Annotated in this window: 65 protein-coding genes and 2 tRNA genes (1 of these 67 cut by a window edge); 48 read left to right on the forward strand and 19 right to left on the reverse strand. The window is 70.6% G+C overall.

The genetic code is table 11. The features are described 5' to 3' along the window. The 6 genes from H9Y04_RS15815 to H9Y04_RS15840 all read right to left on the reverse strand — a co-directional run. Nucleotides 1-643, reverse strand: the 5' end (the start) of a protein-coding gene (locus H9Y04_RS15815; RefSeq protein WP_187814521.1) for an ArnT family glycosyltransferase. The gene continues 1,583 nt to the left of window position 1, outside the view; 643 of the gene's 2,226 nt are visible here — the first part of the coding sequence; it begins with the start codon at nt 641-643; its stop codon lies beyond the left edge, outside the window. Nucleotides 644-727: 84 nt separating this feature from the next. Then, a complete protein-coding gene (locus tag H9Y04_RS15820; protein ID WP_187814522.1) occupies nt 728-2,119 on the reverse strand; it encodes a bifunctional glycosyltransferase family 2/GtrA family protein in 1,392 nt (463 codons plus the stop codon). 25 nt (nt 2,120-2,144) lie between these two features. Next, complete coding sequence (locus H9Y04_RS15825) at nt 2,145-3,716, reverse strand: sensor histidine kinase (protein ID WP_187814523.1); 1,572 nt, start codon at nt 3,714-3,716, stop codon at nt 2,145-2,147. 11 nt (nt 3,717-3,727) lie between these two features. Beyond that, nucleotides 3,728-4,516, reverse strand: a complete 789-nt coding sequence (locus tag H9Y04_RS15830) for a response regulator transcription factor (RefSeq protein ID WP_306660141.1) — start codon at nt 4,514-4,516, stop codon at nt 3,728-3,730. Nucleotides 4,517-4,759: 243 nt separating this feature from the next. Next, nucleotides 4,760-5,116 (reverse strand): antibiotic biosynthesis monooxygenase family protein, encoded by a 357-nt coding sequence (locus H9Y04_RS15835; protein ID WP_187814524.1) that lies wholly within the window; start codon nt 5,114-5,116, stop codon nt 4,760-4,762. A gap of 117 nt (nt 5,117-5,233) precedes the next feature. After that, nucleotides 5,234-6,205, reverse strand: coding sequence for a DUF2797 domain-containing protein (locus H9Y04_RS15840; protein WP_236070904.1), 972 nt, complete (start codon nt 6,203-6,205; stop codon nt 5,234-5,236). On the opposite strand from H9Y04_RS15840, the gene H9Y04_RS15845 reads away from it, so the two are divergent. Beyond that, nucleotides 6,204-6,821 carry a putative glycolipid-binding domain-containing protein gene (locus H9Y04_RS15845; protein ID WP_187814525.1) on the forward strand — a complete coding sequence of 206 codons (618 nt, stop codon included), beginning with the start codon at nt 6,204-6,206 and terminating at the stop codon, nt 6,819-6,821. The two genes, H9Y04_RS15840 and H9Y04_RS15845, sit on opposite strands and share 2 nt — an antisense overlap. Here the strand turns inward: H9Y04_RS15845 and H9Y04_RS15850 are convergent, their stop codons facing one another. From H9Y04_RS15850 to H9Y04_RS15870, 5 genes are all read right to left on the reverse strand, one after another. Beyond that, a complete protein-coding gene (locus tag H9Y04_RS15850) occupies nt 6,822-7,166 on the reverse strand; it encodes a DUF1330 domain-containing protein (RefSeq protein WP_187814526.1) in 345 nt (114 codons plus the stop codon). A gap of 190 nt (nt 7,167-7,356) precedes the next feature. Then, complete coding sequence (locus H9Y04_RS15855; protein WP_308800991.1) at nt 7,357-7,572, reverse strand: hypothetical protein; 216 nt, start codon at nt 7,570-7,572, stop codon at nt 7,357-7,359. A gap of 176 nt (nt 7,573-7,748) precedes the next feature. Further along, nucleotides 7,749-7,821, reverse strand: a tRNA-Arg gene (locus H9Y04_RS15860). 138 nt (nt 7,822-7,959) lie between these two features. Continuing rightward, nucleotides 7,960-8,472 carry a DinB family protein gene (locus H9Y04_RS15865; protein WP_187814527.1) on the reverse strand — a complete coding sequence of 171 codons (513 nt, stop codon included), beginning with the start codon at nt 8,470-8,472 and terminating at the stop codon, nt 7,960-7,962. 119 nt (nt 8,473-8,591) lie between these two features. Further along, nucleotides 8,592-8,682: transfer RNA gene (locus tag H9Y04_RS15870), tRNA-Ser, on the reverse strand. Nucleotides 8,683-8,870: 188 nt separating this feature from the next. On the opposite strand from H9Y04_RS15870, the gene H9Y04_RS15875 reads away from it, so the two are divergent. Next, a complete protein-coding gene (locus H9Y04_RS15875; RefSeq protein WP_187814528.1) occupies nt 8,871-9,359 on the forward strand; it encodes an SSI family serine proteinase inhibitor in 489 nt (162 codons plus the stop codon). A gap of 175 nt (nt 9,360-9,534) precedes the next feature. Continuing rightward, nucleotides 9,535-14,037 carry a PAS domain-containing protein gene (locus H9Y04_RS15880; protein WP_187814529.1) on the forward strand — a complete coding sequence of 1,501 codons (4,503 nt, stop codon included), beginning with the start codon at nt 9,535-9,537 and terminating at the stop codon, nt 14,035-14,037. Nucleotides 14,038-14,116: 79 nt separating this feature from the next. On the opposite strand, the gene H9Y04_RS15885 is transcribed toward H9Y04_RS15880, so the two are convergent. From H9Y04_RS15885 to H9Y04_RS15900, 4 genes are all read right to left on the reverse strand, one after another. Then, complete coding sequence (locus tag H9Y04_RS15885; protein ID WP_187814530.1) at nt 14,117-15,769, reverse strand: long-chain fatty acid--CoA ligase; 1,653 nt, start codon at nt 15,767-15,769, stop codon at nt 14,117-14,119. A gap of 78 nt (nt 15,770-15,847) precedes the next feature. Then, the gene (locus H9Y04_RS15890) at nt 15,848-17,509 is read right to left on the reverse strand and encodes a recombinase family protein (RefSeq protein ID WP_187814531.1); all 1,662 of its coding nucleotides are present in this window, start codon (nt 17,507-17,509) and stop codon (nt 15,848-15,850) included. A 37-nt stretch (nt 17,510-17,546) separates the two neighbouring features. After that, nucleotides 17,547-17,864, reverse strand: a complete 318-nt coding sequence (locus H9Y04_RS15895; protein WP_187814532.1) for a hypothetical protein — start codon at nt 17,862-17,864, stop codon at nt 17,547-17,549. Nucleotides 17,865-17,887: 23 nt separating this feature from the next. Then, on the reverse strand, nt 17,888-18,307 hold the full coding sequence (locus H9Y04_RS15900) for a helix-turn-helix domain-containing protein (RefSeq protein WP_187814533.1): 420 nt from the start codon (nt 18,305-18,307) through the stop codon (nt 17,888-17,890). Nucleotides 18,308-18,570: 263 nt separating this feature from the next. On the opposite strand from H9Y04_RS15900, the gene H9Y04_RS15905 reads away from it, so the two are divergent. The 13 genes from H9Y04_RS15905 (at nt 18,571) to H9Y04_RS15965 (ending at nt 25,717) form a co-directional block, all read left to right on the forward strand. Further along, entirely contained in the window at nt 18,571-18,801 is a 231-nt protein-coding gene (locus H9Y04_RS15905; protein ID WP_187814534.1) for a helix-turn-helix transcriptional regulator, read from the forward strand. Beyond that, a complete protein-coding gene (locus tag H9Y04_RS15910; protein ID WP_187814535.1) occupies nt 18,798-19,022 on the forward strand; it encodes a hypothetical protein in 225 nt (74 codons plus the stop codon). The genes H9Y04_RS15905 and H9Y04_RS15910 overlap by 4 nt, the downstream gene beginning before the upstream one ends. A gap of 14 nt (nt 19,023-19,036) precedes the next feature. Beyond that, the gene (locus H9Y04_RS15915) at nt 19,037-19,405 is read left to right on the forward strand and encodes a hypothetical protein (RefSeq protein WP_187814536.1); all 369 of its coding nucleotides are present in this window, start codon (nt 19,037-19,039) and stop codon (nt 19,403-19,405) included. Next, on the forward strand, nt 19,402-20,310 hold the full coding sequence (locus tag H9Y04_RS15920; RefSeq protein ID WP_187814537.1) for an ERF family protein: 909 nt from the start codon (nt 19,402-19,404) through the stop codon (nt 20,308-20,310). Before H9Y04_RS15915 ends, H9Y04_RS15920 begins: the two co-directional genes overlap by 4 nt. Then, nucleotides 20,307-20,861, forward strand: a complete 555-nt coding sequence (locus tag H9Y04_RS15925; RefSeq protein WP_187814538.1) for a hypothetical protein — start codon at nt 20,307-20,309, stop codon at nt 20,859-20,861. The genes H9Y04_RS15920 and H9Y04_RS15925 overlap by 4 nt, the downstream gene beginning before the upstream one ends. After that, a complete protein-coding gene (locus H9Y04_RS46140; protein ID WP_308800993.1) occupies nt 20,858-21,106 on the forward strand; it encodes an aromatic ring-opening dioxygenase LigA in 249 nt (82 codons plus the stop codon). Before H9Y04_RS15925 ends, H9Y04_RS46140 begins: the two co-directional genes overlap by 4 nt. A 33-nt stretch (nt 21,107-21,139) precedes the next feature. Next, nucleotides 21,140-22,096, forward strand: a complete 957-nt coding sequence (locus H9Y04_RS15935) for a mucin-2 (protein WP_187814540.1) — start codon at nt 21,140-21,142, stop codon at nt 22,094-22,096. After that, nucleotides 22,093-22,788, forward strand: a complete 696-nt coding sequence (locus H9Y04_RS15940; protein WP_187814541.1) for a zinc finger domain-containing protein — start codon at nt 22,093-22,095, stop codon at nt 22,786-22,788. The genes H9Y04_RS15935 and H9Y04_RS15940 overlap by 4 nt, the downstream gene beginning before the upstream one ends. Nucleotides 22,789-22,868: 80 nt before the next feature. After that, nucleotides 22,869-23,381: an HNH endonuclease signature motif containing protein gene (locus H9Y04_RS15945; RefSeq protein ID WP_187814542.1), complete on the forward strand. Its 513-nt coding sequence runs from the start codon at nt 22,869-22,871 to the stop codon at nt 23,379-23,381. Next, a complete protein-coding gene (gene ssb, locus H9Y04_RS15950; protein ID WP_187814543.1) occupies nt 23,381-23,836 on the forward strand; it encodes a single-stranded DNA-binding protein in 456 nt (151 codons plus the stop codon). Before H9Y04_RS15945 ends, ssb begins: the two co-directional genes overlap by 1 nt. Before the next feature lie 96 nt (nt 23,837-23,932). Further along, nucleotides 23,933-24,295, forward strand: a complete 363-nt coding sequence (locus H9Y04_RS15955) for a hypothetical protein (RefSeq protein WP_187814544.1) — start codon at nt 23,933-23,935, stop codon at nt 24,293-24,295. 211 nt (nt 24,296-24,506) lie between these two features. Continuing rightward, nucleotides 24,507-24,893, forward strand: coding sequence for a hypothetical protein (locus H9Y04_RS15960; protein ID WP_187814545.1), 387 nt, complete (start codon nt 24,507-24,509; stop codon nt 24,891-24,893). A 20-nt stretch (nt 24,894-24,913) separates the two neighbouring features. After that, nucleotides 24,914-25,717 carry a hypothetical protein gene (locus H9Y04_RS15965; RefSeq protein ID WP_187814546.1) on the forward strand — a complete coding sequence of 268 codons (804 nt, stop codon included), beginning with the start codon at nt 24,914-24,916 and terminating at the stop codon, nt 25,715-25,717. 76 nt (nt 25,718-25,793) lie between these two features. Here the strand turns inward: H9Y04_RS15965 and H9Y04_RS47505 are convergent, their stop codons facing one another. Beyond that, nucleotides 25,794-25,916, reverse strand: coding sequence for a hypothetical protein (locus tag H9Y04_RS47505; protein WP_268980478.1), 123 nt, complete (start codon nt 25,914-25,916; stop codon nt 25,794-25,796). Nucleotides 25,917-26,114: 198 nt separating this feature from the next. On the opposite strand from H9Y04_RS47505, the gene H9Y04_RS15970 reads away from it, so the two are divergent. The 9 genes from H9Y04_RS15970 (at nt 26,115) to H9Y04_RS16010 (ending at nt 34,308) form a co-directional block, all read left to right on the forward strand. Beyond that, nucleotides 26,115-26,540, forward strand: a complete 426-nt coding sequence (locus H9Y04_RS15970) for a hypothetical protein (RefSeq protein ID WP_187814547.1) — start codon at nt 26,115-26,117, stop codon at nt 26,538-26,540. A 46-nt stretch (nt 26,541-26,586) separates the two neighbouring features. Continuing rightward, complete coding sequence (locus H9Y04_RS15975) at nt 26,587-27,048, forward strand: hypothetical protein (protein WP_187814548.1); 462 nt, start codon at nt 26,587-26,589, stop codon at nt 27,046-27,048. Between the two features lie 81 nt (nt 27,049-27,129). Continuing rightward, nucleotides 27,130-27,573, forward strand: a complete 444-nt coding sequence (locus H9Y04_RS15980) for a hypothetical protein (protein WP_187814549.1) — start codon at nt 27,130-27,132, stop codon at nt 27,571-27,573. Between the two features lie 145 nt (nt 27,574-27,718). Then, on the forward strand, nt 27,719-28,390 hold the full coding sequence (locus H9Y04_RS15985) for a helix-turn-helix domain-containing protein (RefSeq protein ID WP_236070906.1): 672 nt from the start codon (nt 27,719-27,721) through the stop codon (nt 28,388-28,390). Then, nucleotides 28,273-29,499: a PBSX family phage terminase large subunit gene (locus tag H9Y04_RS15990; protein WP_214661324.1), complete on the forward strand. Its 1,227-nt coding sequence runs from the start codon at nt 28,273-28,275 to the stop codon at nt 29,497-29,499. The genes H9Y04_RS15985 and H9Y04_RS15990 overlap by 118 nt, the downstream gene beginning before the upstream one ends. Next, entirely contained in the window at nt 29,496-29,672 is a 177-nt protein-coding gene (locus H9Y04_RS15995) for a hypothetical protein (protein ID WP_187814551.1), read from the forward strand. The genes H9Y04_RS15990 and H9Y04_RS15995 overlap by 4 nt, the downstream gene beginning before the upstream one ends. Nucleotides 29,673-29,721: 49 nt before the next feature. Beyond that, entirely contained in the window at nt 29,722-31,131 is a 1,410-nt protein-coding gene (locus tag H9Y04_RS16000) for a phage portal protein (protein ID WP_236070910.1), read from the forward strand. A 765-nt stretch (nt 31,132-31,896) separates the two neighbouring features. Further along, the gene (locus H9Y04_RS16005) at nt 31,897-34,119 is read left to right on the forward strand and encodes a phage minor capsid protein (protein WP_308800994.1); all 2,223 of its coding nucleotides are present in this window, start codon (nt 31,897-31,899) and stop codon (nt 34,117-34,119) included. Nucleotides 34,120-34,128: 9 nt separating this feature from the next. Then, nucleotides 34,129-34,308 carry an Rmf/CrpP fold protein gene (locus H9Y04_RS16010; protein ID WP_187814553.1) on the forward strand — a complete coding sequence of 60 codons (180 nt, stop codon included), beginning with the start codon at nt 34,129-34,131 and terminating at the stop codon, nt 34,306-34,308. A gap of 1 nt (nt 34,309) precedes the next feature. Here the strand turns inward: H9Y04_RS16010 and H9Y04_RS16015 are convergent, their stop codons facing one another. After that, the gene (locus H9Y04_RS16015; protein ID WP_187814554.1) at nt 34,310-35,050 is read right to left on the reverse strand and encodes a hypothetical protein; all 741 of its coding nucleotides are present in this window, start codon (nt 35,048-35,050) and stop codon (nt 34,310-34,312) included. A gap of 145 nt (nt 35,051-35,195) precedes the next feature. Here H9Y04_RS16015 and H9Y04_RS16020 point away from each other — a divergent pair, with 145 nt between their 5' ends. From H9Y04_RS16020 to H9Y04_RS16105, 18 genes are all read left to right on the forward strand, one after another. Next, entirely contained in the window at nt 35,196-35,870 is a 675-nt protein-coding gene (locus tag H9Y04_RS16020; RefSeq protein ID WP_187814555.1) for a hypothetical protein, read from the forward strand. Nucleotides 35,871-35,932: 62 nt separating this feature from the next. Next, complete coding sequence (locus tag H9Y04_RS16025; protein WP_187814556.1) at nt 35,933-36,790, forward strand: N4-gp56 family major capsid protein; 858 nt, start codon at nt 35,933-35,935, stop codon at nt 36,788-36,790. Nucleotides 36,791-36,809: 19 nt separating this feature from the next. Then, nucleotides 36,810-36,995 (forward strand): hypothetical protein, encoded by a 186-nt coding sequence (locus H9Y04_RS16030; RefSeq protein WP_187814557.1) that lies wholly within the window; start codon nt 36,810-36,812, stop codon nt 36,993-36,995. Between the two features lie 2 nt (nt 36,996-36,997). Further along, nucleotides 36,998-37,387 carry a hypothetical protein gene (locus H9Y04_RS16035; protein ID WP_187814558.1) on the forward strand — a complete coding sequence of 130 codons (390 nt, stop codon included), beginning with the start codon at nt 36,998-37,000 and terminating at the stop codon, nt 37,385-37,387. A 55-nt stretch (nt 37,388-37,442) separates the two neighbouring features. Continuing rightward, a complete protein-coding gene (locus H9Y04_RS16040) occupies nt 37,443-37,760 on the forward strand; it encodes a hypothetical protein (protein WP_187814559.1) in 318 nt (105 codons plus the stop codon). Then, a complete protein-coding gene (locus H9Y04_RS16045; RefSeq protein ID WP_187814560.1) occupies nt 37,757-38,110 on the forward strand; it encodes a hypothetical protein in 354 nt (117 codons plus the stop codon). Before H9Y04_RS16040 ends, H9Y04_RS16045 begins: the two co-directional genes overlap by 4 nt. Beyond that, nucleotides 38,103-38,531, forward strand: a complete 429-nt coding sequence (locus tag H9Y04_RS16050; protein ID WP_187814561.1) for a minor capsid protein — start codon at nt 38,103-38,105, stop codon at nt 38,529-38,531. The genes H9Y04_RS16045 and H9Y04_RS16050 overlap by 8 nt, the downstream gene beginning before the upstream one ends. A 12-nt stretch (nt 38,532-38,543) precedes the next feature. Beyond that, a complete protein-coding gene (locus H9Y04_RS16055) occupies nt 38,544-38,996 on the forward strand; it encodes a phage tail tube protein (RefSeq protein WP_187814562.1) in 453 nt (150 codons plus the stop codon). Beyond that, on the forward strand, nt 38,993-39,451 hold the full coding sequence (locus H9Y04_RS16060) for a hypothetical protein (protein ID WP_187814563.1): 459 nt from the start codon (nt 38,993-38,995) through the stop codon (nt 39,449-39,451). Before H9Y04_RS16055 ends, H9Y04_RS16060 begins: the two co-directional genes overlap by 4 nt. 246 nt (nt 39,452-39,697) lie before the next feature. Continuing rightward, the gene (locus tag H9Y04_RS16065) at nt 39,698-41,926 is read left to right on the forward strand and encodes a phage tail protein (protein WP_187814564.1); all 2,229 of its coding nucleotides are present in this window, start codon (nt 39,698-39,700) and stop codon (nt 41,924-41,926) included. A 3-nt stretch (nt 41,927-41,929) separates the two neighbouring features. Next, complete coding sequence (locus H9Y04_RS16070) at nt 41,930-43,249, forward strand: phage distal tail protein (protein WP_187814565.1); 1,320 nt, start codon at nt 41,930-41,932, stop codon at nt 43,247-43,249. A gap of 13 nt (nt 43,250-43,262) precedes the next feature. After that, complete coding sequence (locus tag H9Y04_RS16075) at nt 43,263-44,255, forward strand: hypothetical protein (protein ID WP_187814566.1); 993 nt, start codon at nt 43,263-43,265, stop codon at nt 44,253-44,255. A 14-nt stretch (nt 44,256-44,269) separates the two neighbouring features. Continuing rightward, nucleotides 44,270-45,379, forward strand: a complete 1,110-nt coding sequence (locus H9Y04_RS16080) for a hypothetical protein (protein ID WP_187814567.1) — start codon at nt 44,270-44,272, stop codon at nt 45,377-45,379. Further along, nucleotides 45,380-46,093: a hypothetical protein gene (locus H9Y04_RS16085; protein ID WP_187814568.1), complete on the forward strand. Its 714-nt coding sequence runs from the start codon at nt 45,380-45,382 to the stop codon at nt 46,091-46,093. A gap of 20 nt (nt 46,094-46,113) precedes the next feature. Continuing rightward, nucleotides 46,114-47,424, forward strand: a complete 1,311-nt coding sequence (locus H9Y04_RS46740; RefSeq protein ID WP_308800995.1) for a hypothetical protein — start codon at nt 46,114-46,116, stop codon at nt 47,422-47,424. Nucleotides 47,425-47,471: 47 nt separating this feature from the next. Further along, complete coding sequence (locus H9Y04_RS16095) at nt 47,472-48,428, forward strand: N-acetylmuramoyl-L-alanine amidase (RefSeq protein ID WP_187814569.1); 957 nt, start codon at nt 47,472-47,474, stop codon at nt 48,426-48,428. Between the two features lie 31 nt (nt 48,429-48,459). Next, on the forward strand, nt 48,460-48,693 hold the full coding sequence (locus H9Y04_RS16100; protein WP_187814570.1) for a hypothetical protein: 234 nt from the start codon (nt 48,460-48,462) through the stop codon (nt 48,691-48,693). Continuing rightward, nucleotides 48,690-48,950 (forward strand): hypothetical protein, encoded by a 261-nt coding sequence (locus H9Y04_RS16105; protein ID WP_187814571.1) that lies wholly within the window; start codon nt 48,690-48,692, stop codon nt 48,948-48,950. Before H9Y04_RS16100 ends, H9Y04_RS16105 begins: the two co-directional genes overlap by 4 nt. A 463-nt stretch (nt 48,951-49,413) precedes the next feature. Here the strand turns inward: H9Y04_RS16105 and H9Y04_RS16110 are convergent, their stop codons facing one another. Together H9Y04_RS16110 and H9Y04_RS16115 are read right to left on the reverse strand one after the other, a co-directional pair. Next, nucleotides 49,414-49,890: a hypothetical protein gene (locus H9Y04_RS16110; RefSeq protein ID WP_187814572.1), complete on the reverse strand. Its 477-nt coding sequence runs from the start codon at nt 49,888-49,890 to the stop codon at nt 49,414-49,416. Nucleotides 49,891-49,901: 11 nt separating this feature from the next. Further along, nucleotides 49,902-51,179: a helix-turn-helix domain-containing protein gene (locus H9Y04_RS16115; protein ID WP_187814573.1), complete on the reverse strand. Its 1,278-nt coding sequence runs from the start codon at nt 51,177-51,179 to the stop codon at nt 49,902-49,904. Between the two features lie 241 nt (nt 51,180-51,420). Between H9Y04_RS16115 and H9Y04_RS16120 the strand changes: the two genes are divergently transcribed. The 5 genes from H9Y04_RS16120 (at nt 51,421) to H9Y04_RS16140 (ending at nt 55,183) form a co-directional block, all read left to right on the forward strand. Then, on the forward strand, nt 51,421-51,828 hold the full coding sequence (locus H9Y04_RS16120; RefSeq protein ID WP_308800996.1) for an ATP-binding protein: 408 nt from the start codon (nt 51,421-51,423) through the stop codon (nt 51,826-51,828). Continuing rightward, nucleotides 51,825-52,307, forward strand: coding sequence for a hypothetical protein (locus H9Y04_RS16125; protein WP_187814575.1), 483 nt, complete (start codon nt 51,825-51,827; stop codon nt 52,305-52,307). The genes H9Y04_RS16120 and H9Y04_RS16125 overlap by 4 nt, the downstream gene beginning before the upstream one ends. A 162-nt stretch (nt 52,308-52,469) precedes the next feature. Beyond that, nucleotides 52,470-52,943 carry a glycine-rich domain-containing protein gene (locus H9Y04_RS16130; protein ID WP_187814576.1) on the forward strand — a complete coding sequence of 158 codons (474 nt, stop codon included), beginning with the start codon at nt 52,470-52,472 and terminating at the stop codon, nt 52,941-52,943. Nucleotides 52,944-53,031: 88 nt separating this feature from the next. Next, a complete protein-coding gene (locus tag H9Y04_RS16135) occupies nt 53,032-53,847 on the forward strand; it encodes a hypothetical protein (protein ID WP_187814577.1) in 816 nt (271 codons plus the stop codon). A gap of 184 nt (nt 53,848-54,031) precedes the next feature. Further along, nucleotides 54,032-55,183, forward strand: coding sequence for an epoxide hydrolase family protein (locus H9Y04_RS16140; protein WP_187814578.1), 1,152 nt, complete (start codon nt 54,032-54,034; stop codon nt 55,181-55,183). The last annotated feature ends 59 nt before the right edge of the window (nt 55,184-55,242 follow it).

Here is a 55,242-nt window from a genome sequence, read left to right on the forward strand (position 1 = left end):
CCAGGAACGCGAACCCGACCGCGACCCCCGCCCACACCAGCCACTTGGTGCGCCCGTGCTCGAGCGCCCGCAGCACGCAGTACACGGCGACGGTCATCAGGAGCGCGAGCAGCGCGTCGGGGTTGTTGAAGCGGAACATCAGCGCGGCGACCGGCGTCGTCGCGAAGACCGCCACCGACAGCAGGCCCGCGCCCGCCGGGAAGCGCCGCCGCACGGCCGCGTACAGGACGGCCGCCGTCGCCACCGCCATCAGGACCTGGGGCAGCAGGATCTGCCAGGAACCGAGGCCGAAGGCCCGTACGGACAGGGCCATCGGCCACAGGGCGGCGGGCGGCTTGTCCACGGTGATGGCGTTGGCCGCGTCGGACGAGCCGAAGAAGAAGGCCTTCCAGCTCTCGCTGCCGGCCTGGACGGCCGCGGAGTAGAAGGAGTTGGCGTAGCCGGAGGCGCTCAGATTCCAGGTGTAGAGCGCGGCAACCAGGAGGAGGAGGGCGAGGAGCGCGGGCCTCGCCCAGCGCGGGTCATCGGGCCGGCCTCTCCACATCCTGTGGACGAGAGAGGCGCCGGGGCGGCGGTGCGCCGGGGCGGTCACGGGGGTCGGGGCGGGCGGGAGGGAGGGGCGGGGCGAGACGTTGACGGTCATCGGTGCTCCACGGAGTTGTCCACGGGTCGGGCAGGGGTGGTCATCGGTGCTCCACGGAGTCGGCCACGGATCCGGCAGGGGTGGTCATCGGTGCTCCCGTGGGTTATCCACAGGCCCGGCGGGGGCGGTGGGTGAGCGATAGCCTGGAAAGGGCTCCGGCCCCCGGGAGGGAGGGGACTGTTCCCGGGTCGACGAGGACCGCCCCCGCGCCGACGTGGACCGCCCCCGCCCCGCCACCCCCTGCTCGGAGAACACCCAGATCCGAAAGAGCAGAAACCTCAGCACCGTCGCCGCCAAGTTGGCCGCGATCAGCACGATCAGCTCGGTCGTGTGCGACGGGCGCCCCGCCGCCGTGTCGAGCGCGGCGAGCGAGCCGCTGGTCAGGGCGAGCCCGATGGCGAACACCACGAGCCCCTGGGCCTGGTGGCGTACGGCGCGCTCCCTGCCGCGTACGCCGAAGGTGAGCCGGCGGTTGGCCGCGGTGTTGGCGACGGCGGACACGAGGAGCGCGGCCACGTTCGCCAGTTGGGCGCCCATGCTCGTACGGAATGCCGAGTACAGCAGGAGATAGAAGAGGGTCGAGAGCACCCCGACCACACAGAAGCCGAGCAGTTGGCGGGCCAATCCCCCGGGCACCCCCTGCAGTTGACGGTCGCGCGGATCGTCGCCGAAGGGGCGCGCGAGGCGGTCGAGGGGCAGCGCTCCGACCGCGAGGGCGCGGCCCACGCGCCACACGCCCTTGAGGTCCTCGGCGGCCGTGCGCACGATGTGCACGGTCGAATCGGGATCGTCCACCCAGTCCACGGGCACTTCGTGGATCCTGAGCCCGGCACGCTCGGCGAGCACGAGCAGCTCCGTGTCGAAGAACCAGCCGGTGTCCTCGACCATCGGCAGCAGCCGCTCGGCCACATCGCGCCGGATGGCCTTGAATCCGCACTGTGCGTCGGAGAAGCGCGCCTGCAGCGAGCCGCGCAGGATCAGGTTGTACGTACGGGAGATGAACTCGCGCTTGGGCCCGCGCACCACCCGCGAACTGCGCGCGAGCCTCGATCCGATCGCCAGGTCCGAGTGCCCGGAGATCAGCGGCGCGACCAGCGGAAGCAGGGCGTTGAGGTCGGTGGACAGGTCCACGTCCATGTACGCGAGGACCGGCGCGTCCGAGGCCGCCCACACGGTCCGCAGCGCCCGGCCGCGGCCCTTCCGGTCGAGCCGGTGGTGGGCGACCTCGGCGATCGCCTCGCTCAGATACGCGGCGATCTCGGGCGTACGGTCGGTGCTCGCGTTGTCGGCGATCGTGATCCGGAAGCCGTACGGGAAGGTCTCCACCAGGTGGGCGTGGAGTCTGCGCACACAGGGTTCGAGGTCCCGCTGCTCGTTGTGGACGGGGACGACGACGTCGAGGACCGGTGTTCCGCGGACCTCGGCAGGCAGATGCCGCCGGGCCGGCAAGGTCCGGGGGCGAGGTTCGGTTGGCATGCCGCGACCCTCGCGAACTGCCCTGTCACAGCTGTGTGGTGAGGCTGTGCCCTGTCTGTGAGTGAGCGTTCGAGGGGGCGGCGCCCGGCAGCTCGACCGTGAACAGGGTCCGCCCCGGCGCGCTCTCGACCCGCACGCTTCCGCCGTGCGCCGTCACCACCGCCCGTACGATCGCGAGCCCGAGCCCGGTCGAACCGGCCTGCCCGGCCCCCGCGGCACGGGCGCGCGAGGCGTCGCCGCGGGCGAAGCGCTCGAAGACATGCGGCAGCAACTCGTCTGGGATTCCCGGCCCGTTGTCCTCGACTTCGATACGGCAGGGACTCAGGTCGCCGTCCCCGGCCCGCACACGGGCGGTGACGACCGTACCGGGCGGTGTGTGGGTGCGGGCGTTGGCGAGGAGGTTGACCAGGACCTGGTGCAGACGTGCCGGATCGGCCCGTACGAGGGCGGGTTCCTCGGGCAGTTCGAGCCGCCAGACGTGCTCGGTGCCGGCCACGCGGGCATCGCCCACGGCGTCGACCACGAGGAGGGACAGGTCGGTCGGCTCGTACGAGAAGGAGAGTGGCCCGCCGTGGTCGCTGTCGAGCCGCGCGAGCAGCAGCAGGTCCTCGACCAGGCCCGACATCCGGGTGGCCTCGGACTCGATCCGGCCGAGCGCACGCCGCGTATCGGGCCCGGTCTCCTCGCGGCCGCGGCGCGTGAGTTCGGCGTAGCCCCGTATCGAAGCAAGAGGCGTGCGCAATTCGTGGCTGGCGTCGGCGACGAACTGCCGCACCCGCGTCTCGCTGTCCTGGCGCGCCCGCAGCGCGTCGTGCACATGGTCGAGCATGCGGTTGAGCGCCGCGCCCACCTGACCGACTTCGGTGCGCGGATCGGCGTCGGGGACGCGTTCGCGCAGCACGGGTTCGCCGCTGTGCAGCGGGAGTTGGGCCACCCGGGTCGCGGTGACGGCCACCCTGCGCAGGGGCCGCAGGGCCACCCCGACCATGACGGCACCGGCGATACCGGCGGCGACCAGGCCGGCGCCGGCCACGCACAGCTCGACGACGACCAGGGTGCTGATCGTCTCGTCGACCGCGGATGTGGGCATGCCGACGAGGAGTTCGCCGTGATCGCCGCCCGCGGTGTACTGCACGCGGTAGTCGCCGAGGCCGGGCAGCGCGACGGTGTGCGGCTCGCCGTCCTCGGACACCTCGTCGAGCGCGGCCTTCTGGTCCGCTGTGAGGGCGGTGACCTCGGCCGGGCCCTGGACGTCGCTGCTCTCGGCGCTGATCGCGGCCCGCTGGACCCGGCCGTCCTCGACGGTGGCGCCGATCGTGCCGAAGTCCTGGCCGGGGAGCGTGAGGAACTTGAGCGGATCGTCGTCCTTCAGCGGATCCTCGTCCTGCGGAAGGTTCTGCGGCGGATTCACCGGCTGCTCGCCCGGCGGCCTTCCGCCCGCGCGCCGGGCCAGCTCGGACAGCTGGGTGTCGAGCTGCTCGTACAGATAGGACCTGAGCGCGACCGCCGTCACCGTGCCGATGACGGCGCAGACGACCGCGATCAGTGCGACCGCCGAGACGACGAGGCGGGTCCGCAGTGATCGCGGTGGTCTCACCGGACGCCGCCTCAGGCGCCGGCTCGGGCGCCGACCGCCAGGGGCCGGGCCTGGTGCGCGTCCTGCTCGGCGGGCTTGATCAGATAGCCGGCGCCGCGGCGCGTATGGATCATGGCCGGCCGTCCTGCGTCGATCTTCTTGCGCAGATACGAGATGTAGAGCTCCACGACGTTCGCCTTGCCGCCGAAGTCGTAACTCCACACCCGGTCCAGGATCTGCGCCTTGCTGAGCACGCGGCGCGGATTGCGCATCAGATACCGCAGGAGCTCGAACTCGGTGGCGGTGAGCTGGATCTGCTCACCGCCCCGGGTCACCTCGTGGCTGTCCTCGTCGAGGGTCAAGTCCCCGACGGCGAGCAGCGATTCACTGCGCTTGGCGGCGGCGCCGGAGCGGCGGATGAGGCCGCGGAGCCGGGCCACGACCTCCTCCAGGCTGAACGGCTTGGTGACGTAGTCGTCGCCGCCCGCGGTGAGCCCGGCGATCCGGTCCTCGACGGCGTCCTTGGCCGTCAGGAACAACACCGGTACGTCGGGGGTCTCGGCGCGGACGCGGCCGAGCACGGTGAGTCCGTGCATGTCGGGCAGCATCACGTCGAGGATCACGGCGTCGGGCCGGAAGGACCGCGCGGCCTGGATGGCGCTCGCGCCGTCGTGCGCGGTGCGCACCTCCCAGCCCTCGTAGCGCAGGGCCATGGCGAGCAGCTCGGTGATCGCGGCCTCGTCGTCCACGACAAGGACCCGTACGGGAGAGCCGTCCGGCCTGAACAGTTCGGTACGTGCGTCGCTATTGGTGGGGGCCATGCCGACGATGCTCGGGGTCCCCGGTGAGAGGACCCTTTCCCGATTCTGTGAATTCCCTGAGAAACGGGCGGGGCGGCGAGGGGCGGGGGCTCAACGGGAGCCAGGACTCAGCGGGAGCCGGGGCTCAACGGGACCTGGGACTCAGCGGGAGCCGGGGCTCAACGGGAGCCGGGGCTCAACGGGAGCCAGGACTCAGCGGGAGCCGGGGCTCAACGGGAGCTGGGACTCAGTGGGAGCCGGGACTCAGTGGGACCCTGCGTCGCGCCGGAAGCCGTAGCTCCGCTCGACCTTGGCCACATGGCAGCTGTACGCCTCGTACCACTCGGCGCGCCCTTGCTTGCGTACGCGCTGGTGGTCGAGGTTGTCGCGCCAGGCGCGGATCGCGTCCTCGTCACGGAAGTAGCCGACGGTGATGGACAGGCCGCCCGGGGTGGTGGCGTTCTCGTGGCCGAGGTAGCCGTCCACGTCCTTGGCCAGGTCGTTCATCAGCTGTGCGGCTTCGGGATAGCCCCCGTCGCCATAGGCCTCGGGCTTCTTCACGGAGGTGAAAACGACGGTGTAGTAGGGAGGTTCGAAGGTCGCTACGGGCGTGATCTCCATGCGCCCAGCCTGCGTTCACCCGCACAACCGTGTCCAGGTGCGCTGCCCAAAGGGATCCAAGACTTGACCATCGGCGGCCGACGCGCACCGGCTCGCAGGGACGAGGACCGAGCGCCGTCAGAACAGTCCGCCCTGCACCCCGCCCAGCTCCGCCACCGGCACCGTGACCCCACCGGCCGCCGTCTCGCCGGCCGCCGCCTCGAGGCGCCAGCCGGCCAGGAGGCGGGTGTCGAGGATCAGGCCGCGGCCCGTGCCGGGAGCCGGATCGGGCCCCGCGGCCGCGACAAGGTGCAGATCCGGCCCCGCGGCCACGACAAGGTGCAGATCCGGGCCCGCGGCCGCGACGAGGCGGCCCGCCACGACGCCGCCGTCGACGAACTCCCGTACCACCGAAGCCGTCTGCGCCCGGTGGCCGAGGCCCGCGAGGCCGAACTCCCCTGCGTGATCGACCACTTCGCACACGGCCCGGTCCAGCGACTCGGGCCATCCGGGCAGAGCCGTGGCCCTCCCATGGGCCGCCCGCAGCTCCGCCGCCCACTCGGCCGCGGGCGGCAGCACCCCGCGCACCACCCGCTTCTGCGTGTACGGGATCCGGTCGGGCACCCCGAGAGCCACCCCCACCAGCTCCTCCACCCGCCGCGCCGCCATCAGCGGACCGCGGCCGAGCCAGGTGAACGCCACGGCACCCTGTTCGAGCAGCCGCGCGGAGCCGCGCTCGTCGGCGGTGATCCCGATCTTGACGAGCCCGGGGCCGAAGTAGGCGAGATAGACGGCATACGGGCGCGGGTCGTCGGCCATGGTGTCGGCGGCGACCGAGTACGAACGGTCGATCCGCGCGCACTCCTCGCACTGCGCCCGGCTCGCCCGCGCGGGCACCGCGGCCCCGGTCGGGCAGGCCGTCCGCCGCCGGCCCCGCCGCACACCGAGGCACCGCCGCCCGCCGCGGGCCACGAATCCGAGCTGCTGTCCGTACGCGAGCGGGCTCTCGCGCTCGCCGCGCCCGTCCCCGAACCAGCCGAGCGCGGGAGCCCCGCCGCTCCACCGCACCCCTGTGCACCACCACGCCATGGGGCCCATCCTGGTACCCATGACTGACAGTCGCGCCCAGGCCGGTCCCCGCACCCGGGCCCTGACCTGGCAGGTGACGGAGACGGGCGGCTTCGAGACGGCCTGGATCACCCCGACGGGCCCGCGCTCCTTCTCGGCCCGCGGCCGCGTCTTCGCCGCGCTGCCGCACCCCTACTGGCTCTCGTACGCGCTGGAGACGGGGCCGGACTGGGTGACGCGCAGCATGACCGTGACGGCGGAACCCACGGACGGGGACGTCGGCGGGGCGGCGCACTTGGAACTGCGCCGGGACGGGGAATCCGGCATCTGGACGGCGAACGGCACCGCGCTGGACTGGGCGGGTCCCGAAACCCTGGACTGCGACCTGGGCCTGAGCCCGCTCACCAACACGATGCCGGTCCTGCGCCACGGACTGCACAGCGCCGCGGGTACCCACGCGTTCACGATGGTCTGGATCTCGGTCCCCGACCTCACGCTCCACATGTCCCCGCAGACGTACGGCCATCTCGGCCCCGGCCCGGCCGGCACCCGCGTCCACTTCGCGTCGGGCGACTTCGAGAGCGACGTCGAGTTCGACGAGGCCGGCTTCGTCACGAGCTACGCGGGCCTGGCCCACCGCGTGCACCCGCTGTCCTGACTACCCTTCGAGGGCTCCTCGCAGAGCGGCCGCGGTCTTGGTCGCGTCGTACCCCTCGGGCACGCCCTTGATCAGAATGATGTCCCCGTCGATGTGCCGCGAGCGCAGCGGCGCGATCTCCTGATACGCGGGCGAGTCCCACCAGGCCCGTGCCTCCTCGATGCCGGGGAACCCGATCATCACGACGTCCTCGTCCCACGTGCCTTCGAGCACCTCGTGCGGCGTCACATGCACGAGAAAGCGCCCACCGTACGGCTCGAAGGTCCCGGGGATGCGCTCGATGTACTCGGCGATGTCGGGGTGCAGGCTTGCCTTGCGCAGACGGGCTATGACGTACGCGGACATGGCGTCCTCCGGACTCGGGTGTCACCGACGGCTGGCTACGACTGGGTACGTCTCGATAGTCGCAGCGGCGGTACGGGGAGTCGATGACCCGGCAGGTAAGGGCACTTGCCGCTTGCCGCCCGACAGGCAGACCCAGGGCGTCCCTTTTGTTGCCGGACCCGCGCCCCCGGCAAGATCCGAAGGAGACGCGCTAGCCGCGGCGGTGGTCGCGACGGGGCGGTGCGACGTCGAAGAAGGGGTCGGTGTAGCGGTAGGTCACCCGATCGTCGTGCGCCTGCTGCCTAGCGGACTGCTCGATGAGGAGGCCGTCGGCGTTCTCCGTGCGCGAGCCGCGGCGCAGGACGACCACGATCAGACCGAGCGCGATCGCGCCCATGCCGCCGAGCAGCAGACCGATCTCCAGCACTTCATCCCCCTTTGCGCTGCTCAACCCCCGTGAGCCGGTCGAGGGGATATCCCCGGGCCGCACCTCGGCAAAACCAGCGCACCCGCAAGGGCCGCTCCCCGCAGGCACTGACTTCTTCACTCCTGAACGAGCAAAAGCAGAAGGCCCGGGATGATCTCCCGGGCCTTCTGTCGATGTGCACTCGGCAGGATTCGAACCTGCAACCTTCTGATCCGTAGTCAGATGCTCTATCCGTTAAGCTACGAGTGCTTGTTTTGTTGTCCCGCTTCGGTGCTTTCGCCCCGCTCGCGGCGACAGGAAGAACATTACATGACTGCCGCCGCCATGTGAAATCCGTTTACCGCACCCCTTGCGAGCTGCGGAAACGTCGAGATCCGCGCAGATGGCCTACACCCCGGTCACGCCGTCGATCCGCTCCCGGAGCAGGTCCGCATGGCCATTGTGGCGGGCGTACTCCTCGATCATGTGCACGTAGATCCAGCGGAGGCTGACGTCCTGCCCCATGAAGCGGCCCGTGTCCGTCAGCGGACGGCCGGCGCACAGCTCCCGCGCGCGGTCCGCCTCCGAGCGCCAGGTCGCCAGCGCCGCGGCCAGGGTCGCGTCCGGTGCGAGGTCGAAGCCGCCGTCGGGACCGTCCGGGTCCGCCTCGGGGTCGAAGATCGGCGGGGCCTGTTCGCCGGCGAAGACCCGCCGGAACCAGTTCCGCTCCACCTCGGCCATGTGCTGCACGAGCCCGGTGAGCGTGAACCCCGACGGCGGTACGGAAGCGGTCGCGGCCTGCGCGTCGTCGAGCCCCTCGCACTTCATCGCGAGCGTCGCGCGGTGGAACTCGAGCCAGCCCGCGAGGGTGGTGTGCTCATCGGCGTCGAAGGGCGGTAGGGGGCGCTCGATCTCGGTCATCCGAAGATCGTGCCATCCGCCACTGACAATCACGCCGCCGCCGGCGACAGGCGCAGCAAGGGCGCAGAAACACCTCAGGGAGCCCCCGTCATGACGACAAGGACTCCCTGAGCGGAGTGCGGAGGCGGAGGGATTTGAACCCTCGATGGGATGTAAGTCCCAAACCGCATTAGCAGTGCGGCGCCATAGACCGGACTAGGCGACGCCTCCAGCGCACCTGCGCGAGCGCGTGGTGCGTTGCAGATGATGACACAGCCGAGCGGGCTGTCACCAATCGCCCCCCACGGTACTAGGCACGTGGGCGGCAGGGCAAAGCATTCCCGCGCGTGCGCAACGTCCGTGGTGCAAAGGCGTTGAACAGGGAGTCCGTCCCCTCCCCTGGCAGATACGGAAAACCCATGCAGCTCAGCCGTCTCGCCGTCTCCGCCCTCGCGGCCCTCGCCGCGGTGGCCGTCGCGCCCACGGTCGCCCACGCCGACGAACCGCCCGCGCACGCGCTGCCCGAGCCGCAGCCCGATGTGCTGACCATCACGTCGGGGGCCACCACGTCCGGGGCCGGATCGACGATGCCGTACGAGACGTACGAACTCAGCTGTCTGCCCGACGGCAGCGGCGGCGGGGGACATCCGCAGGCCGACGAGGCCTGTGCGCGGCTCGACGCCCTCGCCGCCGAGGGCCGCGACCCCTTCGCGCCCGTGCCGGCCGACGCGATGTGCACGATGCAGTACGGCGGGCCCGAGACCGCCCGTATCACCGGGACCTGGCGCGGACAGCAGGTCACGGCGGACTTCGACCGGCGCAACGGGTGCGAGATCGGGCGCTGGAACCAGCTGGTGCCGGTGCTGCCCGAGGCCTCGCCCGACTCCGGCGGCCCGCGCGTCTGGTGACCGGTGACCGCACGCGGTCACACCACCTCCGTGCCCCCTTCCTGGGATCTCCCTCTCATCCGGCGTCCCCAGCGCAACGGCTGCCCGTAGACTCCCTTGAGTGACATGCCACGGGCCGGGGGGCAATCCGGGTCCGGGGGCACGCAAGGTGCGGTAACAGGGAGGACCCGTCGTCGTGAGCAGCAGGCCATCCCGAGGCGCTGCTCGCCTCGCAGCCATACTCGACGCCCTGCCCGATGCGCTGCTACTCGTCAACGCCAACGGCACGGTGGTCAACGCCAACACCATCGCGCTCGACACGTTCGAGGCGCCGGGTACGGCACTTGTGGGGCGGGGGCTGCTCGACCTCCTGCCCGCATTCGACTCGCGGCTGATCCCGGGTTCGATGCGCCGGCCCGACGCGGCCGACGAGCTCGGGCGGACCAAGCCGAAGCGGATGACCGCGCGGCGGACCGACGGCAGTGAGCTGCCCGTCGAGGTGACCAGCGCGAATCTGGACGGACGTCAGGCGTACGAGAGCCAGGGCCAGGGTGCCTGGGGCGACGAGCTGTTGATGCTCGTCGTACGGGATCTGTCCGGGACGGTCGACACCGAGGCCGAGCTGGCGCGTTCGCAGCGGCAGACGGAAATGATCCTGCGGGCCGCCGCGGAAGGCGTGGTCGGCACGGACACGGAGGGGCGGGTCGTTCTCGTCAATCCGGCCGCGGCGCAGATCCTCGGCTACCGGGCGAGCGATCTCGGCGGCAAGGAGCTGCACGCGCTGGTGCAGCACTCGCGCCCGGACGGTGAGCCCTTCCCGTACGAGGAGAGCCCGCTCGCCGACACCCTGCGTTCCGGCCGCAAGCACCGCGTGCGCGGGCAGGTCCTGTGGGCGAAGGACGGCAAGCCGGTCGCCGTGGATCTGACCACCGCTCCCGTACGGGACGGGGATCAGCTGGTCGGTGCGGTGCTCGCGTTCACCGACCGGCGGGCCTATGACGCGCTGCAGGCGCAGCTCGACGAGCAGCGGGTCGAGGCGCAGGAGAAGTTCGAGGCGTTCGAGGCGAGCGAGCGCGAGCGGTACGCCGAGCTGGAGTCGCGGGCGCGCGAGCGCTACGCGGATCTGCAGGAGCGGGAAGCCGCGCGCTACGAGCAGCTCGCCGAACGGGAGCGGGAGCGCTACGAGGCGCTCGCCTCGCGCCATGCCCAGCTGCTCGCCGTGCTCGGGGAGTCGCTGCGCGGACCCCTTGAGCATCTGCGCGGTGAGCTCGGCACGCTCGCCGCCGACCCGGCCGGCCAGCTGTGGCCCGAGGCGAACCAGATCCTGCACCACCTGGCCGCCGGCTACACGCGGATGACGACGCTCGTCGACAACGTCCTGAATTACCAGCTGCTCGACGACGGTTCGCACTCGCTGCACAAGGTGCCCGCGCTGCTCGACCGCGTGGTGACCGCCGGTGTCGAGGGTGCGGTGGATCTGATCGGGCCAGGCCGTGCCCAGTTCGCGGTGCACGCGCCGCCGATCGAGGCCGAGGTGGACGCCGGGCGGCTCGCCACGGCGCTCGCGCATCTGATCGCGGACGTGGCCGGGATCGACTCGACGGGCAATGCGCGGGCCGCGGATCCGTCGGCCGGTTATGTGGACTCCACGATCGTGGTGGCCGCCGCGCAGCGCGGTGATGTCGTACGGATCGAGGTCCGCGGGCCGTACGCGGGCGGCGATCCCGTGCACGCGCCGCTGGTGGCGGGCATCGTGCGGGCGCACGGCGGTGTGCTGCAGACGCATGAGGTGCCGGGGATGGGCGGCAGCGCTTTCGTCCTGGAAGTGCCGATCGGGTCGGGCGCGGGGACCGTCGAGGCGGTGCCCGCGGGCAGCGAATTGGCGCTGCCCGAGCAGGCCCCGGGTGCGGATACGGGCGCGGGTGCCACGGCGGACCCGGGCACGTCCGGGTCCGGTGGGCGGCGGCGTGCGCGGCGGTCGTCCGTGGATTCCTTCCTCGACAACGGGCTCACGGGCAACGGGCATACGGACAGCGGGCATGCGGACAGCGGGCTCACCGGGCCTTCGGGCCGCCCTTCGGACGGCCCGGGCGTCACTGAGCCGGCGTCCGCGCCGACCGGCCGGCGGCGCCGGCGTGCCGCCGCGGCGGAGGCGGCCGAGGCCGAGCGGGTGCCCGCGCAGAATTCCGCGGACTCGGACGGCGGCGGGATCGCGCTGCCCGGCGGTGCCCCCGTTGCCGTGTCCGAAGGGGCCGGGATCTCCGTGTCCGGTGGCGGTGGAGGTACCGGGCGCCGACGTCGTACGGGCAACCCGTCCGGCAGCGGCGAGGACAGGAGCGCGGCCGGAGCCCAGCAGGGCGCGGCGGCGGTCGGCGCGGCCGAGGTTCCACAGGGCTCCGTGGTGACCGCGGCCGAGCATGCCGCAGGGGCGCCCGCGGGCGCCCCTGGTCTCGGCGCCACCGTGCCGCCGCAGGGCATGCCCGCGGGCGAGAACGCGGCGCCGACGGGCCGAAGGGCGCGGCGCGAGGCGGCCGTTGCCGCTCTGCCGCCGGCCGGTACGGGGGACGGCGAGGCGCCCGTCGAGGCACGGCCGACCGGGCGGCGCCGCAGGGCGCTGGCCGCGGCCGCCGAACGGGCCGCGGCGGAGGAGGCGGGCACCGGACGTACGGCGTTCGCGCTGCCGCCCGCCGAGGCGGACCGGGCGCCGGGCGCGACGGGCGAGGCGACCGTGCTCGACGAGACCGCGCCCGCGCATCCCTACGACAACGCGGGTGCGCATCCGCACGACGACCTCGGCGCGCAGTCGCACGACGCGATGTACGCGAGCGGCCTGGCGATGCCGGCGGCCGGGCACACGCCCGCGCAGCCGCATCCGGTGGATGCGCCCAGTGGGCGGCGCCGGGCGCGTCCGGCCGCGGAACCCCTGCCCGTACCGGAGCAGACGTCCCCGGCTGCCGGGACCGTCCCCGCGACAGAAGCCGTCTCCGCGCAGACGCCGGTCCCTGGCACGGAAGCTGTGCCCGGGCAGACGCCGATGCCCGTGACGGAAGCTCTGCCCGGGCAGACGCCGCTCCCCGCACCGGACGCTGCACCTGGGCAGGCACCGATCCCCGTGACGGGAGCCGTCGCCGAGCAGTCGTCGATGCCCGCACCGGAGGCCGCCGCCGAGCAGGCGGCGGCGCCCGTGGCGGACGGGGACTCCGGGCCCCGACCGACCGCACCCCTGCCGCCCGAGCAGCACCACCCCGGTGACGCACCGCAGCCCGCCGGGAGCACCGGCCACGCGCTGCAGGCGCCGGGCGAGCCGGCCGGCCCGCGCAGCGCGCAGCCGCTGCCGGCCGAGACGGCCGCGGACAGCAACTCCTCGCAGGGGCGCGGCTTCAGCGTGCGCACGCTCGGGCAGGGTGTGCCGTTCGCGCAGCACTTCGCCGAGCAGCAGCGTCTGCCCGGGCTGCCGCCGCTGCCGTCCGCGCGCTCGGGGCAGAGCCTCGGCGGGCAGGCGCCGGCCGGATCCGGGCGGCGGCGCAAGCTGGGTACGCCGCCGGACCCGCGCAACACCGAGCGGAACGCGGAACAGAGCGCAGGGCGGGGCACGGGCACCGAGGCCCGGACGGATACGGGCACCACCGCGGGTGCGCAGGCGCATCCGCAGGCAGGTACGCCGCCGCGCACGGACCCGTCCGTACCGGATCCCCGGAGTGCGGCCGAGGCCGCGCCGCCGTCATCGCCGCAGCACCCGGACGCTTCCGTGGTGGCGGCTCAGACCCCCGCGGTGCAGCCGCCTTCTGCCGCCTCCCAGCCCCTCTCCGTATCGCAGCCCCTGCCGCCCGCGCAGCCGGACCGCAGCGAGGGCCGGGGCCGCGCCTACGCGATAGACGCACCCGCCGACGGCGCCGAGGGCCCGCAGGCGCTCGACGGTCCCGGCGGTGCGGTCGAGGTGGCGAACCGGCCGCAACCGCTGCCGGTGGACGACGAGTTGCCCCCGGAGCCGCTGGACAACCCGCGCCGGCTCCTGGTGTGGCCCGCGCCCGATGTCTCCACGCAGCAGGCGCTGAGCGACCGGGGCTACCGGCCCGTGATCGTGCACTCGCGCGAGGAGGTGGACGCGCAGATCGCGGCGTTCCCCGCCGCGCTGTTCGTCGACCCGCTGACCGGGCCGATCACGCGGACCGCGCTGCAGGCGCTGCGTCAGGCGGCGGTCGCGGCCGAGGTGCCGGTCCTGGTGACGGCCGGGCTCGGCCAGGCCTCGCGTGAGGCGGCCTACGGCGCCGATCCCGCCGTACTGCTCAAGGCACTTGCTCCGCGGGACAGCGAGCAGCATCCGCCGCGGGTGCTGCTCATCGAGGAGCACGAGGAGATCGCCCTCGCGCTGACGGCCTCGCTCGAACGGCGCGGCATGCAGGTGGCGCGGGCCGCTTCGGATGCCGACGCGGTGACGCTCGCGACGCAGATGCGGCCGAACCTCGTGGTGATGGACCTCATGCAGGTACGTCGCCGGCGCGCCGGGATCGTCGACTGGCTGCGGGCGAACGGGCAGCTCAACCGCACGCCGCTGGTGGTCTACACGGCGGCCGTGGACCAGTCGGATCTGCCGAAGCTGGCATCGGGGGAGACGGTGCTCTTCCTGGCGGAGCGGTCGACGAGCGTCGAGGTGCAGACGCGGATCGTGGATCTGCTCGCCAAGATCGGCACCAACTAGCCGTACGTACAACGCAGTCGGGCCCGGGTCGCACGCGATGTTTCACGTGAAACCCGGGCCCGACGCCGCGTAACGGGAGCTACATCAGCTCGACGATCTCCAGCTCACCTTCCGCGTACTGCTTGCGGATCACCTTCTTGTCGAACTTGCCGACGCTCGTCTTCGGCACCGCCTCCACGATCGACCACCGCTCCGGCAGCTGCCACTTGGCGATCTTCGTGGCCAGGAAGTCCTTGAGCTGGGCGAAGTCGGTGGACGCGCCCTCCTTCAACACCACGGTGGCGAGCGGCCGTTCACCCCACTTCTTGTCGGGTACGGCCACGACCGCGGCCTCGGCGACCTCGGGGTGCGACATCAGGGCGTTCTCCAGCTCGACGGACGAGATCCACTCGCCGCCGGACTTGATGACGTCCTTCGCGCGGTCGGTCAGGGTCAGGAAGCCGTCGGCGCTGATGACGCCGACGTCGCCGGTCTTGAGCCAGCCGTCCTCGCTGAACTTGTCCTCGGGGCGGAAGTTCTCCCCGCCCGCACCGCCGTAGTACGAGCCCGCGATCCACGGTCCACGCACCTCGAGCTCACCGGCGGACTGGCCGTCCCACGGCAGGAACTCACCGGCCGGGCCGACGAGGCGGGCTTCTACGCCCGCGGGGAAACGGCCCTGCGTGAGCCGGTACGCCATCTCCTCCTCCGTACCGACCACGTTGGCCGGCGGGCGGGCGACCGTGCCGAGCGGCGAGGTCTCCGTCATGCCCCAGGCGTGGCAGACGGTGGCGCCGAGCTTGTCGAAGGCCTCCATCAGGGCGGGCGGACAGGCCGAGCCGCCGATGGTCACCTGCTTCATGCAGCTGATGTCCCGCGGCCGCTGCTGGAGTTCACCGAGCAGGCCCTGCCAGATGGTGGGCACGGCGGCGGCGTGCGTGGGCTGCTCGCGCTCGATCATCTCGGCGAGCGGGGCGGGCTGCAGGAAGCGGTCCGGCATCAGCATGTTCACGCCGGTCATGAAGACGCCGTGCGGCAGCCCCCAGGCGTTGACGTGGAACTGGGGCACCACGATCAGGCTGGTGTCCTGGTCGGTCAGACCCATCGACTGCGCCATGTTGACCTGCATCGAGTGCAGGTAGATGGAACGGTGCGAGTAGACGACACCCTTCGGGTCACCGGTGGTGCCGGAGGTGTAGCACATGGCCGCGGCCTGGCGCTCGTCGATCTCCGGCCAGTCGTACGAGGTCGGCTTGCCCGCGAGGAGCTCCTCGTACTCGTGCACCTGGACGCTCGCCCCGTCGAGCAGCGAACGGTCGCCCGGGCCGCTGACCACGACGTGCTCGATGGGCGCGAGGTGCGGCAGGAGCGGGGCGAGCAGGGGGAGCAGCGAACCGTTGACGAGGACGACACGGTCGGCCGCGTGGTTCACGATCCACGCCAACTGCTCCGGAGGAAGGCGCAGGTTGAGCGTGTGCAGCACCGCGCCCATGGAGGGGATGGCGAAGTACGCCTCGACGTGCTCGGCGTTGTTCCACATCAGCGTGCCCAAAGCACTTCCGGGCTCGACGCCGAGGTCATCACGGAGTGCGTGCGCGAGCTGTGCGGCGCGGTCGCCGATCTCGGCGAACGTACGGCGGTGGGGCTCCGCCTCGCCGGTCCACGTGGTCACGGTCGACTGACCGTGGATCCTGCGACCGTGTTCCAGAATCCGGCTGACCGTCAGCGGTACGTCCTGCATCGTGCTCTGCACAGCAATCCCTCCCGGTGGGCGCCGTCGCCACATCGCGACGAGTGGGATGATTCTGCGCACGTACCGCGTGGTATGTCACTACCTCTCGGTAGCTTCGATCCTCGTGGTTGGTTGCGGGGCCGGCCACGGGTCGGGCTCCCACACGGGGTGAATGGCTATTTCGTGGTTCTCGTTCCCGGCGCCGTGCCGGGTGATGGCCACTCTTCGGATGAGCTTGCGCAGCATCATGTTCCGCCCGCGGGTGTCGAGGGTGTCCCACTCCTCGACTGTGCCGATCACCAGCGGTATGAACTCGGCGCGGTCTGGCAGGGGCTCGGTCTCGGGGATGCTGTCGAGTAGTGCCTGTGCCTCTCTGCGCTTTTCGCGGATGAGGTCTGCGGCCTCTTCGTACTCGCCTGGCCCGAAGTCGTCCGGGTTGGCCGCGTGCTCGGCGCGGAGTCGTGCGAGTGCCGTGCGCTGCTTGTCGATCTCGGCCTGTGTGCGGGCGCGGGCGGCGATGTTTGCGGCTTGCTCGGCGGCGAGGTCGCGTTCGGGGCCGTGGTGTGCGGTCGAGGGTGCTGCGTCGATGCCTTCGGCGGCCACGCGTGTGAGCCAGCGGAAGACCTCGTTTTCCACTTCGGTGCGGTGGATGAGGATGCCGTCGCATGCGGTGGCGCCTGCTTTGGCGCGCAGGCTGCATCGGTAGGCGAATCCTGGCTCGTTGCGTCCGTTGCGTCGGGCGGCGTTGAGTGCGGTTCCGAGTTTGCAGCCGGAGCATTTGACCAGGCTGGTCAGTTCGTAGATGCCGGTCCGGGAGCGTGGGACGGTTTCTCGGACTTCCTTGCGGCGCTGTAGGTAGGCCTGCCACAGGTCGAAGTCGATCAGTTCCTCTTGCGCGCCTTGGATGTAGATGCGGTTGCGGCAGTGGCCGTCGGTCTTGCGGCAGCGGCATTCGGGGTTGTGGACGCGGAGCAGGCCGGCGGCAAAGCCGCTGTCCATGTAGCGGCTGAGGGTTTCGGTGTGCCACAGGCGGCCCTGTGTGGTGCGGTGTCCGGCGCGGTTGAGTTTGCCGCACAGGATGCTGAAGCCGTCGCCGGCGACGTAGTCGCGGTAGAGGTCGGCGACGACGGGGCCGAGGTCGGGGTCGGCTTCGTATCGCTCCTTTTGGAGCGTGCCCGTTGCGGGGTCGTAGCGGCGGTGCCAGATGTACCCGAAGCGTCGGCGACCGTGGGCGGGCAACTGGAGTTTGTAGCGGCGGTGGTCGTGGGTCTCGCGCCACTGCTCGCCGGCGCGGTCGCTTTCGAAGGCGCCGAATTCGAGGATCATCCCGCGTTGGAACCGGCCGATGGCGGTCGAGGCGTCGACGGGTTCGGTCGCGGACTCCAGTTCGCCGCCAGCCTGTTGCAGCCTGGCGAGGTTCATCGCGTTGCCGGTGCGGTCGCGGCCGAAGCGTGAGTAGCGCCAGACGGCTACGCCTCGGGCTTGGCCCGCCTCGACGCTCTCGATGCATTTCATGATCTTGCGTTTGAAGTGGCGCCCGGATACGTCGAGGTCTTCGACCCATGCGACGATGCGGCGCCCTGTGCGCTTGGCCCATTGGGCGATTGCGTCCCGTTGCAGCTCGGGGCTGATCTTCTCTTCTTTCCAGGTGGATACCCGGATGTACCCGATGAAGGGTTCGAGGTCGCCCGCGTCCGAAGCGTCGATGTCGAGGCCTTCGAACGCGGACTCGTCGAGCCCCTTTCTGATCTCTCGTGGCATGTGCCCCCCCTTGGTCAGGGGAGCGACGGCCTGTCCGTCACTTCCCCATGGTTCGTGCCGTGAGGTGGGCGGCGGTGTCGGTGTGTGACGCCGTGAGTCGTGCGAGGGCGTCGCGTTCGCCGAGCATGTATGCCGCCATCGTGATCTTGAGGTTGTGTGCGTCGATGCGGGCGCGGACTGTTCGTGTCACGTAGGCGCCCGTGGGGAGGGCGACGGCGATCGTTGCGAGGGCGGCGCCGATGATGAGGGGCGCTTTTCGCCTTCGGGTGATGCCGGTTGTGATGCGGTAGAGCGCGGCGACGCCGATTGGGACGGGGCGAGTCTCGTCCGGTTGGCGACGGTGGTTGACGTGCACGTTCCTCCCCTTGCTTGCCTTGCCTAGTGGCTGGCACCCCCCCTGAGGCGCCGTACCCATGCGGTGAACAGGTCTTTGTCCTCGCCCGTGATCCCGAGGCCGTCGGCGGCTTCCTCTGGTGTGAGGCTGCCGCGGGGCGGCGCGGTGGGGGCGCCGGGGGCGGGGAGGTCTGTTTCAGCGACCCGGCCGGACCGGATCAGCAGCTCGCGCAGGTCGATGGCAAGGTGTCGGGACAGGGCGGTCAACAGGCCGATGTCCGGTTTTCCTTGGCCTCGGAGCAGTCGGGAAATGCTCGACTGGGAGACGCCCAGCTCGGCGCCGAGGCGGGTCTGTACGCCTGCGCGTGGGTCGTCTACGTCGTAATCACTCTTTCTCAGCTCCTCCGCTAGCCATGTGCGGAACGCCTGGGCGTCCGCGTCGGGTCGGTTGGTCTCCTTCGGCATGCGCGCATGCTAACCGTCATGCGCGCATGCATGCCATGCGTTGCTGAATATTGACCTACTTCGGCCGTCAGCACGCTTCGTCGGGGTCGTTTCGCCACTCTGAGACCTGCACTATACGCGGACCGTCGCCATCAGTCGCACATCCATTCGATATATGCCGGAGACAAGTTCCAGCTATGCACGCTTGCATAGATCGAAGTGGCGACCTATCGTCCATCCATCCGCGCATAGCCGTTATGCGTGAACAGATGGAGGGGGCTTGTGTGTCGCTCGTCATCTTCCGGCGCGCCCGCTACGAGGAGTTGGCCGCGCGCAGCGGACACCACCGCATCACCGACCGCGCCAACGCTCTTGGCGTGGACGGAGCCACGATCTACCGCCTGATCGGCGGGAAGCACGTCCCGACCCTGCACACGGTGCTGCGTATCGCAGCGACCTACGGCGTCGCCGTCGAGGACCTGGTCGCCCTGTCCGAGAAGGAGGCCCAGGCATGACGCGTGCCGTCATCCCCAAGGCGCAGGCCTTCGCGAACGCGCGCGCCGCCCTGGACGCCGCACGGGCCCGCCGGGACTCGATGCCGATCCGCGCCGCCGCCGAGGCAGCAGCGGCCGGCAGCCGGCTGAGCGCCGACGAAATCGAGCTGATCATCCGCCGCCTGCGACGCCAGGCACAGAGCGCGCACCCCGACCTCACCGCCCGCCCGGCTGCGGCCTGATCAGGAGGGACCGCATGATTCACGCCCAGCTGACCCCCGACGGGGCCGCGGTGCGCCTGCCGCTTCTCGACCGCGCCGCGCGCCTGCTCGACGACCTCGCCCTCGCCTACGCCGAAGCACCCGAGGCCGTCGCCGCGCTGCTCGGCGTCCACGCCCACGGAGTCGCCCGGCTCGCGCACGCGACCGGCGACCCGGACATGCCCGAGCACGAGCGCGCCATCCGCGCCGCCGAGGCCGACGGATCACGCGAGGCCCTGCTCGACGAGTGCCCCGTCGCCGATCACCTCGACGTCCTGCTCGAACCGGCCGCCGCCCGCCGTCTCGCCAGCCAGCTGAACCACCACGCCGCCAGCGCCGCCGACAACCGGAGTGCCGCAGCATGACCAGCCCCGTACCCGAGACCACACCCCGTATCGAGACGGCCTATGTGCCCGCTCCCGACGGAGCACCCGCGGACGCTCCCCGGATCTTTCAGGTGATCCACGGAGTCATGCGCGAGGTGATGCCCGTCGCCAAGGGACAGCGCAACACCCAGCAGAACTACAGCTTCCGGGGCGTCGACGACGCGATGTCCGCCATGGCCGGCCCAATGCGCGCGCACGGCTGTTTCATCGCGCCCGAGGTCATCGAGCACCGGCAGCGCCCGCGCGGCGACAAGGGCACGCACACCGTCGTGACGATGCTGTTCCGCGTCTTCGGCCCAGCCGGTGACTGCCTGCTCGTCACCGTGCCGGGTGAGGCCATGGACATGGGCGACAAGAGCACGAACAAGGCGATGTCCGCCGCGCTCAAGTACATGTTGTTTCAGGTCTTCATGATCCCCATCGACGCGCGTTCGATCGACGACGGCGACCGGGACGCCCCTGCCGTCAACAACGCCCCGCGCCAGCAGCAGAGCAAGCACCAGCCGCGCCGTGCGAAGCGACCGCGCCGCGACTACCTCGCCGAGGCCCGTAAGGCGCCCTCCCCCGAGGCATTCGCGAAGGTGCGCGCCGCGGCCGTCGCCGACGGCGCCCCCGCCGAGTACGTCGCACAGCTCGACCAGGTCGACGCGAGCAAGCGCCGCGCAGCCGCCGAGCAGCGGCCACAGGCGCCCGCCGGCGAGGAACACGGGGCCGCGATGGGCGAGCTGTTCGACGCCGCGCGCAGCGCGGGGGTGACCGATCGCGCCGAGGTCGAGCAGCTGGTCGCCGCGCGCCACGGCGTGAAGCCGGCCGAGGCCACGCTCGAGCAGCTGCGCGAGATGCGCGACGACCTGCTCGACGCGGCGAGAGGAGCGCGCGCATGACCGCCGAGCAGCCGGTCGAGTCACTGCGGGACCTCGCCACGCAGGCCGCAGTGTTGAAGCTGCTCGCGGAACGGGTGGCCGCCGAGCAGAAGGTCGTGCGGGCCCGGACGCAGCGCGCCCTCGACGCGGCGCAAAAGCGCGACGGAACCGAGCGCGTCGGCGCTTTTCTCCCCGGCGGCGAGCAGGTCGCCACGATCGCGATACGCAAGGGCGAGACGGGGCCTGTCGTCGAGGACGAGGAAGCCCTCGCCCGATGGGTGCGCCAGCAGTGGCCAGGCGAAGAGTGGACCGAGACGCGCATCGTGCGCACGGTCAAGGCATGGAAGCTCGCCGAACTGCTCGGCGAGATGGGCGCCGCCGGCGCCGCGAAGCTGGTCGACAAGGTCACCGGTGAAGTTCTCGACGTGCCGGGCGTCGCCATCAAGCCGACGCGTGCCCGTACGCACGGCATCACGTGGCGTACCGGCGGGAAGGCGGCGACGGCCGACGCGTGGCGCACGGGCGCCCTCGCCGGGCAGTTGGCCGCGCTTACCGCGGAGGTCGAGCAGTGAGCGCCCGGGCCCCCGAGGTGAGGCTCACCCGCACGCGCCGGCTGCTCGATGCGCCGCCGGTCAAGCACGTGCCTGGGCAGCTCGCCGTCGAGGTCGAGCCCCCGCTCGTCGAGGACGCACCGCCGCGCGTGTGCCAGCACGGCAACCCGCGATGCGGCGCCGTTCCCGTCCGGCCGTATCCGTGTGGGTTGCGGTGCGAGGAGCACCAACCAGCCCGTACCCGCCCCTACTTCCGCGCCGCGTGAGCCCGCACCGATCCGGACAGGAGAACAACCCCCGTGCCATGGTTCAAGGTTGACGACACCGCCCACGCGCACCCCAAGTTGCTCAAGGCCGGTAATGCCGCGCTTGGCCTGTGGGTTCGTGCCGGCGCCTACGCTGCTCAGCACCTCACCGAGGGCGTAGTACCGGGCGTCGTCGCCCAGCTGTACGGCACCGCCCCGCAGGCTCGAAAGCTGCTCGCGGCCGGCCTGTGGCACGCATCCGGCCACGACTGTTCGCGGTGTGTGCAGCCTGCGGCCGGCGACTACGTGATGCACGACTTCCTGATCTACAACCCCAGTCGGGCGCGCGTCGAGGACGACCGCGCACGGGCCGCCGAGCGCCAGCAGCGGGCCCGCGAACGCGCCGCCGAACAGCGGACCCAGGAGCGTAATCCGCTCGATTCGTCGGCCAATCGTCTGCGAATCGAGGACGATTCGAGGCCGGAAAGTCGCGAACCGTCTGCGAATCAGATCGAGTTTCCGGACGACATCCCAGGTCAAAGGGACCTGTCACAGCGTGACGGAGCCAGCCCGTCACGGTCCCCCCGTCCCGACCCGACCCGTCCCGCTGTACCTCCTGCGGAGGTACAGCTAGCTAGCTACGGCTCGACGCCTGCCGTCCCGGTGAACTGTCGACCGTTGCGGGACGCGCTCACCGCGGCCGGCGTCGTCGTCGAGTGGTCCCTAGCCGAGGCCGATTGGTTCCGCCTCGAGGCGATCGTCAAGCGGACCGCCGTCGGCGCCCTGGTCGACCACGCCCGCGAGCAGTGGCGCCGCGCCCGCTCTCGCCCGCGCTCCGTGCGGTACTTCCTGCCCGGCTGGACCGCGCTTCCCCCGGTACCCGCCGGCGCCCCGACCTCGCCCAGCGCGGACGTGATCCCCCTCGACGCCGCTCGCCCGGGCCGCGTGCAGCGCGCCGCCGACCTGTTCCGTACGGCCGCCCTCGACGACGTGAAGGAGTCCGCCCAGTGAACCGGCCCGAAGTTGCTGCCCTGCTCGCCTACGCCGTGCGCCTCGACCCGCGCAGTGCCCCCACTGATCAGGCCGCCGCCGACGAAGTGCTCGACCAGTGGGCCGACCTGCTCGCCGACGTTCCGCCGAGCGCCCCGCACCCGACCGGCCGCAGCTGGGATGCCGCACAGGTAGTGCGCCACCACATCGCAACCAGCCCGTACCCGATCAAGCCGTCGGACGTGTCCCGGCCGTGGCACGATTTCCGCCGCGACGTCGTCGACCGCCACCACGACCCCGTTCCCGCGGCCAACCCCGATGATCCGGCCGCCTACCGGGCCGAACTGCTCGGCACCCGGCACGCCGTCGCCATCGGCGCCGTTTCGGCCGCCACGTTCCGCGAGCTGACCGGCACAAGTCGCGAGCAACGCGAGCACGTTGCGGCCGAACGCCTTGCCGCCCTCGGCGACTACGTGCCCCGGACCGTGCGCGACGCCCTCACCGCGTACCGGCCGCGCCGCGCTGAGCGGGAACGCCTCGCCGTCGAGGGCCTGCCGGACCCGCTCGACGTGCCGTGCCCGTACGAGCAGTGCCGTGCCCGCACAGGCGAGCCGTGCGTCAACTACCGGCGCACCCCGCGCAGTTCGGCGCACCCCTCGCGCCTCGATCTCGCCACCGGCAAACAGCAAGACAGGGCAGCTCACGCCCTCTAATATCCATGCATGCATAGCTAGTCATCGCGCATGCATGGCCGTTCGCTCGTACGTCTACGTCACGACGGAGGTACATCCCCATGCAACGGCCCACCCCTGCCGCCCGGTTCGCCGTCAAGGTGACCGCCTCGGGCCCCTGGTCGCTCCGCCGGAACTGCCCCGGCCCCTGCCACCTATGGAGCGGCAGTCAGAACGAGAAGGGCTACGGAACGTTCTGGCTCGACGGCCGCACGGTCAAAGCCCACCGCTACGCATTCGAGCAGGCCAACGGCCCCATACCCGCCGGCCTCGAGGTCGACCACCGATGCCGGCGCCGCGAATGCGTCGCCCCCGCCCACCTCGAGGCCGTTACCCACCGCACCAACATCCTCCGCTCGACCAACCACGTCGCCGCCCGAGCCGCCGTGACGCACTGCCCGGCCGGCCACCCCTACGACCAGGCGAACACCTACCGCGCACCGAACGGAACCCGGAAGTGCCGGGCGTGCAAGAACGCATCCGCCCGCGCCGCCCGCCGCCGCGCCCGCAAGGACCGCCTCGCCGTCGTCGCACCCATCCGCCCAACCATCCCCACCCTCGAAAGGGCCGCGTAATGAGTGGCGAGACCCCCATCACCATGACCGGCAACGTCGTTGCCGACCCCGAACTACGGTTCACCCCGGCCGGCGCCGCCGTCTGCAACTTCCGCATGGCCGCAACGCCCCGGAAGTTCAACCGGCAAACCAACGCATGGGAGGACGGCGAGCCGCTGTTCCTCGGCGTCGCCGTCTGGCGCCAGCAGGCCGAACACGTCGCCTCATCGGTCCTGCGCGGTATGCGCGTGATCGTCGTTGGCCACCTCACCCAGCGCCAGTACGAGGACCGCGAGGGCAAGACCCGTTCCTCGTACGAAATCCAGGCCGACGAGGTCGCCCCGTCCCTGCTCCGCGCAACCGCCGTCGTCACCAAGGCCAACGGCACACAGCAGGGCGCCCCACAGGCGTACGGCCAGCAGCCCGCCGGCGACCAGTGGGCGACGGGCGGATACGGCAACGAACCCGCGTACTGACCACGGCTCCGCAACCGGCGCGCGTCCGGTCGCGGGCCGCCCCGCGCGCGTGAGCAGCGCCTCGACCCTCTCGACCTGAGACAGGAGCACCGCCCCGTGACCCGCTTCCCCGCCGTCTCCCACGACACCCGCCATCCGACAGCCGCCGCGGATTGGGTGGCCGACGTACGCGACGCCCTCGCGTTCCACCACGGCGAGCAGCAGCCTGCCCTTCTCACGCTGCGCGACGTGTTGCTCGACGACGCACCGCGCACCCCTGAGCAGGCCCTCGCCGCCGCCCGTGTGCTGCTCGCCGCCCACACCCGCGAACTGTCCGTCCTCGCCCGGCAGCACACCGACGACTACCGCGACGAGCACGGCGTCAACCGCGGCACGCGCGGCCTGCTCACCGGCATGGCCCACATCCGCAGGCAGCTCGACGCGCACGCGATCACCCTCGACGGCGAGGCCGGCCTGTGAGCGACCTCGTATGGACGCTCGCCGTCCTCCTGTTCATCGCATCCTGTGTGCCCATGGCCCGATGGGCCTGCCGCGAGGACCCGGGGCCACTCGCCCGCAACCACGAACGTGACGTCGACCGCGCGCTGTTGCGCCTCGCCAAGGGGGAAGGGCGATGCCCTCACGACTGCATCACGTGCCGCGTGCTCGCCGAACGCTCCCAGGGGAACCGATGACCCGCCGTAGCCGCGAGCAGCGCGCCGCCGAGCGCAGCGCCCGCCGCGCTTCCCTGTTCGTGCTGCTCGACCGCGCCCAGCGCCGCGGCAGTCTCACAGCCGCCGAGGCCGCCCTGTTGCGGGCCCACGTCGAGGCCGAGGTCGCCGAGTGCGACCGCTACCGCGCGGAGGCCGGCGGACAGCAGGCCGCCGTACGACGTGAGCAGCAGCGCGTACGCGCCGCCGAGGCCGCGATCTGCGAGGGCGAGGCCCTACTCGCCGACGTGCGCACCGTCCTGCCTGCAGACGCCCGGCCACGCCTCGGCCTGCCCAACACCCTCGCCTACGAGAACGGCCGACACGACATGGCCGACGCCGTGCGCAACGTCCTCGACCAGCCGTGAGCACCAGGAGCAGCCACACCATGACGACCACCCTCGCCACCTCACCGACCGCACATCGCGCAGCCGTTGACCTCGCCGCCGTCCGCGAGCAGTGGGGCGACCTGCTCGCAGCTATCGGCCGCCGCCCAGCTGCTGAATGGCCGCCCCGTGACTCGCGCGCATACATCGACGGACACCTCGCCGAGCAGAGCGACGACGTCGACGACGAGCAGCCCGTCGAGACCGTTGGTCGACTCCCCTTGCTCCTGCGCGAGCACCCCGCCCCGCTCAACCTCGGCGCCCTCGATGCCGCGATCGAGGTCGAGCGCGAGCTATTCGACCTCGCCGATCAGGTCGCTGGTGCCGTACAGCGCCCCATCCGTGCGGCATTCCCGCATCGCGGCCAATATCGGCACGACTCAGCCGATGCCGCCGACCCTGCTCGGTGGCACTACCAGGCCCCCACCTCACCGGGGTCTCGCGCGTTTGGTCTGCACTGGGCCGCCGTATGGCTCGAGGGGCGCGCCCTCGAGGAGATGCACGGCGACCTGTTCCGGCCGATGCCCGTCCGCCTGCTCGACCACATCGCCTTGACCGCGCACCGTGCGCGCCGGACTGTCGAGCGGTCACTCGGCCGCGATGGGCGAACAACCACGCTTGACGCGCCGTGCCCGTACTGCGGGGGACAGCTCGCCGGCCATACACGGTCCGGTGGCGAGCCTGTGGTCACCTGCTCGACCGGATCAGCCTGCGGGGCGCCTGTCCTGCTCGACGATCGGCACCGCCGAGCATGGCGGGGCGCCGAACTTGTCGGCCTGTTCGTTGCGATGGAGAGCAGGCGCTGAGCCCCACCGGGCGAGGCCCGCGGCCGGCGGGAAAGGGGGGCACCCGACGGCCGCGGCATCGCTACTAGGGCGATCGTCAAAGATCGCCGCGGAATAGTTCCACGACGACAGCCCACAGAGCGCGAACACCCAGTGCGACCGCCACGCGCGATGCAAGCTCGCGCGTGATCTTTGACCTCTTGGTCGATTCCTCGGCCATGTCTCCTCCTCCTGTTTACGGCGGGCCCGACGCGCCTAGACGCGTCGGGCCAGTCCCCCAATCGGAGGTGAAGACCAAACCAACTTACCTATGAACACGTGGAGTTGGCAGAGCAACCCCTCTTGTACTCAGTTCAGAACTCAGTACAGTGTGTCGTGCCGGACGTCACCCGGCCCCGACCCACAGGGAGCAGCCCCCATGCGCGTCACCATCCCCGGCGCACTCGCCGACCACCTCGCCGCCGCCGACCTCACCACCGGCCCGGCCGCCGCCGATCCTGCCGCGCGCGACGCTCGCGCCACGCTCGACGCAGGCCGTCGAGGTCGCGGACGCACGCTCATCATCACGCCGCACTCAACGGCCGCGCTTCGTTTCATCAGCGCATTTGCCGAGGCGATTCTCATCAACCGCAACTTGCACACCGCGGCCGAAGCGCGGGCCGCCCGTACGTGGCTTGACCGCGCCGGCCGCGCCACCACCACGCTCGCTGCGGACCTCGCCGCCAAGTTGGTCACCGAGGCCGAAGCCACCGACGGAACGTGGCGCGGCGAGTGGATAGGCGAGCGCAGCACCACACCGACCCTGTTCCCCCTCGACCGCGAACAGGGCGCCCTGTTCGCGTAGCCAATCGGCCCGCCCGAGCGAGCCGACCAACACCGGAGTACGACACATGGGCACCGAGGAACACAACCGCCGCGCCATCGCACGGCAGGGGCTCACACCCCCTTCGGCCGCGGACCACTTCAAAGAGCAGATGCTCACGATCATGGGCGAGTACGAAGAGCGGCGACGAACCGAGATCATCGCGGCCGGCGGCGACCCCGACGAGGACCGCGACCCGTTCGAGCAGGTGCGCAACATTGCCGACGACTACACCCGGCATAAGGACAGCGGCCCCGAAGCACTCGCCGACCTTCTCGACCTACTCGCAACAGATGTGCTCAGCCTGCGCGATGTGCGCGACATCCGCCTCGCCGCCGAGGCCGCCGCCGCCATCACGCCGAGGCTCATCCGCAGCGCACGCGACAACGGTCAACCCGTACCGTCCATCGCCGCAGACCTCGGCATGACCGAGTCCTACGTCTACCGGCAGCTTCGCAAGCCCAAGACCGAAGCCACACCAGACCAATAGTCCGCACGCAGATGCGGGCCCGTACACGGTGACGTCACCACCGGACGGGCCCGACTAACCCTGACGGGAGCAACCCCCACCATGGCCAACGCCAACCCTACCGAGAGCAAGCAGACGGCCCCGCCGACCACCGGTAGCCGTCCGTCGGTCCGTATCGACGAACTGCTCGCCGCGGACCTCGCCGACATCATGAGCACCGGTACCAACTTCACGGACACGGTCCGGCAGGCCGTCGGACAGCTTGCCGCGATGTACCGGACCGCATGGGCGCACGGTGTAGTCCCCCGCGGAACCGCGCCCACCCTCGCCGCCTACCAGTTCGCCGAGCCGGCAGCCCAGGCGAGCCCGTCCATTCGGCATGACGGCGCAGCGGGCCGGCCCTCGCCCCGGGCGCCGCATCCGATGGGGCAGCTGCTCCCCGCGCCGCCGCCCGGTCCGCACGTGCGACGGCAGTACGCCGACGAACTGCTCGGCCACTCGACACCGCCGCCGCGACCGGACGCGCAGCGTCGCGCGCGCACGTGATCAACACCCCTTGCGCCGTTATCTTTCCGTGACCTAATGTGGGTGCTGACCCTGGCGTGCCCAGAATCAGACGCCCCCTGACGAACGCCCCGTCGCTCACCCCCTAGCGGCGGGGCATTCGTGTGTCCGCGGGAGGTGACCGCCCATGGGCCGCCCCATCGACGACCACGACCGCGAGCAGGTGCGCCGGCTGCACGCCGCGGGCAAGAGCCGCAACGAAATCGCGAAGGCGATCAAGCGTTCTCCGTCGACCGTCTCGAAGATCGCCGCCGCCTTCGAGCCCCCGCTCACTTTCGACCGCGCGGCCGAGGTCGCCGTCGCCACCGAGGTACGCCGCGCCGACCTCGCCGCACGCCGCAGCGCCCTCGCCCTCACCTTGCAGCGCGACGCCGAGCAGCTGCGCGCGCAACTGTGGGAGCCGTGCACCATCGGGGCTTTCGGCGGCAGAGACAACGTGTGGTCCGAGACGCACCTTGAACGCCCCACGTTCCAAGACCAACGCGCCATCCTCGCCGCGACTGGGACCGCCATTGACCGATCACTCAAACTCGCCCCGGCCGAAGGCGCCGAGGGAGTCGAGCAGGTGCGCAGCATGCTGGGCACCCTCGGCGAGGCACTGACGCACGCGGCCGGCGACGATACCGACGACGGGAGTGCCGACGGGGGGGTGAGTCGGTGCTCGACCTCGACCGCCTGCCCCTGTCCCGTAAGCAGCTGCGCAGCATTGGCCAAGCCACCCGCCGTATCAACCTGTGGCACGGGTCAGTGCGCTCCGGAAAGACCATTGCGAGCCTGCTCGCGTTCGTCATCGCCATAGCCGGCGCCGGCCCGTCCGGACTGATCATCATCTGTGGTCGGTCGCTACAGACGATCGAGCGCAACGTGTTGGAGCCCTTGCAGGATCACGCGCTGTTCGGGCCACTCGCCCGGCACGTCGTGCACACCCGTGGGGCAACCACCGCGACGATCCTCGGCCGAACAGTCCATCTGATCGGCGCCGCCGACGCGCGCGCCGAGGGCCGGCTACGCGGCTTGACCGCCCAACTCGCCTACGTCGACGAAGCAACGCTTCTGCCCGAGGGGTTCTGGACCCAGCTACTCGCCCGCCTGTCCGTCCCGGGCGCACGGCTGTACGCGACGACCAACCCCGACAGCCCGCGGCACTGGCTCAAGACCGGATATCTCGACCGAGCCCACGAACTGAACCTCAGAGCCTGGCACTTCAGGCTGTCCGACAACCCGTCGCTGTCGCCCACGTACGTCGCCGACCTCGCCGCCGAGTACGTCGGCCTGTGGCGCCGCCGCATGATCGACGGGGCATGGGTGGTGGCCGAGGGCGCCATCTACGACATGTGGGACGAGGAACGCCACGTCGTCACCGACCTACCCGACATGCGCCGGCATTGGGTCGGATGCGACTACGGCACCACGAACCCGTTCTCGGCGATCCTGCTCGGCGAAGGAGTCGACGGCCGGCTGTACGTCGTTGCTGAGTGGCGCCACGACTCGCGCGCCACGCACCGGCAGATGACCGATGCGCAGTACAGCGCCGCCGTACGGACGTGGCTCGACCGCCTCGACGTCACGCCGGAATGGACGTTCATCGACCCGAGCGCGGCCAGCTTCTCTACGCAGATGTGGCAGGACGGGTTTCCAGGTCTCGCCCGCGCCTCGAACGAGGTCGCCGACGGCATCCGGTCCGTGTCCAGTCTGCTCGCCGCCGACCGCCTGCTCGTCCACGAATCGTGCGAGGGGCTGCTCGGCGAACTGCCCGGCTACAGCTGGGACCCGAAAGCCACCGAGCGCGGCGAGGACGCCCCGTTGAAGGTGGACGACCACAGCGCCGACGCACTGCGCTACGCCGTGCACTCGACGGCGCACGAGTGGCGCCACCTGCTCACCACGCCACAGGAGGCCACCGCATGACCGCGCTCACCCTGCCCGTACGGCTCACCGTGGGCGAGCACACCGTCGAGGTAGGCGAACTGACCCTCGGCGCCGACGAGCAGGTACGCCCCGCCCTCGCCACACTGTTCCGCCGGGCCGCAGACGCGTGCGAGACCACCATGCGTGAAGGGGGCGACGATGGCACTCCCTGAGAACGGGGCCGCGTGGCCGCCGCCGACATGGGCGCCGCACTATGACGCAATGCGCATCGACGACGCTTGGTACAGCGGCGACCGAAAGCGCCTTGCACGCGTCTACCGCAATCACCCGGGCCTGTCCGAGCGGCGCCGCCTGTGGGGACGCCGATCGTTCGAGCAGCGCCTCGACCGCCGCGACCACCGTCTACATATCCCGTTGCCTGGCGACATCGCAGCGACCAGCGCCGACCTGCTGTTCGCAGATATGCCGGCTATCACCGTGGAGGACACCGCCACACAGGACCGGCTCGAGCAGCTGCTCGACGAGGGCCGCGTACAACAGGTGTTGCTCAGCGCCGCCGAGCAGGCCGCCGCCCTGTCCGGCGTGTTCCTGCGCGTCACGTGGGACCGCGAGTTGACCGACCGGCCGCTGTTGACCGTGTGCCAACCCGACGGCGCCATACCCGAGTTCCGGTTCGGCATGCTGCGCGCCGTAACGTTCTGGCGGGAACTGCCAGGCTCGACCGAGGCAACCGTGTGGCGCCACCTCGAGCGACACGAGTCCGGCCGCATCGTGCACGCCCTCTATGTGGGCACCCGCGACAGCATCGGCCGCACCGTGCCCCTCACCGAGCACCCCGAGACGGCCGAACTGGTCGACTCCCTCGACGAGGACGGCGTCAGCATCACCACCGGCATACGCGACCTCACGGCCGCATACGTGCCGAACATGCTCCCCAACCGGCTGCACCGCGGCTCACCGGTCGGACGCAGCGACTACGCCGGCGTACACGACCTGTTCGATGCCCTCGACACCACGTGGACCAGTTGGATGCGCGACATCCGCCTCGCCCGCGCCCGCTTGATCGTCCCGGACGGATACCTACGCGACCACGGCCCCGGAAACGGATCGTCATTCGACGACGACCGCGAGGTCTGGCACTCGCTCAAGATGCCGCCGAACGAGGGCAGCGGCATCACGCTGAATCAGTTCGAGATCCGAGTCGAAGAGCACCGCGCCACAGCTGAGGCCATCATGCGGCAGGCCGCACAGACGGCCGGCTACTCGCCCCAGTCGTTCGGCCTCGACGGCGACGGGCAACCCGTCACCGCGACCGAGGTCGACAGCAAGGACCAACGGAGCATGGTCACGCGGAAGAAGAAGGCCGGCTATGCCCGCCATCCGCTCGCCGACATGCTGCACGTCCTGTTGCAGATCGATGCCGTGCAGTTCGGAAGCCGGATCACGCCCGAGCGCCCGCGCGTGGAGTTCGGCGACGGCGTCGCCGAGTCCGAGCAGGCCACGGCGACCACGCTCGACCTGCTCAACCGCGCGGGGGCGGTCTCGACCGCAACCAAGGTGAAGATCCTTCACCCCGAGTGGGACGACACCGCCATACACGCGGAGGTCTCAGCGATTCTTACCGAGACCGGGGCAGCCGCGCCCGACCCCGTTGGAACGTTTCCGGCCTGATCCGTATTTACAGCGGGCCGAACAGCATCCGAAGGAGCCGTTCAGCCTTGCCACTCACCTCCGGGTCAGGGTGCGCAAGTGCGACAAGAACAAGGGCCATGAATGCGGCGCCAATGGCGTCTATTCCGTAGGTCATAAGCGGGAACTTACTGGCTCTTCCTTGCTCGCGATTTTGGGAAGCACGAGCATCGGCCACCTGAAGCCCAATACACCCGTATTCGGTTTCAGTATCTCCTATGCGGAATCAGCATTCCGTATGCCGAATCCGCATCCCACAAGCGCAATGACAACCGCACGAGAGCCAGACACTGGCCGTTCGAGGCCATGCAGGTTGGCCAAAATTGCCCCTCCCGCTACCGGTAGGGCGTGCCGCCGCCCCCAAGCAGCGTGGCCAGGAGGCGATCAGCCCGCGCCCGGATCACCGGGTCAGGGTGCGCAAGGGAGCATGCGAGCAGGAGCGCGAAGACACCAAAGAACGGAGCGGAAAGGGCCGTTACCTGAAGTTCGATTCCCATACCGAAGACCCTAACCAACGTTCCGCACCATTGAATTCACATGCACCCTGCAACGACATGCACATCACCTCTGACCTGCAATGACGTGGCAACATATACATGTCATTCGTGCGGCGAATTACCACGTCAGGGCCTACGGATTCGATTTCAGGTGATGCGCCAGGGGTCCCGAAATTCGCAATGCGATTCACGCCACACGGTCGAGTGTTGCGGGGAATTGCCCCTTATGCGCGAGTAGCGGGGTGAGGTCGTGCCGATCCACCCGGGCATGGTCGAGCCGCTCGCCGAGCACACCCGCGACCTCTACGCCGACGCCGAGGCGCGCCTGTTGGGCATCATCGCCCGCCAGTTGGCCGCCGGCCTTGATGCACCCGGTTGGGTTGAGCGGAAGCTCGCCGCCGTACAGCAGTTGCGCCGCGCCTCACAGGCCGTCGTCGACGAGCTTGGACGTGCCGTGACGCTCGAAGTGTTCGATGTGGTCGCCGAGGCGTACAACACCGGACACCGCGCCGCGGTCGCCGAGTTGGGCGCGCTGTCCGACGATGCGCGCCGTCTGGTCGATGAGGTCACGCCGAATGCACAGGCTGTGGACAGACTCGCAGGTGAGACCGTGGACGTTGTTACCTCGACGCACCGCTCGATTCTGCGGGCCGTCGTCGACCGGTTCCGCGCAATTGTCGCCGAGGTGACCGCAACGCCCCTGCTCGGCACGGGAACCCGCCGTCAAGCGGTACAGGACGCCATGCGACGGTTCGCAGACGAGGGCATACGGTCGTTCGTCGACAAGGCTGGCCGCAGGTGGCAACTCACCTCGTACGCCGAGATGGCCGTACGCACGTCCGTGGCCCGTGCGGCGACTGAGGCGCACATGCGGACCCTGTCCGATGCGGGCATTGATCTGGTGTACGTGTCGGACGCCCCGCGCGAGTGCCCCCTGTGCCGGCCGTGGGAGGGCCGCGTACTGACGATCGGCGGACGGGACGGCGAGCGCACGGTCGAGGTCGAGCACGCCATCGAGGACGGCCGCATGGTCCGCGTCCCGGTTGCCGGCTCGCTCGACGAAGCGCGCCGCGCCGGTTTGCAGCATCCCAACTGCCGTCATTCCGTGTCTGCTTATACCCCGGGCCTCACCGTCATTGAGCAGGCCGAGAGCGACCCCACGGGGTATGAGGCAGGGCAGCGACAGCGCGCGATCGAGCGGCACATCCGCAAGTACAAGCGCCGCGAGGCCGCCGCCGTGACGCCCGAGGCGCAGCGCGCCGCACGGCTCAAGGTCCGCCAGTGGCAGGGCGCCATGCGCGACCACCTCGCCGCACACCCGGACTTGCGCCGGCTACGCCACCGCGAGCAGCCAGGCGCCTCCAACCTTCCCCAGCCCCGTACCGAGGCCACGCCCGCGCAGGTCGAGGCGGCGCGCGTTTGGTCCGGCGACGACCAATCCGTACGGGAGATGCGCGACGACCAGCTCGCCGCCGCCGAGGGCTCGCAGCTGCTCGACGACCGCGCCCGCGCACGCATCGAGGCTGAGGCCGATCGGCGCGACCTCGAGGACCTGCTCGCCCGTGCAACGCGCGGCGGACGGCTGTCCGACGACCTGCTCGCGCTGTCCGACAACGACCTCGCCCGTGTCCTACCGCACGTCGACAACGACGACGCGCTCAGGATCGCGCGCGAGATGGACCGCCGCGACCTCGCCGCCCGCCTGCCCGGGGTGCGCGCCGATCTGGTGGGCCTGTCCGACGACACGCTCGCCGCCCGCTACCGCGACGCCGGACACGGCCCCGAGGCCTCAGCCATTGCCGCCGAGGCCGCACGCCGGGACCTGCTCGCCCGCCTCTTTCCCAGTGGGCAGCTGCTCGGCGACCTGTCCGACGTGTCCGACGACCACCTCGCATGGGCGATGCAGTACGCGAACGCTCCCGAACTGGACCGTATCGCCGGTGAGATGGACCGCCGCGACGCAGTCGAGTTGCCCGCCCCGTCGGACACCGGCAACACAGTGTCCGACCTGTTGTCCGACCGTGACGCCCTCGCCGAGACCATGGCGCCCGCCCCCGACCCGCAAGACTGGGGGCGCCTCGCCGACGACGAGACGTTCGCCGCCGAGGCCGCCGCGCTCGCCACCGCCCACGAAGAGGACGGAGGCGACACCGACGAGCGGCACACCATCACCCGCCGCGAGGCCCGCGCGCTGTACGACGAGTACGTCTACCGCCAGTTCCTCGCCGCGGAAGACGACTGCCGCGGCTACCTGTTGAACAAGAAGGCCGCCGCCGCGGGCATCGATCCGGTTTCCTTGTTCTCCGGGCCCGCACGCATCGCGCACGCCCGGGCGAGCGACGAACTTAAGCAGTGGTGGAAAGAACACGGCCGGCTCACACAGGCCGAGTTCATCGAGCAGGTCACCGGACAGTCCCAGCGATGGGCCGCCAGCGCCCGCAAGAACGAATCCGACCAGCAGAACAAGAGGTAGAGGGGCGCCATGGGCACGCGCGAGGACATCACCCGGGCCACCACCGCCGGACGCGAGGCAGGCCGCAACGGCGAACCGCCGACCGTCTGCCCCTACCCGCGGACCTCGCTCCTGCGGACCGCATGGATTCGTGGCTACGCCGAGGCCCGTCCGTTGTCCTCCCAACCCGAGACGGAATCCAGGCCGTAGATCATCTGTCAGCGGTTTCGGGGACGGGTGGCGCGGCGTCGTGCTGCGACGCGCGCCGTTCCGTCCGCCAACGTCGCCACGCAAGCGCGAAGCCGACACCGGCGATGAGGGCAGGAACCGCCGATGCGACGGCCAGGAAGCCCATCCAATCGGGAACCAGGTTGCGCGTCATACCGCTGGTGTACTGACAGGTCGCCTGTGGCGGGAAGAAGCTGTAATCAAGGGTCTTGGGGCCATTGTCGCCCCAGTCCGCTCCTGCCCCGCAGGCCGACGACGGGCCTGTGAACAGTTGCCAGCCGGCCAACGCGTACAGCATGACGAACACGGAACCAGTCACGAAGAACGCTGCTGCCGTGCGCCGGACCTTCTCCGTTCGCGACATCGGCATCACCAGATCGTTGCCGACCGGCGGATCAAAGCATTCTGCGAGCAAGGCAACGAACAGACAGACGAGCAGGACGACCAGGCTCGCCCAGAGCAGCACATTCAGAACTCCGTGCCCGCCGATGGACGAGACGTCTCCACCCGCGAACTCACAAACGGTGGCCGGCGGGAACACCTGGTCTCGCGTCCGTTGCAGCGGGCCGGGCCCCTGGGTCAGCCCGTGCGCGCACCGTTCGTCGAACTCGAGCATGCCGAACAGGGCGAGCCCGGAACCGACGATGACAGCACCGAAAGCGATGCCCGCCGCGGCCCAGAGGCCACCCGTTCGATACCCACCGTGTGTAGGAGCGTTTGACATCTGCGCACAGTAGGCGGACCGCAGCCCTGGCACCAGTGCTGAGCGACGTCCCACCCCGAAGGCCCGCCAGGCGTGGGCCTCTTTGTATGTCCCCAGAAGCGGAGCGCCAGGCGCGCGCCGCCCCGACACGGCTCCAGGAGGGCCCTTGTCCACCCCAACCCCGACCGCGCCCGCCACCACATCCGATGCCCCCGCAGCACCGCCCGCCGCCTCGACGACGACCGCCGCCGAGCCGGCCGCGACCGCGCCGACCAACCCGCCGAGCACGGAGGCGCAGGACGTCGCGAGTCTGCCCGCGTGGGCGCAGAAGCTGATCACGGACACCCGCGCCGAGGCAGCGAACTACCGCACCCGAGCGCAGGCCGCCGAGCAGACGCCCGCACAGGCCACCGCCCCGACTCCGGCGCCCACCGTCGAGGCACGCGAGGGTGACGTCAGCCGGCTCCCGCAGTGGGCACAGCGCGCCCTCTCCGACGGACAGACGGCCGCCCACCGAGCGGCCGTTCAGGCCGCGGTGATCCAGGCAGCACCGGGCGCGGGCGCCGACGTGGCGCGGCTGCTCGACTCCCAGTCGTTCGCCGCGGCCGTCGCCGAGGTCGACCCCGCCGACCCTGCCGCGATCACGCAGGCAATCACCAACGCCCTCACCGCTCAACCGTGGCTTGCCGCGACGCCGAGCGGACCGGCCCGCGCCGGCGCCGACTTCACCAACACCGGCCCGGGCGAAGTGACCGCCGAGCAGTTCGCGCGTATGTCGTACGCCGAGCGCGTCGAGCTGCATCAGACCGCCCCCGAGACATACCGGCGCCTCGCCGGCTGACCACCCCCGGCACCGTGCCGGGCCCCACCGCCCGGCAACCGTGCCGGAGAGAGTGAGCAGCAATGCCGCAGACCACCGCCGCCGCGATGATCGTCCCCGAGGTTTGGGGCGACATGGCACAGGCCGCATTTCTGGGAAAGGTGCGCGTCGCCGGATCATCCGCCGTGATCGAAGACAGCACCCTCGAAGGCGCCCCGGGCGACACCATCCACTTCCCGAAGTGGGGCGCGCTTGGCGACCTCGACGAACTGACCGAGACCACGCCGATGACGCCGGCCGCCATGTCCACCAGCGACGCCACCGCCACGATCAAGGAAGTCGGTAAGGCCGTCGAGATCACCGACAAGGCGCGACTTACCTCGCTCGGCGACCCCGAGGCCGAAGCGCGCCGACAGTTCGGCGTACTGGCCGCGCGCAAGGTCGACGCCGACCTCATCACGCAGGCACAGGCCAACGAGACGACCCAGGGTGGCGGGCAGCCGTTCCGCTTCACCACCGCCGCAACGAAGACCAAGTTCACGTGGCTTGACGCCATGGTCCCCGCCATCGGCCAGTTCGGCGACGAGTGGGAGCCGGAGGACTTTGCCGGCCTGTTCATCAACAGTGCGCAGCTGGGCGAGGCCATGGCCGACGCGCAGTTCATGGACGCGGCCAAGCTGGGCAGCAGCGAGTCCGCCGCGGTGACCGGCAGCATCGGCCGTATCGGCGGCGTGCCGGTCTACGTCACCAACCGCGTAGCCGCAAAGACGTTCCTTCTCATGAAGACCGGGGCGCTCGGCCCGCTCTACAAGCGGCGCCCGCTGGTCGAGTCCGACCGCGACATCCTCGCTCGCTCCACCGTCGTGACCACGACCCTGCACTACGCCGTGAAGCGCCTCGACGACCGTGGCGTTTGCGTCGGCACCCTCGCCGCTACCTGATCCGGAAGGAGGGCGCCGCGTGCTGCTGCGCCGCTACCACCCACGCGACACCGACGAGTCCGACACCGCGCCCGACGAGGTCGAGGTCGAGGTCGAGGTCGAGGTCGAGGTCACCGACGATGCCCCACCCGAGCCCGTCGAGGACGCCCCGCAGGCCAAGCCCGCGGGGCGTTCGCGTACCGGGAAGAGCCCGAAGGAGGGGTAAGGGTGCGTCGTGTCTACGCCACCCCCGAGCAGTTGACGGCGTGGACCGGCCAGCCGGCCCCCACGGACGCCGAGCGGCTGCTCGCCCGGGCATCCGAGGACGTCGACACCGCCCTACTCACGGCCTGCTATCCCACCGATGCCGCGGGCATGCCGACCGACCCCGCGGACATCGACGCCCTCGCAGATGCGACGTGCGCACAGGTCGAATACCAACTCGCCACGGGCGACGACGGAACAGGCGCCGCGGGCCGTTGGGACTCCGTCAGCATCGGCCCCGTTTCCCTGTCCGGGCGCCGCCAAGCACCCGCCGCGGCCGGCGACGTCGACCTCGCCCCGCGCGCGCACCGCGCCCTCACCCGCGCCGGCCTGCTCCCCGGGGTGATCTGGTGACCCGACCAAGATCGTTCTTGCCCAATTGTGCAAGCCGGCCCCGGGAGGCGTAGCGGTGAACGTTCCTCAGTGGCTGCTCACCCACCGGATCACCATCGAGCCGTACCTCGGCGACTCCGCGTACGGACCGCAGTACGGCCCGCCCGTCGAGGACGTGCCTGCCCTGGTCGCGAAAGCGATCCGGCTCGTGCGCGACCGCGAGGGGCGCGAGGTCACCAGTACGGCGCAGATCATTGCGGCGCCCGGCCTCGACTGCCCGGCCGAGTCCCGGATCACTCTTCCCGACGGTCGCACCACGCGCGCGATCAGCGTCGCCCACCACACCGCGCCAGGGCTTCCGGTGCCGGAGTCCACGGAGGTGAGCGCCGAATGACCCAACGGACCCAGCTGCGATGGAACGGGGCCGCCGCCCTGCGCGGCACCCGTGCGGGCGCCCTGCGAGGCCTGCGGATCGCCGCCGAGCACGTCCTCACCGAGTCCCGGAAGGTAGTCCCCATCGAAGAGGCCACCCTCGAACGCTCGGGCGTGGCCACGGTCGACGAGTCGTCGCTCACCGCGGCCGTGTCGTACGACACCCCGTACGCGGTGCGCCAGCACGAGGAGTTGAGCCACCGGCACGATCCGGGCCGGACCGCGAAGTACCTCGAGCGCCCGCTCACCGAGCAGGCCGGCACGGTCGCCGCGATCATCGCCGCCCAGCTGCGGAGGTCGCTGCGTGGCTGACCTCGACCCGCTCGACGGCATCGCCCGCCTGCTCGCCGCCCGCGGCCTGGTCACCTACGACCCGACCGGCACGAGTGGCGACCTGTTCATCGAGGCCATGCCGACCGCGCCCGATGCGGCGGTTGCCCTGTGGCTGTACGACGGCGAGGCGCCCGATCCCCGCAACGCGTACGACACCGTGCGCCTACAGGTGCGCGTGCGCGGCGGGCCCGACCCGCGCGTCTCGCGCCGTCGCGCCCGCGCGCTCTACAGCGCCTTGCACGGCCTCGCCGGCGTCGACCTCGCCGACGGGACATGGCTGATCCTCGCCGCCGCGCGCGCCACCCCGGCCCCGATGGGCGCCGACTCCACCGGCCGACACGAGCACGTCATCAACTTTGATCTTGACGTGTCGGCCCCCACTGACCACCGCACCGAATAGGAGGCCCCACGCATGGGACGCCCCATTGACGCCCGCGGCTGGGAATTCGAGGTCGAGACCGACACCGCGAACACCTTCGTGCGCATCGGGAACCTCACCAGCTGGTCACACAACCCGGGCGAGAACGAAGAGACCGCCGACACCACGACGTTCGACAGCGACGGCTATTACGAGCAGGACGTCATGCAGCGCGGCGCGAAGATCGAGGTAAGCGGCCTGTACGCGGCGACGTCCGGTACCCGTGATCCGGGACAGGACTACATCGACAAGGTGTGGGCCTACCGGTTCGGCGAGGAGTCGCGCGGCACGCTGCGCTACCGGCACATCTCGCAGAACACATGGACCGTGTGGGAGTGCACCGTCACCCCAGGCGAGACCGGCGGCGAGACGAACGCCAAGACCTCTTGGGGCGCGACGTTCACCCGCTGCGGCGCCCCGACCACCGCAGCGGTGGTGACGCCGTGACCGAGCAGCCCATCGAGCCGGCCGAGGTCGAGGTCGAGGTCGCCGACTTTGACGCGTTCTTCGCCGAGCAGGCCGAGCCAGAACGCCGTGGTGTACCGCTCAAGTTGTACGGCCGGACGTACGTCCTCCCGCCGTCTCTGCCCGCGCTGTTCACGCTTCAGCTGCACCGCGTGCAGCACTCCGCCCGTCCCGACGACATTCGGCGGCTGCTCGGTTCGCTGTTCGGCCCCGATGCGGTCGACCACTTCTCCGAGGCCGGCATGTCCGACCGTCACCTCGGCATCGTCCTGTTGTGGGCGACCGCCAACGTCGCCGAACCGGGCGGGGTGTCCATGGAACGCGCGGCGCAGCTGTACGACGAGCGCGAGGCCGCTCGGGGAAAAGCGGCGGCGCGCCAGAGTCGGCCCCGGCCCAAGGGCAAGGGGAAGCCGCGGAGTTCTGGCAAGCGGTCCTGACCAACTGGGCCGCGGTTGAGTCCGACCTCGCCCAGACCTACGGCCTGTCGGCCGACGACCTCGCGCGCCTGTCCACGCGCGCGTTCCTGGTCCGCCTCGCCGGCCTGTCCGTCGAGTCGAGGTTCGCCCGCGCGTGGCGCTCGACGCCACGGGTCGTGACCAACCTCGACGAGATCGCCCGACTGACCGCGGGGTGATCCACCACAACTGAATAGCGCGCCGGCGGGCGCCGATGGGGGGTGCCCGTTGGCGCTCACCATCGGCGAGTTGGTCGGGTTCATCGACCTGGACGACTCCGGAGCACAGCGCGGCATCGGCCGCACCGAGACCGCGCTCGCGGGTCTCCAGCGCGGCGCCGACGGCCGGCTCAGGGATCTACGCGGCCGGTTCGTCTCCGAGTCCGCGCTCATGGGCCTTGCCCTCGGCGAGGGCATCGGCGGCGGCGCCGAGGACGCCGGGCGCGGCCTCGCGGGTATCGGCCCGCTCCTGGGCGCCGCGGCGACCAGTACGAAACTGCTCGCCGGCGGCGCACTGGTCGCGGCCGGGGCGCTCGCCGCCGTACCGCTTGCGGTAATCGGCCTCGGCGCGAAGGTGCTCGCCGAGAACGCCCAGGTCAAGGGCGCATTTTCCGACCTGTCGGAGCACGTCAAGGGACAGATGCAGTCCCTTGCGGCACCGCTGGTCGAGCCGTTCGTCAACGCTGCCGGGCAGCTGCGCGGCATCTTCGACGATCTCGCCCCGCAGATCGGCGCCCTGTTCCAGGGCGTTGCTCCGCTGGTTGAGCCGCTGGTCTCAGGGATCGGCGCTCTCGCCAAGGGCGCCATGCCCGGCCTGGTCGCCGCGGTCGAGGCTGCGGGCCCGGTCATCGACGCCCTGTCGACCGGGCTCGGCGCGGTCGGCGAGGGCATCGGCGGGTTCTTCGAGGGCATCGCCACCGGAGCCGGCGGCGCCGCCGAAGGCCTCGGCGGACTGCTCGGCGCGGTCGGCGAAATCCTGCCCTCACTGGGCGAGTTGATCGGCTCACTCGCCGAGGCCGGCGGTCCGGTCCTTGCCGCCCTGGCCGACGCGCTCGGCCCGCTGGTCTCCTCCCTCGCCGACGCACTCGGCCCCGCCCTCGCCTCCCTTGGCCCGCCGCTCGGACGGCTGGTCACGGCCCTGGGCGACGGGCTACAGCCGATCGTCGACGCGCTCGGCCCGATCCTCGCCGCTGCCGCCGACTCGTTCGGCGAACTGATCGACGCCGTCGCGCCGATCCTGCCCGTGATCGGCGACCTGGTCGCCTCCGCCCTCCCCGCGATCACCCCCCTGATCGCGGCCCTGGGCGATGTGATCGCGGATGCGGCGCCGGTCGTCATGCTGCTGGTCGACGCGCTCGCCGACGCGCTGCGCCCGATCATCGACCAACTGCCGGGCCTGATCACCCCGTTCGCCGCCATCCTCGGCGACCTCGCCGCAACCGTCCTCCCGGTCCTCGCGCGGCTGATCGTCGCCCTGGCGCCGGCGCTCGCGACGATCGGCCAGACCTTCGGGCAACTGATGGTGGCCCTGGCGCCGTTGCTGCCCGCGCTCGGCGAGCTGCTGATCGGCGCCCTCATGGCCTTGATGCCGATCATCGAGCCGCTGATCGGCCTGGTGGCTCAGCTTGCGGACATCTTCGCGAACGGACTCGCGGCGATCATCGAGCAGGTCGTCGTGCCCGTGATCGGCGCCATCGTCGCACTGCTGCAAGGCGACTTCGGCGCCGCGTGGGACATGGCGAAAGAGGCCGTATCGAACGCCGCCAAGCTGGTCGGCGAGGCAGCAACCCGCCTCGGCGAGCTGGTCGGCGAGGGCATCGGCGCGGCCGTCGACTGGGTCAAGGGCCTACCGCGGCGCGCGTATGACGCGCTCGCCCCGCTCGCCGGACAACTCCGTGATCGGGCCGTCGCCGCGCTCGGCCGGTTCAAGGACTCCATCGTCACGAAGGCGCGCGAGGCGATCGACTGGGTGCGCGGACTGCCTGGCCGGATGGCCTCGGCGCTCGGCGACCTCGGAAAGCTCCTGGTCGACAAGGGCAAAGACGTGGTCCGCGGCCTGTGGAACGGGATCAAGTCCATGGGCAAATGGCTGCGCGACACCCTGATCGGCTGGGCAAAGGATCTGATCCCCGGGCCGATCGCCGACGCGCTCGGGATCTCCTCACCGTCCAAGGTGATGGCCCGCGACGTGGGCCGCTGGATTCCCGCCGGCGTGGTCAAGGGCATTGAAGGCGGCTCTGGCGCAGTCGAGCGGACCATGCGCACCCTTGTCACTCCGCCCCGCATGCCGACCACTGCGCCCGCCCTCATCGGTACGGGCATGGGCGCGGCCGGTTCGCCGTTCGCGTCCTCGGCCGGCGGCGCGCTGGTGCACGTCGAGCACTGGCACGCGGCCGAGCAGGGCAGCCCCGACGACAACGCGAAAGCCCTCGCATGGCTCGCAAAGGCAAGGGGGTGAGCAATGGCCCCGGGCTCGCTGCTCACCCGCCCCGGACAGGTCCAGTACGGCGAGCTGCTGCTCGGCGCCGGCACCCCGTACCGGTGGCGCACCCTCACCGGATGGGAAGACCTGCCCGGCCTCGACTCCGGCACGGTGCCGCGCTCGGATACGCACGGCGCGTTCCCGGGGCTGCTGCTCGCGCAGGCGCGGACGATCACCCTCGAGGGGCTGGTCGTCCGCGCCCCCCGCGACCGGATCGGCGCGGTTGTCGGCGCGCTCGGCGCGGCCCTGGTCCCCGTCGAGGACGAACGGCCCCTCGCCGTATGGCTCGACGAGCGCGGGCCGCTGCTCGTTCATGCGCGCGCCACCCGCCGCGCGATACCCGCCACGGCCGGCTACCGGCTCGGCACCATCACGGGCGGCGCAATCGAGTTCGTGGCCACCGACCCACGCCGATACGCCCCGGTCGAGCAGGTCACGACGGCCGGCCTGCCCGCCGCCGAACCGGGCCTGAACTGGCAGGCCAACACCGCGGCGCAGCTGCTCCCGCCCGGACAAGCCGCAGGCGCCGCCTCGGCGATCGACACCTTTTGGGTGGTCGAGGGCCTGACGCTGGGCACCGCCGCGGGACTGGTCACGGCCACGATCACCGCGGCTTCGGCGTCCATCGCCTGGGCATCGGCCCCCGGCGCCTATACCGGCTTCCCCATCGAGCCGGGCCAGACCGTGACGTTCCTGGCCGATGCCGCGCCGCTCGGCACCATCCTGTATCTGCACTGGCTCGACAACGCAGGCCAATACCTCTCGGCCACAACCGGCACCCGCGGACGCGTCAGCGGCACCGCCCCCGCGGGCGCCGCGCAGGCGCGCCCCATCATGCGGTGGCCGACCATCCCCTCACCCGCCACGGTGACGATCGGACCGTCGCGGCTGCTCATGCCCGCCCTCGCCGGCACCGGCCTTGCCTGGCCGCTGATGTTCGGCACCCCGGGCAGTAGCGGCAGCCTGACCACCGTCAACAGCGGTGACGCGGCTACGCATCCGGTGATCGAGTTCCGCGGACCCGTGGTGCGGCCGTCACTCACCAACACCGATACCGGCGACGTCCTCGAGTACGACCTGCCGCTCACTGCCGATGACGTCCTCGCCGTCGACGCGCACGCCGGCACGGTCACCCTCAACAGCACCGCGTCCCGGCTGTTCACCGCGACCACGCGCAGCGTGCCCGAGCAGACGTTCACCCTGCCCCCGGGCACGACGAACCTCGCCTTCCGCGCGGCGCCCGGCAGCACCGACCCGAACGCGTCCGTGACCGTGCGCTACCGCTCGGCCTACTGGTAAGGAGACCCCCGCCGTGACCGTGCGCGCCGCATGGCTGCTGCCCACCGGGCAGACCCGTGAAGACACCCGCCTCGCCCCCGTCGGCACCTACGCCGCCGAAACGTCGATGCGTACCCGCGACGGCGTGATCCCCGGCGGAAGTCCCTTCGCCGCAACGAGCGCGGGCGCAATGGATCTACAGATAGGGGTCGGGCGCGCGGTAGTTCAGGGAACCTACTCCCAGGGCGCCTACCCGGTCGCCAACGATGCCCCGCTCGTGCTGACCTTCGCGGACGGCGACGCCCAGTTCGCCCGCATCGACAGCGTCGTCATCCGCGTATTGGACCAACTCTTTGACACCGAGGGCCAGAACCTCGCCCGCATCGAGATCATCCAAGGGCCACGCTCAGCAACGCCGACCGCGCCCACCCTGCCGCCGGCCTGTCTGCGCCTGTGGGATGTGACCGTTCCCGCGGGCGCCTCGGCCGGCGTCGGCGGCATCAACTGGGGTAGCGCACTGGCCGACCGCCGCCGCTACACCACCGGCCCGGGCGGCATCATCCCCAAGGGCTACGACACCTTCAACGGTGCCTACGACGGCCAATACCGCGACACCGGGGCCGTGTTGGAACGGTGGAACGCGACCGCACAGGCCTGGCAGACCTACCGGCCGCCGCTCGCCGTCGAGGCCGCCACGTCCGGGTTTGCCGTCGCCGCCGGCTACGCGCTCACTCAGTACGTAGCGCGGCGCGGCAACGGCATGTGCTGGTTCGCCCTCGAGGTGACCCGCAAGGGCGCGCAACTCGACGTACCGGCCGCAGGCACCATCGCCGACGAAACGATCGGCACCGTGCCCGCCGGGTGGCGCCCGCCCGCCGACTGCGACCTCTCCGTATCCGACGGGTTCGGCGAGGGCACCGCCCGCCTCACCGCCGCCGGCGTACTGACCTTGCGAACCTGGTCCGGCAACGGCGCCTTGCGCAACGACCGGAACATCCGCATGTCACCGATGTACTTCCTTGCCTGAACAGGGGGTGACCGGTGGCCGCGTCCACCCCCTCGACCCCGTATCGGCTGCTGTTCTGTGACCTGCGCTCCGACCAGCTGCTCGACGCCCTGCCCGTACAGGGCGTCGCCCTCGACGACTACATCGGCAAGACCGGCCGCCTGACCGGCACCGTGCCCATCCCCAACCGCGCCCTAGCCGAGCGTGCCCGGCGTGCGATCCTGCCCGGCCGCACCGCGGTATGGGTCGAGCGCGGACGCGACATCTGGTGGGGCGGCATCGTCTGGACCCTCGACCTCGCATCCGACACCCGCGGCCGGCTCGGCGCCCAGATACAAGCCGGCGGATGGGAGTCCTACCTTTACAAAAGGCTGCTCTTCGATGGCCAAGTCGCCGAGCAGGTCGACCAGTTCGACCTCGTGCGCGGCCTGGTCGACTACGCGCAGAGTGCGACCGGCGGAGACATCGGCATCACGTACGAGCCGGTCGTCTCCGGCGTGCTGCGCGACCGCACGTATCTGCGCTACGACCTGACCAGCATCGGCGAACTGATCGACGACCTCGCCGCCGTCGAGAACGGGTTCGAGTGGCGCATCGCGTCCTTCCGCGACAGCCACGGGCGGCGCGTCAAGCGGCTCCAGCTCGGGCATCCGATCATCCGCGCGGGCGCCTCCGAGATTGTCCTCGACCACCCCGGCCCGGTCCTGTCCTACACATGGCCCGTGGATGCCACCCGCAAGGCGAACGCCTGGCAGTCCCGCGGCGCGTCCATCAACAGCAACCAAGCCGCCAGTAGTTACCCGCTCACCTCGCCCGTACTGATCGACGGGGACGACCTCGCCGCCGGCTGGCCCCGGCTGGACGGTTCGAGCGACTACTCGACCGTGGAGCGGCAATCCACCCTCGACGCGCATGCGCGCGCGGATGCCACCGCCGCGCGCGACCCGCTCGCGATCCCTCAGCTGACCGTCCTGCTCGACGGCACTCTGTCGCCCGCGCTGCTCGGCGCGACCATCCGCCTGCGCATCCGCGACCTGTGGCACCCCGACACCCTCGACGCCCGATACCGCGTCGTCGGCCTGTCCATCACCCCGCCCGAACGAGGCCGCCCCGAAACCGCCCAACTCTATTTGGAGGTTCCCTAGATGGCGTACGTGCCACAGGACGTACTCGACCGCATCGCCGCCCTCGAACGACAGGTACGGCAGCTCGCCGGACGCGCCAACATCCGCCCCGCCCTCAACCAGGTGTTGAACGGCGACGTAGTGATCGGCGAGGGCGGACAGCTCATGGTCCGCTCCGAGGCCGGGATACAGCACCTCACGGTGGGCGACCTGAACACCCACACCGGCGAAACCGAGTACGGGACCATCATCCGGCGCCGCGACGGCTCCACCGCGCTGAGCATTTACAACGGCCAAGACGCCGAACAGCCCCAGGTGTTGCGCATCCTCGACGCCCAGGGCCACGGCCTGTTGGTCGAGGACGTTACCGCCGGCGGGCTCTACAAGCCGTGGATTCCCTACCCGACGCCGATCAATGAGGACACCTCGACGTGGCCCAAGACGAGCGAGACGACGTGGACGACCGTTGCCCGCTCGAACGCGGTCTTTCAGCACCCGCGGATGAGCTACTTCCTGTCGGCCGCCGGCGGCGCGGTCGGGCAGAGCCGCATTCTCGTGGGCGGACAGGTCATGGTCACCAGCCCCGACAAGGCCCCCGCCATCGCGGGCATCGCCGAAGTGCCTGGCTACAGCTACGACATGAACGCCGCCATTGAGATTCAGCTCAGGGTCACCGCCGGCCCTGGCACCGTCTACATCCGACCGCGCTACCTCTACGGCGTCGGCTCCGCCTGACCGAGAAGGGAGGGCGGACCGTGCTGCCCGCAGGCATCCCCACCGTCACCGTGAAGGGACGATTCCTCACCCCCGACGGACGCCCGCTGACCGGCCAAATCGTGTGGCGTGCCCCCGCGTTGCTGACCTTCGGCGCACACGACGTGATCCTCGGCGGGCCGGTCACCGCGCCACTGGACACCAACGGCGTGTTCGAGGTCACCTTGCCGGCCACCGACGCCCCCGGCATGAATCCCTCCGGCTGGTCGTACACCGTCGCTGAGCAGTTCCCGGGCGTCGCCGCCAACCGCGTCTATCAAGTGCTGTTGCCCGCCGAGACCCCGCTCGTCGACCTCGCCGACCTCGCGCCGACCGACCCAACGACGCCCAACTACGTGGCCGTACGCGGCGCCAACGCCTACGAGGTCGCCGTCGCGGGCGGGTTCACCGGCACGCCTGCGCAGTGGCTCGCCTCCCTGGTCGGCCCCCGCGGCGCCCCTGGTGTGGTGACGAGCGTCAACGGCCAGTCCGCCCCAGCGATCACATTGACCGCGGGTGACGTCGGCGCCTTGCCCGCCTCTGGTGTCGTCTCCGGTGGAAATCTGCTGCTCGACTCGCCCACCGGCGACTACCGCGGCTTCTCGTTCACCACCGCCAGCAAGAACAGGTGGGTCTATCAGGTCGACAACACCGCCGAGACCGGCGCCGATGCCGGGTCCAACTTCGAGTTGGCGAACTGGTCGGACGCCGGCGGCTGGAAATCCGCCGTCCTGTACGGCCTCCGCGCAACCGGCGACCTCGGCATCGGCACCAAAGCACTGGTCAACGGCGCGAAACTCACCGTGTCCGGGGCGACCGCGTTCAAGAACACCACAGCCCCGACCGAGAACCCGGCCGGCGGCGCGGTCCTGTGGGCCCAGGGCGGGACGCTCAACGTCCGCCAGAGCAACGGCGCCACGTTCCCCCTGGTCAACGCTCTCCCCGCGACGGGGGGAGTGGTCACGGGGCAGCTCGCCGTGAACCAGCCGGCGGACGGCACCACCGACATCTTCCTCGTCCGCGACAAGACGAGTACATGGGTGGCCGCGGTCTCTGCCGATGGGCTGCTCATGGCCAACAAGGGCATCCAGACGCAGACGTTCCTCAGGTCCCTGAACGATGTCTACGCCCTGCGAAACATCGAGGTCGGCGGCTCCAACGCCGTGACCAACGGCCAACGAGTCGTTGCTTTCAACCCCGCGGCCACGGTGCCCACCACTGCGCCCGCGAACGGCGGCGTGCTCTACGCGGAAGCCGGCGCCCTCAAGTGGCGCGGCGCGAACGGCACCGTCACGACGATCGCCCCGGCCTAGCGCACCGCAAGACGAAACGATCCTTCCCCCCTGTTGGAGAGACCCCTATGGGCACACCCCTGACCGCCGACCAGCTTGTTTCCGCGCTCTGCGCCGAGGGCGTGAGCGTCACCGAACACCCTGGTTGGCGCACCCGCAACCGCAACCACAAGGGCCCGTGGGGGCCCGTGCACGGCGTCATGGTGCACCACACCGTGACCTCGGGCACCGCCTCGAGCGTCGCCCTGTGCCGCGACGGACACGCCACGCTGCCTGGCCCGCTGTGCCATGGCGTCATCGACAAGACCGGCCGCGTGCACCTGATCGGCCACGGCCGCGCCAACCACGCCGGCGCCGGCGACGACGACGTACTCGCCGCCGTCGTCGCCGAACGCTCACCCCTGCCCGGCGACAACGAGACCAGCACCGATGGCAACCGGCACTTCTACGGATTCGAGGCAATCAACCTCGGCGACAACGAGGACCCGTGGCCCGAGGCCCAGGTCGAGGCCATCGCCCGCGCCGCCGCCGGCATCTGCCGCACGCACGGATGGGGCGCCGAGTCCGTGATCGGCCACTCGGAATGGCAGCCCGGCAAGGTCGACCCGCGCGGCCCCATCGGCACCAAGAACGGCCCCGCGCTCACTATGAACAAGATTCGGGCCCGCGTCGCGCAGCTGCTCGACGACGACAAACCCACCACGCCGGCCCCCGCCAAGCCCAAGCCGAAGCCGTCCGGGAAGGTCGTCGACCTGTCCCGGCTGATCGCGACCGCCCGCCGAGACCCCGCCGCCTCAGGCGCCCCCGTCTCGTATGCGGGCGCGCGCATCGTCGAGGACGCCCTCGCCGCCGAGGGCCTGCTCGCCAAGAAGTACGCCGACGGCCATTTCGGCACCGCCACCGTCACCGCGTACGCGAAGTGGCAGCGCCGATGCGGCTACAGCGGCGGCGCTGCCGACGGCATCCCCGGCCGCGCCTCGCTCGACACCCTCGCCCGCCGCCACGGCTTCAAGGTCGCCGCCTGATCCCCCACCCTCTCGAAGGAGAACCCCCGCCATGTCCCCCGCCAACAAGCGCACCATCCGCACCCTGATTCAGGGCACCGCCGCATTCGCCGTCGCCCTGCCTGCGATCGTCGACGCGTCCGGCATCCCTGACACCCTGCCGTGGGTCGCCGGCTCGCTCGCCGTCGCCGGCGGCCTCGCGCGCGTTATGGCCTTGCCCGTCGTTGACCAGCTGCTCGCCCGCGTCGGCCTCGGCCTGGCAGACGGCGAGGGCGGTACGCAGTGACCCAACCGCCCCCGCCCGAGCAGTCCGTCGCCGTCGAGCTCGAGCGGCTACGCGGCACCATCGGCGAGGGATTCGCCCGCGTCGACGGCGCCCTCGCCCTGCTCGTCCAGCGCGGCGACCAGACCGACCGGCAACTCGCCGACCACGACCAGCGCCTCGACAACCTCGAACGCTCCCGCTGGCCGCTCCCCAGCATCGGCGTACTGACCGGCATCACGGGCGCGACCGCCGCAGTCGTCACTCTCGTGACCCGCTGAGGATTGGCGCACACACCGTTCTAAGAAGCGGCGCGATGTCGCCCACGGCCACGGAACGCTATGGGGCGCCTAGGACCGGTCATGGCGGCGGCCGCCGACAGGCGGCGGCCGCGTGCCCTGGTGACTTATCATCCCGCGCCGTCATCACCGAGCACCCCCCAAGAGCAGAACCCAGCGGCTGGGCAGCCAGGGTTGTGAACCTGCCCCCTCCAGGGGACGCACCGGGCCTTTTGGCCTCAGCGGGAGTCGAGGCGGGCCCGGCGTTCAACAGGGGCGCAGGCTCACTCTGCTGCGAGAACCGGCCTCAACCACCACACCCGAACGGCACGGGGAGGCCTCACTAACAGCATAGACCCGCACCAATACGACTGCCCCGAGCTCGCCCACACTGTTACACCCGGACAAAGAACCGCCCCCGTTTCGGCCTGGCGGCCGTGGCGGGGGCGGTTTTGTCGTTGGCGCGTCAGTCGCGCGAGGCACCATCAGGCCACAGCACAGTGACCGGAACGCCCATGCTCCGGGCGTAGTCGACCACGTCCGCCGTTCCGCCGTAGCCTCGGGCCGGTTGGCCGTCCCACACCGCGTACAGCCGGTCGACGAGCCCGACCAGGATCTCGCTGCCTGCCATGTGCGCATGCTCGGTTGACTCGACCATGCCCGTCTCGTGCACCTCGACCGCCGCGGCGAGCAGCCGGTCGTACGTGGCGTGATGCGTGGTGGGCAGGCTGTCGCGGTACTGCGCTGCGGGGATCACCACCTCGATGCGTCCGCCGAGGTCGAGGGCGGCCTCGGCAGCCCATGCGTCCGGGCCGTCCGCGATGCACGAGACGAGACAGAGCTCCGTCGGCTCTAGGTCGTCGAGTGCCTGGAGAAGAGCCCCCTTGACCAGCTTTTCCGTCTGCTCACCCAAACCGCGGTGTCCCGTGATGCCCACGCGCATAACGAACCTCCCTACAGGAACACTTCATACAGCCGGTCGTCGAACTCTCGCACCACGCGCGGCAGGGATCGAGGCGTCGCGTATGAGCGCCGGAGGGCGCGCGCCCGCTCTACGATGCGCCCCGATCGGAACCGCAGCCCGATTTCCAGTGCCCCTGTGGCCAAGGCGAACGCCCCGTCGATGCGCCCCGACGCGAGGTGGCCCGACGCCACGTCCAGGATCAACAGTGCCCGCTGTTTCTCGTGGCCGGACGACAAGACCGCCGTTGCGGAGTCCTGGGCACTGCTGATCCAGTCGGACCGGCCGAGCCTCGCCCCGCACGCGACCCGTGTCGCCGCGACCTTGGACTCATTGAAGGTGAACACCCACGGCCACGGTGTCGAGTCGTTCGTCACGCGATCAGCGAACCGTATGGCTGTCTTCAGGGAGTCGTCGGACGCTTCTGCATCACCCGCCGCCGCATGACACAGCGCCTCGACCGACGCCAACCAAGCGTCCGCAATCACAGGAGGTCGGTCCCCGAGCGCCTTTCGCGCCGACTGCGCCAAGGACAAGCCCTGTTGAGCGTTGCCGGCGTGCGCCTCGAACTGCGCCAGACTTCCCAACTGGTAGGCCGCCAACAGCGGTTGCCCCGAGCGTCGCGCCGATTTCACGGCCGCGCCGTACCAGGTACGGGCAGAGCCGTAGTCGCCCATGTCCCAGGACAACCACCCGGCCAGGCTCGCCACCTCGCTCCCGACAGCCGCGAGGCGGTTCCGCTGCGCATGATCCTGCACGCCCTTGGCGAGGCTCTGTGTCAACTCCAGATGTTCCAAGACGGGTTTGACCAGCTGCCGCGCGGGCGTGGTCCCGTCGAGCCGGCGATAGCCACCGGTCACCACGCGCAAGGTTGCGGCCGGTCCGCCATCGGCCGCAGCCGGTTCCGTCGTTGCCGCTTTGAACGCGGCCACGGCCGGGGCGGCGGCCACCGCTACCGCGCCGCCAAGGAAGTTACGCCGTTCCACTGATCCATCCGTATCCGCATTTGCAGCTAACGCCGCGGCATGGTCGGCGAGGCCGACCAGATGCGGAGGTAACTGCAAATGGGCTGCGGCCCGCGCCAGAGTCTTTGTGTCGTAGACGCCGTTGGCGCCCCGTTGTTCAAGTCGCGAGACGGCCGACTGGCTCACCCCGCATGCGTCGCCCAGCTCCTTTTGAGACAGGCCCGCGCCACGTCTGGCGAGATGGACGACCCGACCGTAATCACCCGCGCGAGAAGCATCCCGAATCGCGGCCGATGTCCAACTCATCCAGTTCCCCCGCTGCCGTTGGTACGCCTCACAGTTCCCCGGCGACGAACCGCTATGCAGCCCGCGCATACGTGTATGCGCGCCGCGGGTGACGCCTGGCCTTCCAAGGATGCCGGGCGGTTCAGTCAATGCACCACCAGTAGTCGAAGGGGAACGCACAATGACGAACCTCGCATCGACGGAGCGGTATACGCCCACACCGTCACCCCCGGCAAGGGGAGCGTGACAGGTGACCACTGCCGTGACCGCCGAGCAGCCGAAAGCATCCGCCAGCCTCACCTTGACCCGTGTTCTGCTCGCCACCGAGAAGACCGCGGGCGCCGCAAGACAGTTCGCCCGCGGCAACATCCCCAGCCACATCGCCCCCGACGTCGCAGACGATTTCGTCCTGATCGTCTCCGAGATCGTCACCAACGCCGCGCGCTACGGCACCGAGCCCGGCGACTCCTTACGCATCGTGCTCGCATTCCTGCCCGACCGTCTGCGGGTGGAAGTTCACGACACCCGCCGCCGGCCGCCCCGGTTCCGGCCTGAGTCCGCCGAACGCCAAAGAGGACGGGGCCTGTTCATCGTCGACAGCCTCGCAGCCGCGTGGGGAGTCGGTGACCGTCCCTTCGGCAAGGTCGTATGGGCCGAGGTGAAGGCATGACCGCGGCCGACCTTGACATCCCGCCCGGCCCAGGATTCGTCATCGGTGTGACAGCCGCGACGGGCGTACATCTCACCCAAGCCGGCGAGATGGCCCAACTGCTGATCACACACCCGGGCCCGCGCCGTGCAATCGAGACCGTCGAGGACATCGAGGACGGCATGCGGCGCCTGGCCACCGGGCTACGGCTCGGCCCCGGCCTCGTCGAGCCGCCCACGATCGGCCCGCGCCTGATGATCCGGCGCGGCCTCGCCGCGCTCGACTACGGCCACGACGGCTACGTGATGGCCATCCCCTCGCCACTCCACGGGTGGCTGCAACTGGTCACCTCGGGCGGGCCGTGCCGCATCTGCCTGGTCACCGCGCCGCTTGCCCTCACGGCCACGCAGACGGAGACCGACGCCCACATCCGCAGCAGCCTCGCGCGCGGCCAAGTCCTGTGGGGCACCACCCACGCACGCCGCCGCTGGTCTCTCTGATCCACACGACGGACGGGCCGCCCCGAGGTGTGTTGGACCCCGGGCCGACCCGCACCACGAGCCTAACGGGCTCCAGAACCCCGCCTCATGGGTTGCGTACAGGAAGGCCAACCCATGAGGCGGACAGCAAGTGCAGCCATCCACAAACACGGAGGACAGCACGTGACCACCGCTCAGAAGAACCCGAAGATTGACGCTCGCACCCTGCTCGACGAGCCCATGCGCGACATCCTCGTGTCGAACATGCTCGACAAGTTCCCCCAGCTCACAGAGGAGCAGGCACACCGCGGCGTCGGCCAGATGCTCGCATTCCTCGCGGCATGCAACCGTGCCGAGCGTCCGCTGAGCCCGTCCCCGCTCGTCGATGACTTCTGGCACGCCTTCCTGCTCCACACCAAGGCCTACCGCGACTTCTGCGAGGCGCAGTTCGGCCGGTTCCTCGACCACCAGCCCGGATACCTCGACGTCGACGAGCACGGCGGCGGAAAGGCACTACGCGCCCGCACCGTCGACGAGATCACTCTCGCTGGGTACGAGATCGACATGGAGTTCTGGCCCGAGCTGGACCTCGCCGAGTGCTCGCAGTGCCACGCGAATTGCTCGGACTCGCCCAACCATCCCCCGGCACGCTCCTGACACGCACGCCTGCGGCCCCCGGTCTGTGCCACGCTGTGGCCAGACCGGGGGCCGCCCCCTTCCCCTCGCCGACGCAGGAGCACACCGGGTGGACCGCATCGAATGGCACGACCTACCGGCATCGACTCGCGCCGCGGTCGAACGACACACCGGCCCCGTCGAGAGCACCGAAACCGCGCCGCACGGCGTCATGTCCCGGCTCGCCTGCTCAATCCAAACCCCACAGGTTCGGGCCTTCGTCAAAGGCACCCGAGCAGACGACCCACAGGCATGGGTCTACCGCCATGAAGCCAACGTCACCCGCAACGCCCCGCGCGCACCCCGCGTCCTGTGGGAGGTCGAGGCCGGCGAGTGGCTGCTCTACGGATACGAATACCTCGACGGTCGACACCCCGACCTCGTCCCTGGCTCGCCAGACATCGCCCCGTTGATTCGCACACTCACAGCCCTATCCGAGGCAGTGTGGCCCGAGGCCCTACGCAAGAAGCCGCTGCACAGCCGATACGCCGACTTCCTGCCCACCGAAGCACCCCCCGCACTACTCGGCCGAACCCTCGCGCACACGGACATGTCGCCGCTGAACATGCTGGTAACCCCTGCCGGCGAACTACGCCTACTCGATTGGGCCCTCGCCTGCCCTGCCCCCACATGGGCGGACTCCGCACTCACAATCCCGCGGCTCATCTCAGCCGGACACACACCGGATGGTGCCGAGGAAATCGCGCAACAAGTGCCCGCGTACCGCAGCGCGGACCGCGCGGCCGTAACCACGTTCGCGCGCACGCTCCACGCAGCATGGGAGGCGTGGGAACGGTCCCGCCCCATGCCCCACCGTGCCGCGCTCACCGATGCCGCCCGCCGGTGGGCCGAACACCGGGGCGACCGTCTGTCATTGCGGGGGTAGCGCTCCCCGGCTCCAGGGTTCGGCCCTCTTAGCCGTGGCCACTTAATGGGGAGCTAGTTGGTCGCGATTCTTACTGAGGGTGATGAGATTCGCTCCGATAGCGGATTGGAAATGCCCAGATTGCGCCAAATAGACACCGCGGCTCGGGGGCCAGATGAGCCGACCGGCCTCTAAATTGATCACTATGAGCGACGACACCACTCCGTTCCGTATCGCGGTCCCGCAAGTCGACCTCGATGACCTGCACGACCGCCTGGTCCGCACTCGGTCGCCGCATCCGGTTCCCGGGGCAGATGAAGACTGGAGTCACGGCATCCCGCCGGGCTACCTCGCGGAGCTGGCCGCCTACTGGGCGGACGGGTTCGACTGGCGGGCCCATGAGACGAGGCTGAACACCTTCGACCAGTTCGTGACCGAGATCGATGGGCAGACCCTCCACTTCCTGCATCTCCGTTCGCCCGAGCCGGACGCCATCCCGCTCCTGCTCAACCACTCCTACCCGACCTCGTTCGTGGAGTTCCTGCAGGCCAGCGGCCCGCTGACTGACCCGCGTGCCCACGGCGGCGACCCGGCTGATGCCTTCCACCTCGTCATCCCGTCCATGCCCGGCTTCTGCTTCTCCAGCCCCTTGTCGGCGCGCGGATGGAACCTGGAACGGACCGCCCTGGCCTACGGGGAGCTCATGACGCGCCTCGGCTACGAACGGTTCGGCGCGGAGGGCGGCGACCTGGGCGCCGGGGTGACAGGCCGACTGGCGATGTTGCTGCCCGATCGGCTGATCGGCGCTCACACCCACGGAGACCGGCTCCAGCTGGGCATGGCCGGCGAGGACCTCCCGGTGCCCGACGGCCTGAACGCCGAGGAACGCGCGGAGCTGGAGACAGCGCAACGGTCCTGGGCGCAGATGAAGGGCTACCGGGTCCTGCACTCCACCAACCCCAACGCCGTATCCGCCGGCCTGGCCGACTCGCCCATCCTGCAACTGGCCTGGATCGCTGAGAAATTCGTGCAGTGGGCCAACCCCGCCACACCGATCAGCCGCGAGGACGTCCTGATCACCGCCAGCCTCTACTGGTTCACTCGCACCGGCCCCGCAGCAGCCGACTTCTACTGGGAACTGGCCCACGCCCCCAACAGCGGCTGGGGCGAACCCAACGGCGTCCCCATGGGCACCTCGCTCTTTTACAGCAATCCACTCGTCCGCAAAGTCCTCCACCCCAACGACGACGGCCCATTCCTCAGCGAACACACCGAAGGCGGACACTTCCCAGCCTTCGAAGTCCCCGACCTATTCGTCGCCGACGTCCGCGACTTTTTCCGTCCACTCCGCCATTGACCCCACGGCGGCGAAGGGTCGGGAACACAAAGCAGAGCGGCCCGCCGATGTCGAGGACA

Origin of the sequence: Streptomyces polyasparticus (genome assembly GCF_014493765.1) — a bacterium.
Lineage (GTDB): Bacteria > Actinomycetota > Actinomycetes > Streptomycetales > Streptomycetaceae > Streptomyces > Streptomyces polyasparticus.

What these genes read in the sequence shown, in the direction of transcription:
- H9Y04_RS16095 (WP_187814569.1), top strand. Translation starts at nt 47,472, where the DNA reads ATGGGCACACCCCTGACCGCCGACCAGCTTGTTTCCGCGCTCTGCGCC.
- H9Y04_RS16085 (WP_187814568.1), top strand. Translation starts at nt 45,380, where the DNA reads ATGGCGTACGTGCCACAGGACGTACTCGACCGCATCGCCGCCCTCGAA.
- H9Y04_RS16055 (WP_187814562.1), top strand. Translation starts at nt 38,544, where the DNA reads ATGGGACGCCCCATTGACGCCCGCGGCTGGGAATTCGAGGTCGAGACC.
- H9Y04_RS15910 (WP_187814535.1), top strand. Translation starts at nt 18,798, where the DNA reads ATGACGCGTGCCGTCATCCCCAAGGCGCAGGCCTTCGCGAACGCGCGC.
- H9Y04_RS15980 (WP_187814549.1), top strand. Translation starts at nt 27,130, where the DNA reads ATGGCCAACGCCAACCCTACCGAGAGCAAGCAGACGGCCCCGCCGACC.
- H9Y04_RS16140 (WP_187814578.1), top strand. Translation starts at nt 54,032, where the DNA reads ATGAGCGACGACACCACTCCGTTCCGTATCGCGGTCCCGCAAGTCGAC.
- H9Y04_RS15890 (WP_187814531.1), bottom strand. Translation starts at nt 17,509, where the DNA reads ATGCCACGAGAGATCAGAAAGGGGCTCGACGAGTCCGCGTTCGAAGGC.
- H9Y04_RS15875 (WP_187814528.1), top strand. Translation starts at nt 8,871, where the DNA reads ATGCAGCTCAGCCGTCTCGCCGTCTCCGCCCTCGCGGCCCTCGCCGCG.
- H9Y04_RS16010 (WP_187814553.1), top strand. Translation starts at nt 34,129, where the DNA reads ATGGGCACGCGCGAGGACATCACCCGGGCCACCACCGCCGGACGCGAG.
- H9Y04_RS15850 (WP_187814526.1), bottom strand. Translation starts at nt 7,166, where the DNA reads ATGTCCGCGTACGTCATAGCCCGTCTGCGCAAGGCAAGCCTGCACCCC.
- H9Y04_RS15995 (WP_187814551.1), top strand. Translation starts at nt 29,496, where the DNA reads ATGACCGCGCTCACCCTGCCCGTACGGCTCACCGTGGGCGAGCACACC.
- H9Y04_RS15985 (WP_236070906.1), top strand. Translation starts at nt 27,719, where the DNA reads ATGGGCCGCCCCATCGACGACCACGACCGCGAGCAGGTGCGCCGGCTG.
- H9Y04_RS16070 (WP_187814565.1), top strand. Translation starts at nt 41,930, where the DNA reads ATGGCCCCGGGCTCGCTGCTCACCCGCCCCGGACAGGTCCAGTACGGC.
- H9Y04_RS15820 (WP_187814522.1), bottom strand. Translation starts at nt 2,119, where the DNA reads ATGCCAACCGAACCTCGCCCCCGGACCTTGCCGGCCCGGCGGCATCTG.
- H9Y04_RS15830 (WP_306660141.1), bottom strand. Translation starts at nt 4,516, where the DNA reads ATGGCCCCCACCAATAGCGACGCACGTACCGAACTGTTCAGGCCGGAC.
- H9Y04_RS16125 (WP_187814575.1), top strand. Translation starts at nt 51,825, where the DNA reads ATGACCGCGGCCGACCTTGACATCCCGCCCGGCCCAGGATTCGTCATC.
- H9Y04_RS15970 (WP_187814547.1), top strand. Translation starts at nt 26,115, where the DNA reads ATGCGCGTCACCATCCCCGGCGCACTCGCCGACCACCTCGCCGCCGCC.
- H9Y04_RS15945 (WP_187814542.1), top strand. Translation starts at nt 22,869, where the DNA reads ATGCAACGGCCCACCCCTGCCGCCCGGTTCGCCGTCAAGGTGACCGCC.
- H9Y04_RS16025 (WP_187814556.1), top strand. Translation starts at nt 35,933, where the DNA reads ATGCCGCAGACCACCGCCGCCGCGATGATCGTCCCCGAGGTTTGGGGC.
- H9Y04_RS16110 (WP_187814572.1), bottom strand. Translation starts at nt 49,890, where the DNA reads ATGCGCGTGGGCATCACGGGACACCGCGGTTTGGGTGAGCAGACGGAA.
- H9Y04_RS15975 (WP_187814548.1), top strand. Translation starts at nt 26,587, where the DNA reads ATGGGCACCGAGGAACACAACCGCCGCGCCATCGCACGGCAGGGGCTC.
- H9Y04_RS15845 (WP_187814525.1), top strand. Translation starts at nt 6,204, where the DNA reads ATGACTGACAGTCGCGCCCAGGCCGGTCCCCGCACCCGGGCCCTGACC.
- H9Y04_RS15960 (WP_187814545.1), top strand. Translation starts at nt 24,507, where the DNA reads ATGACCCGCCGTAGCCGCGAGCAGCGCGCCGCCGAGCGCAGCGCCCGC.
- H9Y04_RS15840 (WP_236070904.1), bottom strand. Translation starts at nt 6,205, where the DNA reads ATGGGTACCAGGATGGGCCCCATGGCGTGGTGGTGCACAGGGGTGCGG.
- H9Y04_RS16015 (WP_187814554.1), bottom strand. Translation starts at nt 35,050, where the DNA reads ATGTCAAACGCTCCTACACACGGTGGGTATCGAACGGGTGGCCTCTGG.
- H9Y04_RS15835 (WP_187814524.1), bottom strand. Translation starts at nt 5,116, where the DNA reads ATGGAGATCACGCCCGTAGCGACCTTCGAACCTCCCTACTACACCGTC.
- H9Y04_RS15920 (WP_187814537.1), top strand. Translation starts at nt 19,402, where the DNA reads ATGACCAGCCCCGTACCCGAGACCACACCCCGTATCGAGACGGCCTAT.
- H9Y04_RS15865 (WP_187814527.1), bottom strand. Translation starts at nt 8,472, where the DNA reads ATGACCGAGATCGAGCGCCCCCTACCGCCCTTCGACGCCGATGAGCAC.
- H9Y04_RS16100 (WP_187814570.1), top strand. Translation starts at nt 48,460, where the DNA reads ATGTCCCCCGCCAACAAGCGCACCATCCGCACCCTGATTCAGGGCACC.
- H9Y04_RS16000 (WP_236070910.1), top strand. Translation starts at nt 29,722, where the DNA reads ATGCGCATCGACGACGCTTGGTACAGCGGCGACCGAAAGCGCCTTGCA.
- H9Y04_RS15925 (WP_187814538.1), top strand. Translation starts at nt 20,307, where the DNA reads ATGACCGCCGAGCAGCCGGTCGAGTCACTGCGGGACCTCGCCACGCAG.
- H9Y04_RS16045 (WP_187814560.1), top strand. Translation starts at nt 37,757, where the DNA reads ATGACCCAACGGACCCAGCTGCGATGGAACGGGGCCGCCGCCCTGCGC.
- H9Y04_RS15965 (WP_187814546.1), top strand. Translation starts at nt 24,914, where the DNA reads ATGACGACCACCCTCGCCACCTCACCGACCGCACATCGCGCAGCCGTT.
- H9Y04_RS15915 (WP_187814536.1), top strand. Translation starts at nt 19,037, where the DNA reads ATGATTCACGCCCAGCTGACCCCCGACGGGGCCGCGGTGCGCCTGCCG.
- H9Y04_RS15900 (WP_187814533.1), bottom strand. Translation starts at nt 18,307, where the DNA reads ATGCCGAAGGAGACCAACCGACCCGACGCGGACGCCCAGGCGTTCCGC.
- ssb (WP_187814543.1), top strand. Translation starts at nt 23,381, where the DNA reads ATGAGTGGCGAGACCCCCATCACCATGACCGGCAACGTCGTTGCCGAC.
- H9Y04_RS47505 (WP_268980478.1), bottom strand. Translation starts at nt 25,916, where the DNA reads ATGGCCGAGGAATCGACCAAGAGGTCAAAGATCACGCGCGAGCTTGCA.
- H9Y04_RS16115 (WP_187814573.1), bottom strand. Translation starts at nt 51,179, where the DNA reads ATGAGTTGGACATCGGCCGCGATTCGGGATGCTTCTCGCGCGGGTGAT.